General features: G+C 59.5%; 48 protein-coding genes and 6 pseudogenes (1 of these 54 only partly in view). 33 read left to right on the top strand and 21 right to left on the bottom strand.

The genetic code is table 11. The features are described from left to right. On the bottom strand, positions 1-782 hold the 5' portion of the coding sequence (locus tag AB4Y44_RS10120) for an enoyl-CoA hydratase/isomerase family protein (RefSeq protein WP_368699399.1). The gene continues 13 nt to the left of window position 1, outside the view; 782 of the gene's 795 nt are visible here — the first part of the coding sequence; it begins with the start codon at positions 780-782; its stop codon lies off the left edge, out of view. Positions 783-922: 140 nt separating this feature from the next. Further along, a complete protein-coding gene (locus AB4Y44_RS10115) occupies positions 923-1,882 on the bottom strand; it encodes a LysR family transcriptional regulator (RefSeq protein WP_368699398.1) in 960 nt (319 codons plus the stop codon). A gap of 603 nt (positions 1,883-2,485) precedes the next feature. On the opposite strand from AB4Y44_RS10115, the gene AB4Y44_RS10110 reads away from it, so the two are divergent. The 7 genes from AB4Y44_RS10110 (at position 2,486) to AB4Y44_RS10080 (ending at position 9,149) form a co-directional block, all read left to right on the top strand. Next, positions 2,486-3,700: a CaiB/BaiF CoA transferase family protein gene (locus tag AB4Y44_RS10110; protein ID WP_368699397.1), complete on the top strand. Its 1,215-nt coding sequence runs from the start codon at positions 2,486-2,488 to the stop codon at positions 3,698-3,700. 414 nt (positions 3,701-4,114) lie between these two features. Beyond that, the gene (locus AB4Y44_RS10105; RefSeq protein WP_368699396.1) at positions 4,115-5,179 is read left to right on the top strand and encodes an LLM class flavin-dependent oxidoreductase; all 1,065 of its coding nucleotides are present in this window, start codon (positions 4,115-4,117) and stop codon (positions 5,177-5,179) included. 33 nt (positions 5,180-5,212) lie between these two features. Then, positions 5,213-6,001, top strand: a complete 789-nt coding sequence (locus tag AB4Y44_RS10100) for a flavin reductase family protein (protein WP_368699395.1) — start codon at positions 5,213-5,215, stop codon at positions 5,999-6,001. A gap of 12 nt (positions 6,002-6,013) precedes the next feature. Then, positions 6,014-6,196 carry a hypothetical protein gene (locus tag AB4Y44_RS10095; protein ID WP_368699394.1) on the top strand — a complete coding sequence of 61 codons (183 nt, stop codon included), beginning with the start codon at positions 6,014-6,016 and terminating at the stop codon, positions 6,194-6,196. A 214-nt stretch (positions 6,197-6,410) separates the two neighbouring features. After that, a complete protein-coding gene (locus AB4Y44_RS10090) occupies positions 6,411-7,214 on the top strand; it encodes an alpha/beta fold hydrolase (RefSeq protein ID WP_368699452.1) in 804 nt (267 codons plus the stop codon). Between the two features lie 215 nt (positions 7,215-7,429). Continuing rightward, entirely contained in the window at positions 7,430-8,179 is a 750-nt protein-coding gene (locus AB4Y44_RS10085; RefSeq protein WP_368699393.1) for an electron transfer flavoprotein subunit beta/FixA family protein, read from the top strand. 25 nt (positions 8,180-8,204) lie between these two features. After that, the gene (locus AB4Y44_RS10080) at positions 8,205-9,149 is read left to right on the top strand and encodes an electron transfer flavoprotein subunit alpha/FixB family protein (RefSeq protein WP_368699451.1); all 945 of its coding nucleotides are present in this window, start codon (positions 8,205-8,207) and stop codon (positions 9,147-9,149) included. Here the strand turns inward: AB4Y44_RS10080 and AB4Y44_RS10075 are convergent. Next, entirely contained in the window at positions 9,120-9,581 is a 462-nt protein-coding gene (locus tag AB4Y44_RS10075; protein ID WP_368699392.1) for an LLM class flavin-dependent oxidoreductase, read from the bottom strand. The genes AB4Y44_RS10080 and AB4Y44_RS10075 overlap by 30 nt on opposite strands. Positions 9,582-9,611: 30 nt before the next feature. Continuing rightward, positions 9,612-10,016: a DoxX family protein gene (locus tag AB4Y44_RS10070; protein WP_368699391.1), complete on the bottom strand. Its 405-nt coding sequence runs from the start codon at positions 10,014-10,016 to the stop codon at positions 9,612-9,614. Positions 10,017-10,429: 413 nt separating this feature from the next. Between AB4Y44_RS10070 and AB4Y44_RS10065 the strand changes: the two genes are divergently transcribed. The 3 genes and pseudogenes from AB4Y44_RS10065 to AB4Y44_RS10055 all read left to right on the top strand — a co-directional run. Beyond that, on the top strand, positions 10,430-12,496 hold the full coding sequence (locus AB4Y44_RS10065; RefSeq protein ID WP_368699390.1) for a DUF4158 domain-containing protein: 2,067 nt from the start codon (positions 10,430-10,432) through the stop codon (positions 12,494-12,496). A 96-nt stretch (positions 12,497-12,592) separates the two neighbouring features. Beyond that, positions 12,593-14,161 carry a transposase family protein gene (locus tag AB4Y44_RS10060; protein WP_368699389.1) on the top strand — a complete coding sequence of 523 codons (1,569 nt, stop codon included), beginning with the start codon at positions 12,593-12,595 and terminating at the stop codon, positions 14,159-14,161. 35 nt (positions 14,162-14,196) lie between these two features. Continuing rightward, positions 14,197-15,117, top strand: a pseudogene (locus tag AB4Y44_RS10055) (Tn3 family transposase); the annotation flags it as partial. 467 nt (positions 15,118-15,584) lie between these two features. Here the strand turns inward: AB4Y44_RS10055 and AB4Y44_RS10050 are convergent. Beyond that, positions 15,585-16,719: pseudogene (locus AB4Y44_RS10050) on the bottom strand (IS3 family transposase). A 112-nt stretch (positions 16,720-16,831) separates the two neighbouring features. Here AB4Y44_RS10050 and AB4Y44_RS10045 point away from each other — a divergent pair. Then, positions 16,832-17,140 (top strand): annotated as a pseudogene (locus AB4Y44_RS10045) (integrase core domain-containing protein); the annotation flags it as partial. A 233-nt stretch (positions 17,141-17,373) separates the two neighbouring features. Here AB4Y44_RS10045 and AB4Y44_RS10040 read toward each other — a convergent pair. Beyond that, positions 17,374-17,841, bottom strand: a complete 468-nt coding sequence (locus AB4Y44_RS10040; RefSeq protein WP_368699388.1) for a hypothetical protein — start codon at positions 17,839-17,841, stop codon at positions 17,374-17,376. A 623-nt stretch (positions 17,842-18,464) separates the two neighbouring features. Between AB4Y44_RS10040 and AB4Y44_RS10035 the strand changes: the two genes are divergently transcribed. From AB4Y44_RS10035 to AB4Y44_RS10020, 4 genes are all read left to right on the top strand, one after another. Further along, a complete protein-coding gene (locus AB4Y44_RS10035) occupies positions 18,465-19,610 on the top strand; it encodes a hypothetical protein (protein ID WP_368699387.1) in 1,146 nt (381 codons plus the stop codon). A 59-nt stretch (positions 19,611-19,669) separates the two neighbouring features. Continuing rightward, the gene (locus AB4Y44_RS10030) at positions 19,670-19,972 is read left to right on the top strand and encodes a hypothetical protein (protein WP_368699386.1); all 303 of its coding nucleotides are present in this window, start codon (positions 19,670-19,672) and stop codon (positions 19,970-19,972) included. A 159-nt stretch (positions 19,973-20,131) separates the two neighbouring features. Continuing rightward, positions 20,132-20,569, top strand: a complete 438-nt coding sequence (locus AB4Y44_RS10025; protein WP_368699385.1) for a hypothetical protein — start codon at positions 20,132-20,134, stop codon at positions 20,567-20,569. Between the two features lie 200 nt (positions 20,570-20,769). Continuing rightward, entirely contained in the window at positions 20,770-20,832 is a 63-nt protein-coding gene (locus tag AB4Y44_RS10020; protein WP_368699450.1) for a hypothetical protein, read from the top strand. Positions 20,833-20,836: 4 nt separating this feature from the next. Here the strand turns inward: AB4Y44_RS10020 and AB4Y44_RS10015 are convergent. Next, a pseudogene (locus AB4Y44_RS10015) lies at positions 20,837-21,298 on the bottom strand (IS5 family transposase); the annotation flags it as partial. Between the two features lie 1,078 nt (positions 21,299-22,376). On the opposite strand from AB4Y44_RS10015, the gene AB4Y44_RS10010 reads away from it, so the two are divergent. From AB4Y44_RS10010 to AB4Y44_RS10000, 3 genes are all read left to right on the top strand, one after another. Continuing rightward, positions 22,377-26,114, top strand: coding sequence for a patatin-like protein (locus tag AB4Y44_RS10010; protein WP_368699384.1), 3,738 nt, complete (start codon positions 22,377-22,379; stop codon positions 26,112-26,114). 461 nt (positions 26,115-26,575) lie between these two features. Continuing rightward, positions 26,576-27,427, top strand: coding sequence for a hypothetical protein (locus AB4Y44_RS10005; RefSeq protein ID WP_368699383.1), 852 nt, complete (start codon positions 26,576-26,578; stop codon positions 27,425-27,427). A 116-nt stretch (positions 27,428-27,543) separates the two neighbouring features. After that, positions 27,544-27,804 carry a hypothetical protein gene (locus AB4Y44_RS10000; RefSeq protein ID WP_368699382.1) on the top strand — a complete coding sequence of 87 codons (261 nt, stop codon included), beginning with the start codon at positions 27,544-27,546 and terminating at the stop codon, positions 27,802-27,804. A 431-nt stretch (positions 27,805-28,235) separates the two neighbouring features. Here AB4Y44_RS10000 and AB4Y44_RS09995 read toward each other — a convergent pair whose 3' ends face one another. Next, the gene (locus AB4Y44_RS09995; RefSeq protein WP_368699381.1) at positions 28,236-28,481 is read right to left on the bottom strand and encodes a helix-turn-helix domain-containing protein; all 246 of its coding nucleotides are present in this window, start codon (positions 28,479-28,481) and stop codon (positions 28,236-28,238) included. A gap of 174 nt (positions 28,482-28,655) precedes the next feature. On the opposite strand from AB4Y44_RS09995, the gene AB4Y44_RS09990 reads away from it, so the two are divergent. The 7 genes from AB4Y44_RS09990 (at position 28,656) to AB4Y44_RS09960 (ending at position 34,004) form a co-directional block, all read left to right on the top strand. Then, complete coding sequence (locus AB4Y44_RS09990; RefSeq protein WP_069268960.1) at positions 28,656-29,132, top strand: hypothetical protein; 477 nt, start codon at positions 28,656-28,658, stop codon at positions 29,130-29,132. Positions 29,133-29,656: 524 nt separating this feature from the next. Then, positions 29,657-30,451 carry an HAD domain-containing protein gene (locus AB4Y44_RS09985; protein ID WP_368699380.1) on the top strand — a complete coding sequence of 265 codons (795 nt, stop codon included), beginning with the start codon at positions 29,657-29,659 and terminating at the stop codon, positions 30,449-30,451. A 40-nt stretch (positions 30,452-30,491) separates the two neighbouring features. After that, the gene (locus AB4Y44_RS09980) at positions 30,492-31,010 is read left to right on the top strand and encodes a hypothetical protein (protein WP_368699379.1); all 519 of its coding nucleotides are present in this window, start codon (positions 30,492-30,494) and stop codon (positions 31,008-31,010) included. A gap of 98 nt (positions 31,011-31,108) precedes the next feature. Then, the gene (locus tag AB4Y44_RS09975) at positions 31,109-32,281 is read left to right on the top strand and encodes a helix-turn-helix domain-containing protein (RefSeq protein WP_368699378.1); all 1,173 of its coding nucleotides are present in this window, start codon (positions 31,109-31,111) and stop codon (positions 32,279-32,281) included. Beyond that, the gene (locus AB4Y44_RS09970) at positions 32,223-32,684 is read left to right on the top strand and encodes a hypothetical protein (protein ID WP_368699377.1); all 462 of its coding nucleotides are present in this window, start codon (positions 32,223-32,225) and stop codon (positions 32,682-32,684) included. Before AB4Y44_RS09975 ends, AB4Y44_RS09970 begins: the two co-directional genes overlap by 59 nt. Before the next feature lie 36 nt (positions 32,685-32,720). Beyond that, a complete protein-coding gene (locus AB4Y44_RS09965) occupies positions 32,721-33,116 on the top strand; it encodes a hypothetical protein (protein ID WP_368699376.1) in 396 nt (131 codons plus the stop codon). 615 nt (positions 33,117-33,731) lie between these two features. Next, positions 33,732-34,004 (top strand): hypothetical protein, encoded by a 273-nt coding sequence (locus AB4Y44_RS09960; protein WP_368699375.1) that lies wholly within the window; start codon positions 33,732-33,734, stop codon positions 34,002-34,004. On the opposite strand, the gene AB4Y44_RS09955 is transcribed toward AB4Y44_RS09960, so the two are convergent. Continuing rightward, complete coding sequence (locus AB4Y44_RS09955) at positions 34,001-34,342, bottom strand: hypothetical protein (RefSeq protein ID WP_368699374.1); 342 nt, start codon at positions 34,340-34,342, stop codon at positions 34,001-34,003. The genes AB4Y44_RS09960 and AB4Y44_RS09955 overlap by 4 nt on opposite strands. Here AB4Y44_RS09955 and AB4Y44_RS09950 point away from each other — a divergent pair. Further along, positions 34,298-34,582, top strand: a pseudogene (locus AB4Y44_RS09950) (integrase core domain-containing protein); the annotation flags it as partial. The gene AB4Y44_RS09955 and the pseudogene AB4Y44_RS09950 overlap by 45 nt on opposite strands. A gap of 31 nt (positions 34,583-34,613) precedes the next feature. Here AB4Y44_RS09950 and AB4Y44_RS09945 read toward each other — a convergent pair. Continuing rightward, positions 34,614-34,985, bottom strand: a pseudogene (locus AB4Y44_RS09945) (transposase); the annotation flags it as partial. Between the two features lie 284 nt (positions 34,986-35,269). Here AB4Y44_RS09945 and AB4Y44_RS09940 point away from each other — a divergent pair. Further along, positions 35,270-35,995, top strand: coding sequence for a TetR/AcrR family transcriptional regulator (locus AB4Y44_RS09940; RefSeq protein ID WP_368699373.1), 726 nt, complete (start codon positions 35,270-35,272; stop codon positions 35,993-35,995). A 56-nt stretch (positions 35,996-36,051) separates the two neighbouring features. On the opposite strand, the gene AB4Y44_RS09935 is transcribed toward AB4Y44_RS09940, so the two are convergent. The 7 genes from AB4Y44_RS09935 to AB4Y44_RS09905 form a co-directional block, all read right to left on the bottom strand. After that, a complete protein-coding gene (locus AB4Y44_RS09935) occupies positions 36,052-37,497 on the bottom strand; it encodes a hypothetical protein (protein ID WP_368699372.1) in 1,446 nt (481 codons plus the stop codon). 78 nt (positions 37,498-37,575) lie between these two features. Further along, the gene (locus AB4Y44_RS09930) at positions 37,576-37,860 is read right to left on the bottom strand and encodes a hypothetical protein (protein WP_368699371.1); all 285 of its coding nucleotides are present in this window, start codon (positions 37,858-37,860) and stop codon (positions 37,576-37,578) included. Beyond that, complete coding sequence (locus AB4Y44_RS09925; RefSeq protein WP_368699370.1) at positions 37,844-39,871, bottom strand: hypothetical protein; 2,028 nt, start codon at positions 39,869-39,871, stop codon at positions 37,844-37,846. The genes AB4Y44_RS09930 and AB4Y44_RS09925 overlap by 17 nt, the downstream gene beginning before the upstream one ends. Positions 39,872-39,873: 2 nt before the next feature. Next, positions 39,874-40,281, bottom strand: coding sequence for a hypothetical protein (locus tag AB4Y44_RS09920; RefSeq protein ID WP_368699369.1), 408 nt, complete (start codon positions 40,279-40,281; stop codon positions 39,874-39,876). After that, positions 40,278-40,928, bottom strand: a complete 651-nt coding sequence (locus tag AB4Y44_RS09915; RefSeq protein WP_368699368.1) for a hypothetical protein — start codon at positions 40,926-40,928, stop codon at positions 40,278-40,280. The genes AB4Y44_RS09920 and AB4Y44_RS09915 overlap by 4 nt, the downstream gene beginning before the upstream one ends. After that, positions 40,925-43,255 (bottom strand): hypothetical protein, encoded by a 2,331-nt coding sequence (locus tag AB4Y44_RS09910; protein WP_368699367.1) that lies wholly within the window; start codon positions 43,253-43,255, stop codon positions 40,925-40,927. The genes AB4Y44_RS09915 and AB4Y44_RS09910 overlap by 4 nt, the downstream gene beginning before the upstream one ends. Before the next feature lie 100 nt (positions 43,256-43,355). Next, a complete protein-coding gene (locus AB4Y44_RS09905) occupies positions 43,356-45,284 on the bottom strand; it encodes a hypothetical protein (protein WP_368699366.1) in 1,929 nt (642 codons plus the stop codon). A 1,430-nt stretch (positions 45,285-46,714) separates the two neighbouring features. Between AB4Y44_RS09905 and AB4Y44_RS09900 the strand changes: the two genes are divergently transcribed. From AB4Y44_RS09900 to AB4Y44_RS09890, 3 genes are all read left to right on the top strand, one after another. Further along, positions 46,715-47,194, top strand: coding sequence for a TetR family transcriptional regulator C-terminal domain-containing protein (locus AB4Y44_RS09900; protein ID WP_368699365.1), 480 nt, complete (start codon positions 46,715-46,717; stop codon positions 47,192-47,194). An 88-nt stretch (positions 47,195-47,282) separates the two neighbouring features. Next, positions 47,283-48,845 carry a deoxyribodipyrimidine photo-lyase gene (locus tag AB4Y44_RS09895; protein ID WP_368699449.1) on the top strand — a complete coding sequence of 521 codons (1,563 nt, stop codon included), beginning with the start codon at positions 47,283-47,285 and terminating at the stop codon, positions 48,843-48,845. Between the two features lie 198 nt (positions 48,846-49,043). Further along, positions 49,044-49,454: a response regulator gene (locus AB4Y44_RS09890; RefSeq protein WP_069268743.1), complete on the top strand. Its 411-nt coding sequence runs from the start codon at positions 49,044-49,046 to the stop codon at positions 49,452-49,454. Between the two features lie 108 nt (positions 49,455-49,562). Here the strand turns inward: AB4Y44_RS09890 and AB4Y44_RS09885 are convergent, their stop codons facing one another. Both AB4Y44_RS09885 and AB4Y44_RS09880 read right to left on the bottom strand, forming a co-directional pair. Beyond that, positions 49,563-50,192 carry a Fur family transcriptional regulator gene (locus AB4Y44_RS09885; protein ID WP_368699364.1) on the bottom strand — a complete coding sequence of 210 codons (630 nt, stop codon included), beginning with the start codon at positions 50,190-50,192 and terminating at the stop codon, positions 49,563-49,565. A gap of 57 nt (positions 50,193-50,249) precedes the next feature. Further along, a complete protein-coding gene (locus AB4Y44_RS09880; protein ID WP_069268745.1) occupies positions 50,250-50,876 on the bottom strand; it encodes a glutathione S-transferase family protein in 627 nt (208 codons plus the stop codon). Positions 50,877-51,091: 215 nt separating this feature from the next. On the opposite strand from AB4Y44_RS09880, the gene AB4Y44_RS09875 reads away from it, so the two are divergent. Beyond that, positions 51,092-52,768, top strand: coding sequence for an ATP-binding domain-containing protein (locus AB4Y44_RS09875; RefSeq protein ID WP_368699363.1), 1,677 nt, complete (start codon positions 51,092-51,094; stop codon positions 52,766-52,768). A 12-nt stretch (positions 52,769-52,780) separates the two neighbouring features. Here AB4Y44_RS09875 and AB4Y44_RS09870 read toward each other — a convergent pair whose 3' ends face one another. Then, positions 52,781-53,728, bottom strand: a complete 948-nt coding sequence (locus AB4Y44_RS09870) for a phosphoribosyltransferase family protein (protein ID WP_368699362.1) — start codon at positions 53,726-53,728, stop codon at positions 52,781-52,783. 328 nt (positions 53,729-54,056) lie between these two features. On the opposite strand from AB4Y44_RS09870, the gene AB4Y44_RS09865 reads away from it, so the two are divergent. Both AB4Y44_RS09865 and AB4Y44_RS09860 read left to right on the top strand, forming a co-directional pair. After that, positions 54,057-54,581 (top strand): molybdopterin-dependent oxidoreductase, encoded by a 525-nt coding sequence (locus AB4Y44_RS09865; protein ID WP_342922519.1) that lies wholly within the window; start codon positions 54,057-54,059, stop codon positions 54,579-54,581. 52 nt (positions 54,582-54,633) lie between these two features. Then, entirely contained in the window at positions 54,634-56,487 is a 1,854-nt protein-coding gene (locus tag AB4Y44_RS09860; RefSeq protein WP_368699448.1) for a hybrid sensor histidine kinase/response regulator, read from the top strand. A gap of 28 nt (positions 56,488-56,515) precedes the next feature. On the opposite strand, the gene AB4Y44_RS09855 is transcribed toward AB4Y44_RS09860, so the two are convergent. Continuing rightward, entirely contained in the window at positions 56,516-57,370 is an 855-nt protein-coding gene (locus AB4Y44_RS09855; protein WP_254319511.1) for a helix-turn-helix domain-containing protein, read from the bottom strand. Positions 57,371-57,671: the final 301 nt, after the last annotated feature.

Here is a 57,671-nt window from a genome sequence, read left to right as displayed (position 1 = left end):
AAGACCGGTGCGCGCTTTTCCAGAAATGCCGTGCGGGCTTCCTTGGCATCCTCGGTCCTCGCCAACATCATCGTGATGTCCTGCTCGTGACGGTAGGCCTCACGCTGGGGCATCTGGTCCGTGAAGTTGGCCGCTTTCTTTGCCTGGACGAGCGCGATTGGGGACTTGCTGGCAATGCGGCGAGCCAGCTCCATGACGTGGGGCAGCAGCTGGTCAGCGGGGAGCACGTCCTCCAGCACATTGCGACGCAGCAGGTCTTGAGCGGTCAACTTGTCGCCGGTAAAGAACATGCGGCGGACGGTCGAGCGACCGAACAACGTACGCAGCATAGACGCACCGCCTGCCAGGCCGACGTTGATCTCCGGCATTGCAAATACGGCGTTTTCTGACGCGTACATGATGTCACATGCGGCCATCAAGCCCAGGCCGGCACCCAGGGCAGGCCCATTGACGGCGGCGATCACGGGCTTTGCGCACTCTTTGATCGAATTGCCGGTTTCGCGAGTCCAACGGTTGTGATCGAGGAAGTCGCCCGGGATGTCGGGGTCCGGGCGGTCGCGCAGATCCGCTCCAGCACAAAAGGCGGTACCGGCGCCGGTCAGGACAGCGCAGCGAATATCGTCGCGAAGGCTGATCTCGTCAAATACGGCAATGAGACGACGACGCATGGCCCGCGACAGCGCGTTCTTGATTTCGGGGCGATTGAGCGTGACCAGGGCCACGCCATCTTGGACTTCCAGGGTCACCGTAGTTTCGGCGGTCTCTTGCACGTCTGCGCTCATGCGTCTACTCCGGTAGTTATCTCTTGATTGGTGGTAACAAGGTTGCAAGAGAGTGTACCGTGGCCAGACTGGATGATTTTCAAGCAAAAACCAAGGCTGATTCACCAAATTCGCGGGTAGTCCAGGGTGGCTGGCAAGCCTTATGCTGGTAACGTTGCTGGATTTCTCGCTTCGTGAGACGCGTAAGCGGAGAATCTGAGTTCTGAGCCGGAGACGCGGGAAGCGACGAAGTCCAAAAACAGGCGGATTTTGGTCGGGATGGACGGAGAGTCGATAATCGTCGCGTACATACCGTCTTCGAATGAGGAATTGGTGACCTGATACTCGGGCAGCAGGCGCACCAATCGTCCACTCATGAGATCTTTATGCACGGTGTAGTCATCCAGCAGAACGATCCCTTCACCCATACGCGCAAATTCGAGTAGGGCCATACCGTTATTGCTCACATGACAGGGCTGAAACGGGACTTCGGTTTCGACGTCGTCTTTTCGGAATCGCCATGAGTAGCCATTTCCCGGTTTGGAATAGGCGAGGCATCGATGAAGTTTCAGTTCTTCCGGCGACGTGGGTTTGCTCCGGCCAATGAAGTAACCAGGAGACACGACCAGATAACGGTCACTCCTGAAAAGAATTCGGCGCTTGATCCCGGATTCGACTGGAGGCGCAATGCGAAAATCAATATCGATCTGATCCTTGCTCAGGTCGGCCGCGCTTTCGCTCAGCACCAATTCGACTTGAATGTCCGGGTACAGTTTGGAGAATTCGCTGATCAGAGCCGGCAACACGCCCAGGCCGAACATAACGCGCGAATGAACTCGCAGCGTTCCGGTGGGAGCGGTGGTAATGGAAGTGATGCTCCGATGGGCATCTTCAATGCGCCGCAGAATGCCTTCAACATGCTTTGCATACTCAAGCCCCGCTTCGGTCAAGGCGACATTGCGGGTAGTGCGGGTGAACAGCTTAACCTTCAGGTCATGCTCGAGATCCAACACCATTCTCGAAACAGAGGCGGGGGCGATGCCGAATTGACGAGCAGTTTCTGAAAAACTTTTATTTCTGGAGATGGAAAGGAAGAATTCCATCGCACGAAGTCGGTCCACGACGACTCACCTTTTCACTTGCACTAAAGATTGATTATTGCACATTCCTGAATGACGTATCCAGAAAAAACACAAATCCGCAGTCGAGGAACACAGGGTTTATAGGGAGTGAGAAACAGATTTTTTATTGATCAGTGGATGACTATTGCTCTGGATGCCCTGCACACGAGCGCTGGGCATGATCGCGCCGGCTCTGAATAGACAAGGGGCAGATCAGAACTTATTTGGCCCCGCTATTCTCGGCTGCACTGATCGGCCGCAACATGCCATAGTCATGAAACGCACTGCTGCACCATTGGGGTTAATGCTGAATCTGGATCGGAAAATTCCCTCCATTTACAATGGTTACTTTACTACACAGAAGTGCGGCAATCGGGTGAGTATTGATGTCAAATCTGCAATACAGAACGAGAAATCTTCCGGTTGTGTGTTGGTTGCCAAGGTGCCTAGAATCGGCTCCAGATTGAGATCCAGCCGGTAATTCACTGACCACGGTGCGATGACTCCTTTTGCGCCGTCCCACTTCAAGCAATTCGAGATCCTGGACGAACGGTCACTTGGCGCGCCCGTTTCGTCGCGCGCAATGCAATGAGGAACGATTCAATGGCTCCAGAAAACAGGGCGTTGCCGCTTGCCGGTGTGCGCGTGCTTGATCTTTCACGTGTGCTGGCCGGCCCGTGGTGCGCCATGGTGCTTGGCGACCTGGGCGCGGAGGTCATCAAGGTCGAGCATCCTGGGCGCGGCGACGACACGCGCGACTGGGGCTTACGCATTGGCCGCACGGAAACAGCCTATTTCAATAGCGTGAACCGCAACAAGCGTTCGCTCACGCTCGACTTGCAAACGCCGGAAGGGCAGCAGATCGCGCGCGATATTGCCAGGACTTCCGATGTCGTCATTGAGAACTTCAAATTCGGGGGCGCGGAAAAACTCGGCCTCGGTTACGAGCAACTAAAGCGCGAAAACAGCAAGCTCGTTTATTGCTCGATTTCCGGCTACGATCGCGCCGGCCCGGAAGCGGAGCGCCCTGGCTACGATTTGCTCGTGCAGGGCGAAGCCGGATTGATGGCGTTGAATGGCGAAGCCGACCGGCCGCCGCTCAAATTCGGCGTTGCGGCCGTCGATCTGTTCACTGGCATGTACTCGGCGCAGGCGGTTCTCGCCGCGCTTTACGAACGCGAGCGCACCGAGCTCGGGCGTCACATCGAAATGGCGTTGTTCGACTGCGGGCTCATGATAACGGCCTATTACGGACTCGAAGCGCTCGTGGCCGGAGAGGATCCGCCGCGTTTTGGCAACGAGCATCCGTCGATCGTTCCGTATGGCGTATTCGAAGCCTCCGATGGCCCGCTCGTGGTCGCGGTGGGCAATAACGGCCAGTACGACCGCTTTTGCCGAGAAGTGCTGCTGCGCCCGGATCTCGCCGAGGACGCTCGCTTCGAGACCAATATCCTGCGCTCGCAGAATCGCGCCGCACTGCTGCCCGAAGTCCGCCAGGCCATTGCGGCCGAAACGCGCGCCGCGCTGCTCGGCAAGCTCGCGGGTGCGGGCATTCCTTGCGGCGAGGTGGCGGGGCTGCGCGAAGCGCTGCTTTCGCCGCGCGCAGCGCAAGCGGGGCTCCTGACCACGCAGCCTCACCCGCATACGGAATCGGGCAGGACGCCCGTGCTCGCGCCGCCCTGGCGCTTCGACGGCGAACGCATGCCGGTGCGGCGTGCTCCGCCGCAACTGGGCGAGGGCACACGCGACGTACTGGAAGACGTGCTGGGCTACAGCGCCGATCGCATCGACGATCTGGCGAACCGGGGCGTGGTGTGACCTGATCTGACGCGGCGCGCACCCCAAGGGGCGACGCGTCGTCAATTCCGCTTCCTCGAAGTCCGAACGCCGCGCAGCAAGTTGCCCGACGGCCGTATGGCGCTTGTCGCGCCCGATTGGCCGGCAAACGTAAGCATGAGTCGCGACTTCGAGATAGCCCCGCCCCCATCGTCAATATTCTGACTCGGATGGTACGTTCATAGAACGATCCGAATTTATACAATTTCATTCCGGCGAAAGCGTCCTTTACTACGAACTACTAGCGAAGTTTGAAGTGCATTGATGTCAAATCCCTAATACAGAAGCAGAGGTTTTTGGATTGTGCTGAATTCGTCGAACTGCTTAGAATCAGTTCCAGTGGAGATCCAGCCAGTAATCGACCATCCAATTAACCATTACAACGGAGACGACATCATGGAATTCGGTGTATTTATCCTGGGCCAACAACGCTCGTACTCGCAGACGTCGCAGAGCGTTATTCACAATACGATCGAGCAGACGGTTGTCGCCGAACAGGCTGGCTTCGACGCCGCGTGGTACGCAGAGCACCACTTCAACAACTACTCGCTCTCGCCATCGCCCCTGATGACGATCGCCCACGCTGCAGCCAAGACGACGAAGATTCGTCTGGGTTCGGCGGTTTGTATCCTGCCCTTGTATCATCCGGCACGTCTGCTCGCTGAAATCGGTCTTGCAGACACGCTATCGGGCGGCCGTCTCGAACTGGGCATCGGCTCTGGCTACCAGCAATTCGAATTTGAGCGCTTCGGCTGCAACCTGGCAAATAGCGGCGAGATCTTCCACGAAATGTGGGACATGATTAACCACGGGCTGGGCCAGAAAGTCTTTAAGCACAAGAGCAAGCACTTCGAAATGCCGCCGACGTCGATTGCGATCCGCACGGTGCAGGAAAAGGTGCCTCTGTGGATCACGTCGATGAACCCGGGAACACTGGGTCGCGCGTTCAAGGAAAATGTGAACCTGTTCACCACGGTTCTGCACGGCGGCACCGACGCACTGCGCGGTTTGCGGGCTCGCCTCGAGGGGCTGGCCACGGAACTTGGCAAGGATCTCTCGACGACCAGGATCGGTTTCCTGCGTTGTGGATTTGCTTCGGATAACGAATCGGAAATCAGGTCGTACCTCGATTCGGCGCGCTGGGCGCGTCGTATCTCGGAGTCGCTGAAGGATCGTCGCATGGACATGGACGACGGCTACCTCGTGAAGGAAACGCCGTGCGCCGCCGACATGACCCTCGACCAACTGCGCGCCAACCTGCCGGTCGGCTCGATCAACGAGGTCGTCGACAAGCTGCTTCAGGAAATCGAGATCTTGAAGCCGAACCATATCGCACTCCAAACGCAGCTTGGTGACTGCGACCAGAAGATGATGCTCAAGCAGATCGAGCTCTGGGGTGACAAGATCATCCCGACAGTGCGCAAGGAACTGGCGCGGAATGAAACAGCAGTGTTCGCTTGATCAATTAGTAAGCAAGAAATACGGAGACCTGTCATGCGTCTACATTTGACGAATAGCGGTGCGATTACTCTTATTGCGCCGTCGCACTTCAAACAATTCGATATCTTGGTAGACGAGCAACGTGGCTCCTTGCTGGATGCGGCGATTGCGCGAGTCGGCGAGCGTTCGGATGAAGAGCACGTCTGGGTCAATCCCCAGATCATTCGATTCCTGTCCGGAAAGGCCGGGGACGCTGAATGGGAGACCGGCTTCGAAGCCATGGTGGGTTTCGCCAGGAAATTCAACTGGGTCAACGAAGAAGGCCTGATTCGTGCTCACATTGTGCGTAACGAAGACGCGGCCGGTAGTTCTGTCGACGATTTCAAGGCGGCAATGCGCATGCTTGCGGCTGGCGTGTCCGCGATCACCACGGGAGATATCGAAAATCCGAGCGGTATGGTGGTGTCCAGCTTGACGGCGATTTCGGCAGAGCCTCCGCTAGTCGGCTTCTTCGTGCACCGCGATTCATCCATGCTTGAACCGCTGAAGACCCATGGCAAGTTCGTGGCCAACATCCTGGGCCACGCACACCATGACGTGGTAACGAAGTTCCTGAAGGAGCCGCAAGGGTGCCCGCGTTTTGCGAACGGGCAGTGGGGTTCGGGGCTGGACGGCTTGCCGATCCTGGTCGACGCGTTGGCCAATGTTGAATGCGACATCATCCACACGACGGCCTTGGGCACCCACGAGATGTTCGTCGGCAAGATCCGCAAGACGACCACCGACGAGGCAGGATCGCCGATGGTGAACTTCAACGCTGGGATTCGCGGTTTGACGCAGTAAACGGAGATCGAGATGGTGACCCAGGACAGAAACATCATTGCTGCCCAGCAAGGGACAAACGCGATCTCCGAAGGTCTCCGGACTGCGGCCGTCTCTGTATTCGTGAGTTCCAGAGACTACGGGCTCGATCTGTCCGTCTATTTCAGTGACGGGGCTGTGGATCTGGTGAATTTTCGGGTGCAAGGAAAGAACTGATTTCCAAACCACAATTCATTCTAAAGCCCTCCTGGACGCCTATCCGGGAGGGCTTTTTCGTCACGGCAGTAACGATAAGAGGGGCAGCCTGATGATGGCTTGTGCGAGTTCGAGGGACGAAATCCGTTGCCTCGCGAGCAGCGGCGCAGAATATACGGTCTTCTGGGGAACCATACCGGTCGTCTGGCGAAAATTCGGTTCGGGCTCACCCTTGGTGCTCATTCATGGCGGATATGGCAACTGGTTGCACTGGGTCCGAAATATCGAGCCGCTCTCGTGGAAGCACACGGTCTGGGTGCCGGATCTTCCTTCGATGGGCGATTCCGGAACCATGATCGAGAATGAAGATCCGATGGTTTCGCTGAAAGACATGGCAGCAGCGCTAGTTGCCACGCTTTCCCAATTAGTTGGTCCAGAAACGGAGATTGATATCGTGGGATTCTCTTTGGGAGGCGTTATCACTGCCCTGTTTGCACAGCAGTGGACCACGATTCGACGCATGGCGCTGCTAGGCCCCAGCGGACACGGTCAGGGGCGCCGGCAAACGAAAGACATGATTTCGTGGCGCAAGCTCGAAGCTCGAGAACAAAAAAGCGCGTTCCGTCATAACCTCATGTCGCTGATGCTTCAACGCTCTGCATGCGCAGATGACGTGGCGCTCAAAGTCTATGAATCGACCTGCCGCCAGTGCCGCTACCGCGGAGGGAAGTTTACGCGACAAAGTATGATACGGGACATGCTGGAGACGTTCCGGAATCCTATTCTGTTCATCTGGGGTGACGGCGACGTAACGGCGAATTACCCGGCTAAGGTCGCAGACTGGCTCTCAAGAGGTCGTCGCGGCCGCAAGTGGGCGGTTCTTCCAGGCGGTCACTGGATCCAATATGAGAACGCTGATACGGTGAACCAAATGCTTCTCTGCTGGTTCAGTGCGTTTGCCAGCCCTTGTGCCTCAGTCAATTCCGAAGGTGCCGAAGAAAGCGGTAGGTTGCCAGCGCGATTGTCAAATTGCGTTTGACGGTGTGTCAGCTTATTTGGGAATTGTCCATCATCTTTCGCGGGGTCAAAATGCCTCGTGCGTTCTTTGCTCGTAGGCCGGGATATTAAGCCGGCAGCCGCCGTTTCCACGCCAGACATAGATGGGGTTCCAGAGGGTGTGCCCCGCCCAGAACTGCCTTCGAGGCTCCTATTGCCGCTTTAGCCTCCGCGATGAGTTACCAGGAAGATATCGAAATGAAAATATTGGTTGCAGTGAAGAGAGTCGTTGACTTCAACGTGAAGGTTCGTGTGAAGTCGGATGGCACGGGCGTCGACATCGCCAACGTGAAGATGTCGATGAACCCGTTCGACGAAATCGCCGTGGAAGAAGCGGTGCGTCTGAAGGAAGCGGGCGTGGCGACGGAAGTCATCGCCGTTTCGGCGGGGGTGACGCAGGCGCAGGAAACGCTGCGCACGGCGCTGGCGATCGGTGCGGATCGCGCGATCCTCATCGAGTCGAACGAAGACCTCCAGCCGCTGGCTGTCGCCAAGCTCCTGAAGGCGCTGGTCGACAAGGAACAGCCGCAGCTGGTCATTCTCGGCAAGCAGGCCATTGACGACGATTCGAACCAGACCGGCCAGATGCTCGCCGCGCTGGCGAACCTGCCGCAGGCTACGTTTGCCTCGAAGGTGGTCGTGGCCGACGGCAAGGCGACCGTGTCGCGCGAAGTGGACGGTGGTGCGGAAACGCTGTCGCTCAAGCTGCCCGCAGTCGTTACGACGGATCTGCGCCTGAACGAGCCGCGCTACGTCACGCTGCCGAACATCATGAAGGCGAAGAAGAAGCCGCTGGAGACCGTGAAGCCCGAAGACCTCGGCGTTGATGTCACGCCGCGTCTGAAGACGCTGAAGGTTGCCGAGCCGCCCAAGCGTAGCGCAGGCGTGAAGGTGCCGGACGTGAAGACGCTGGTCGAGAAGCTGAAGACGGAAGGCAAGGTGCTGTAAGGGGAGCGAGACGAAAATGACGAATCTGGTAAATCTGGTAATCGCTGAACACGACAATCACTCGATCAAGGCCGCGACGCTGAACACGGTCGCAGCAGCACAGAAGATTGGCGGCGACGTGCACGTGCTGGTCGCGGGCCACAATGCGCAGGCCGCAGCGGATGCCGCCGCGAAGATCGCAGGCGTTGCGAAGGTGCTGCTCGCCGACGCGCCGCAACTCGAACAGGGTCTCGCGGAAAACGTCGAAGCGACGGTCCTCGCGCTTGTGCAAAATGCGGCGAAGAACTACACGCACATCCTGGCGCCGGCAACGGCTGCGGGCAAGAACGTCACGCCGCGTATCGCCGCGAAGCTCGACGTCGCGCAGATCAGCGACATCACCGCCGTGGATGCGCCGGACACGTTCGAGCGCCCGATCTACGCGGGCAATGCCATCGCGACGGTGCAATCGGTCGACCCGATCAAGGTCGTCACCGTTCGCACGACCGCCTTTGACGCCGTTGCGGCCGTTGGTGGCAGCGCTGTCATCGAGAAGCTCGAAGCGGCGGCGGAAAGTGGTGTCACGCAGTTCGTCGGCCGTGAAGTCACGAAGCTCGACCGTCCGGAACTCACGAGCGCGAAGATCATCGTCTCGGGTGGCCGGGGTCTGGGTAGCGGCGAGAACTACACGAAGGTGCTGGAGCCGCTCGCCGACAAGCTCAACGCCGCACTCGGCGCCTCGCGTGCAGCAGTCGACGCAGGCTACGTGCCGAACGACTACCAGGTCGGACAGACCGGCAAGATCGTCGCGCCGCAACTGTACGTGGCAGTCGGCATCTCGGGTGCGATCCAGCACCTGGCCGGCATGAAGGACTCGAAGGTCATCGTCGCGATCAACAAGGACGAAGAAGCACCAATCTTCAGCGTGGCCGATTATGGCCTCGTGGGCGATCTTTTCGATTTAACGCCACAGTTCATCGAATCGCTCTGAGGTGTCGGGTCCACACGTGAGCAACGCAAGCTTCTCCTCGAAGAGCGATTCGTAGTCCGCGAGTGCGTAGCCGAAAAGCGGACACGATTCGACGTATGCGCCTCGTCCGACGAGCAGCTCCGCGTGTCCGCCCGAGATCAGATCGAGCGTCGAGAACTGCTGATAGAGGCGCACGGGATCCTCGGAGCTCAGGATGCTGACCGCGCTCGTCAACCGCATGCGACGGGTCACGGCGGCAATCGCGCCCAATACGACAGGCGGCGATGAAACTGCGAAGTCCGCGCGGTGGTGCTCGCCGACGCCGAACACGTCAATGCCGGCCTCATCGGCGACTCTCGCGGCCGCGACGATGGCTTCGATGCGTCGTTGCGCTCCGATGGCGCCCGATGCCCCGGTCGAGAGATCGCCGAACGTGTAAATGCCGAATTCCATGGCATCAGTCCCGGGCAAGGCGCGCGCGCGTCAGGCGTTGCGCAGCGTCGGCCTGAGCGCGAACGCGCCGTCACCGAGCAGCGCGAGGACAGCTGCAGCGACCGCGAGGAAAACCGGGTACTCCCAGCCGCCGTTCGCGCTGGTGAACATCCTCCCGTTGCCGAAGTGGACCGTCGAGGCCATGAACAACTCGATCGCGGCAACCGCGGCAATGGCACGCGCGTACACGCCCGTCAGCAACAGCACTCCGCCAACAATCTCGAAGGCGATGATGGGCCAGGCGAACCAGCCGGCAAAGCCAACGGACTCGAAGAATTTCGCGGTGCCGGCCGGCGTGAAGACGAGCAGCTTGGTCAGGCCGTGCGCGACGAACATGAGGCCGAGCGCGAGGCGCAGGAGGAGAGCGGAATACGTGGCGGTGCGGGTATCGGTCATGATGGGCTCCGGTTGGGTCGTTCGAGATTGATCTGCTGGTGAATCCAGCGCGAGAAGTCACTCGCGATGTCGGCACTGAGCGTATGGCCTACCGGGTACAGGCGCGTGTCGTGCACGACGCCGAGGCGGGTGAGCCAGTTATCGGCATGTCCGGCGAAGCTGACGGGCAGTTTGTCGTCGTGCTGACGCGGGCAGCTTCATTGGCGCCACCGATACGTTGCGGATGTCGAAGGCGGCCGTGTGGCGCTATGTGGGGTAATCGTCCTTTTCGTGCAAAATCTGGCGCTTCCTCCTAGACGCCTTTAGCGGCAAGACTCAGCGGGCGATCCAGACGACTATCGGCAGGCTTGGCGGCGACCTGCGGTAACCTAGCCGCCGGCGATTTCGAATCGCCCTCCGAAGGGAGGCAAGCCATGCCGGGACTGGCGTTTCGCTATGTGGGGCAGCATCGTCTGCCCTCGAGGTTGTCGGAATTCGATGTCGAACGCTACTTCGCGCTGACTGATAGCGACATCGCCGCGCTTAACGAGCGTTTCCGGAGCGATCGGCGCGCTGGCGCTGCCATTCAGTTGGTGTTTCTGCGCGCAAGCGGACGCACGCTCGATCATGTCGGCACCCTCCCACGTCAGTTGCTGCGCTACATCGGCGAACGGCTCAGCTTGCCCATTCCGACGATCGCCTCGTTGCGCACGCTGTACCAGCGCTACAAGACGCAATACGATCATCAGGTTTGGGCCTGCGAATACCTCGGGCTGACGTCGCATGGCCAGGGCCAGCTGGTCGACGTTGCTGCATGGATGGAGCAGGATGCCGCCGAGACTCTCTCAATGGATGATCTGATCCAGCATGCCCACCACTGGCTCTACGAACGTCGCATCCTGATTCCGGCGGAACGGAAGTTGCGTGATCTTGCGCGATCGATCTGGGCAGAGGTCGAGCGCGACCTGCTCGCACTGATCGAGGCGGTCGTGCCGAAAGCGCAGCGCGTGCGCGCCGATGCGCTTCTTTCCGCACGGCATGGCAGTTCGCGCATGACGATACTGGAATGGCTCAAGACTGCGCCCGCTCGGCACAGTCCGTCCACCATCACCGAAACACTTGCGAAAATCCGCCTCCTGAAGGACCTCGGCGTGCACGAATGGCAGCTGGACGTCGTACCGATCGAAAAGCAGCGAGCGTACGCGCAGCGCGTTCAGGCTCGCCGTCCTGCGAAAGTACGCGAACTTAAGGAGTCGACCCGCACGATCGAGTTGATCTTTTTCCTGCATGTCACTCTGCTCGAGCTGACGGACGCGCTACTTTACCAAACGGGGCGCCGGGTTTCCGACCTCGTGCGGCAGGCTTACGACCGCACGACCGTTCGGCAGGCACACTCCGCTGTTGAATACCGGCAGCAACTGGTCGCGATCAAGGCGCCGGTTCGGGATAGCAGGCGTACGGCGCAAGAACGGCTCGACGATATAGACAAGCTGCTTGCGAATCTCGCAGACAAGCCGCCTGCAAGTCACGCAGCGAGCGTTCGCGAAGCGCTGACCGACGATCACCACCGCATCCGAAATCTGATGGGGTCGTTACGTGAGCTAGGCTTCGTGGGCCGCGAAGCGGAGCCGAGTCTCCGACAGCTCAAGCTTGTCGGCACACTGCGTGACAGCGGCGTAACCGAATTGCCGCTCGACTGCGATGTGCCGGTCAGCGCGGCCTGGCGCGATCTAGTCAAGGGCGACGATCGGACGCGAGCGTTGCGGGCGCTGGAGGCATCCGCAATCACGGGTCTGCGCAAGGGGCTTCGCCGCGGCTCGGTCTGGGTCAACCACAGCCTGTCGTTCCGTGAGCGCGATCAGTTGCTGATCCCGCACGCGCAGTGGGAACGCGATCACAACCGCTATCTTTCCTCGCTCGGGTTGCCGGGAACCGCGGATCCGTTCCTCGAACGGCTGACGGAACACCTGAAGGCCGCGCTGGCGGCCCTGGAGGAAGCACGAGAAGCAGGCCGCGTCACGATCGGCCCCGACCGCGCGCTGCATCTCTCAGCACTCGAAGCGTTGCCAATGGATGGGATACCTAAACGTACACGGGATCTGATATTCAGCGAGATTGGTACCGCGCAGTTCGCCGACATGATCATGGAGATGGATGCCCACACCGGCTTCAGCGAAGTGCTCCTGGCACGCAAGGCGCGAGATGCGAACGAACTCGTCTCGCTGTACGCTGCGTTGATCGCGCACGGCACGGACCTGGACGCCACGAACGTCGCGGCCATGATCCCGAAACTGGACCCGGCGCATATTTCGACGGCAATGCGTCTCCTTGAGATGCCCGGGCGGCTGTCGCGTGCGAATGACCGCGTGGTGGAATTCCAGCGCACGCATCCGATTACGGAACTCTGGGGCTCTGGACGGCAGGCATCAAGCGACTCGATGAGCCTCGATACGTCACCGCACCTCTTTGGGCGGCGACAATTATCTTGGCCGGCGCATTGACTCAGGATATTTGTTACCCAACCGTGGTCGTTGCCTCATGTATTTTGCTACCTGCCGGATGGCTGGCAGGGGCGACTTATGGCGAGGCGACTCAGCATGGCAACAAGAAGGGAATTGATAGAGGCAGTCGGCGAGCGTTACCGGGGAGCGGGCCGGGATAGCAAGCGTCAGATTCTTGATGAGTTTGTCAGACTGACAGGCTATCACCGCAAGCACGCGATCCGCGTGTTGTGCAACGAAGTCCGGAAGCCAAAGGCTAAGCCAGGCCCGCAAAGGCGATACAACGACGAAGTGCGTGCAGCGCTGATCACTCTATGGGAAGCGGCTGATCGGATCTGCGGGAAGCGCCTGAAGGCCGTGATTCCGACTCTGATTGAGTCGATGGCCCGGTATGGTCATCTGTCGCTGTCGCACGACCTGCGCGAGAGGCTGCTCGAGGTCAGTGCGGCCACGATTGACAGACTGCTCGCCGACGTTCGTGATCAGGCCTTCGATGGTCAGCGCAAACGCTCCGGTGGTATCGGCAACGCGATCCGTCGCGCCGTCCCCATCCGGACCTTCGCGGACTGGAACGATCCGTTGCCCGGGTATCTGGAGATCGACTTCGTTGAACATTGCGGTGGCGTCAAGGTCGACGGTGACTTTGTGCACAGTTTGGTGATGACGGAAATCGCGACAGGCTGGACCGAGTGCCTGGCGATGCCATTCCGTAACCACGCATTCGTCATTGAGCTTGTCGAGCGGGTACGGGCCGTTCTGCCGTTTCCCCTTCGGGGCCTCGACAGCGACAACGACACAGCGTTCATGAACGAGGCCGTGTTCGACTTCTGCAAGGCGACAGGTATCGAGCTGACGCGCTCGCGCGCCTACAAGAAAAACGATCAGGCGTGGGTCGAGCAGAAGAACGGTTCGATTGTGCGACGGCTGGTCGGCTACGGCAAACTGAGGGGCATGGAAGATACCGAAGTGCTGGCGTCGCTCTACCGGAGCTCGCGGCTGTACATCAATTATTTCCAGCCGTCGTTCAAGCTGAAGTCGAAGACGCGCCACGGCGCGCGCGTAACGAAACGCTACGAGGCTCCGCTGACGCCACTTGAACGTGTTCTTCGTTCGCCCGCTGTCCCGGAAGCAACGAAACAGCGATTGCGCGAAGAATTCCGCTCGCTAGATCCTGTAGAACTCTTGCGCCGCATGCGTGACGCGCAGCGCCGTCTCGCGGAGTGCCAAGCCACGGACGGAATGGTGGCAGACGCCGGTTCGGCAGCGGACTTGACGGTCGATGAGTTCGTGAAGAGCCTGGCTACTGCATGGCAAGCTGGCGAGGTGCGCCCGACCCATCGCAGGAAGGCTCGGGTGCCGCACGACTGGCGCACCCGAGAGGATCCGTTTGAGCACACGTGGCCAAAGATCCAGGCGTGGCTCGAAACGGAACCTGGCATTACCGCGAAGCGCCTGCAGGGCCGTCTCATCGAAATGGCGCCGGCAATGTATTCAAGTGCGCAGTTACGCACGCTGCAGCGACGTGTAAAGGCATGGCGGGCAAACCGCGCGAGGGAGCTGGTAACCCGAATCCTCGGCGAGCCCGACGCGATGGAAGCTGGCACTGCTACGCAATGCCAGCTTCCATCGCAAGACAAACCCGAGGTGGCGAACACACCAGAGTAACATCATCCCGTGAGGCAACACGACCGGCCATGCTGCTTGACGCTCTCTACCTCTTTTATGCGCGGGTCGATCCGCGACGTCGCACCCATGCGGTGGGCATGTACACGCACGTGCTGGACCAGCACGGCATTGTCTATAACCAACCCATCGTGCTGAACGAACGCCAGGCTGGAGTAGCGATCGAGGGGGTGACCCGCCACAACGAGATTCGTGACGATGGCGGATTGCAGCGGCTTTGTGTAGACACGCACGGATACACGAACGTAGGGATGACAGTGTCGAAGCTGCTTGGTTTTGACCTTTGCCCTCGTCTGCGCAACCTCTCGGAACGCAAACTGCATCTGCCCAGAGGCATGGTCGCACCAGCGGGGCTGGCAGCCATCGCCGCCAACGAGGTGTCCATCAAGGCGATTCGCGATAGCTGGGACGGACTGCTGCGTGTCGTCGCATCGATTCATGCTGGCCGCGTGAGCGCGATAGTCGCTTTACAGCGGTTCGGAAGCGCGGCACAGGGCCATCCTGTGCACCGGGCGGCAGACCACCTCGGCAGGCTACTGCGCACGCTATTCCTGTGTGATTACTTCAGCAACGTGGAGTTTCGGCGCGAAATGCATACGTTGCTTAACCGGGGAGAATCGGTTCATCAGTTGCAGCGCGCGATCTACACCGGCAAGGTCGCGCCAGAGCGCGGACGGCGCCGCGATGAAATGATTGCGATATCCGGCTCGTTGACGCTGCTGACAAACGTGGTGATTGCGTGGAATACGCAGCGTATGCAGGCGACCCTTGACGGTTGGCGTAGCAAAGGTCAAGGCATTGGCGACGACTGGTTGCGCCGGCTGGGGCCGGCGCACTTCGCGCACGTAAATTTCCGGGGGATGATGAGCTTTCCGATCGAACGCTATCGGGAGATGCTGCTGGATGCGGCGCCGTGGCGGCGCACGGCCAGATTGTGAGGCGGGCCCACGAAGGAGCGGTGATGAACATGCGTTGAGGCCGCTATCTCCTAGCGGAATGAGATCGAACAGCGAGCCCGGAAGACGCACGTCTCGCCGCCGAGGCCACACGCCACTACGCAGCGTGCACGGGAACGGCGGGCGCATGAATCGCCAGATCTTGCTTCAAAGAGATGAGGTCCGGAAATTCGGGAGTCGAATACTTCATTGATTTTAAAAGACAAAATAGACCTAACCGCCAGATTTTGCACGAAAAGGACAATTACCCCGATTGCGGCGACGCTACGGTCGCTGCCATCCCCGCCGATGGCACGGGCCATCGCAGTTCGAGCGAAGGTAAGATGGTCAACGGGGTGATCTCATGGACGGCTTTGCAAGGAGTCTTGCGTTTCTCGTCGCTATAGACAGAGGTGGCGCCGCTTGTTCGGACAGGGTCCCGAGATTTTTAAGTGGAGCGTCCGGGGCGATCATGCTGCCGATTTGATCGCTGGCAGCGTCGCGAAGTATGCCTCATCGGGCGTCTGATCCGCCAGGCTCGAATGTGGACGTTTGCGGTTGTACAGATCAATGTATTGGCCAATGGAGCGCCGGGCGTGGCTGACCGACTCGTAGGCTCTCAAATAAATCTCTTCGTACTTGATGCTACGCCACACGCGCTCGACGAACACGTTGTCGCGCCAGGCGCCTTTGCCGTCCATCGACAGCCGGATGCCTCGGCCCAGCACCGCCTCGGTGAAGGCTCCCGCCGTGAACTGGCTACCCTATCGGTGTTCACGATATCGGGGTGCCCATAGCGGGCGAACGCCTCTTCCAGCGCCTCAACGGCATGCACGGCTTCCAGCGTGATCGTCACGCGGTGCGTGAGGATCTTGCGACTGGCCCAGTCCACCACCGCCGTCAGATACACGAAGCCGCGCGCCATGGGAACGTAGGTCGTGTCGAGTGCCCAGGCCTGGTTGGCCCGCTCGATCTTCGTGCCGCGCAGCAGATACGGCCAGACCTTGTGCTGCGCGTTGCGTCGACTCATGTTCGGCTTGCAGTACAGCGCCTCCACGCCCATGCGCTTCATGAGCGTGCGCACGTGGCGGCGGCCGACCTCGTGGCCTTCCCGGCGCAGCAGGCGCGCCAGCATCCGTGCACCGGCAAACGGGAACTCCAGATGCAGTTCGTCGATCCGGCGCATCAGCAGTTGATCGACTTCGCTGACGGGCCGCGCCCGGTAATATGCGCTCGATCTCGCGATGCCAACCAGCCGCGTCTGTCGCGAAACAGGCAACGCATGGCCACGGTCAATCATCGCTTTGCGCTCAGCAATCCCGCCTTGGTGAGCGCACCGCTTAAAAAATCATTTTCCAGGCTGAGTTGGCCGATCTTGGCGTGCAGGGTTTTCACGTCTACCGGTGGCTCGCTCGACACCGGGCCGGCCGCACCGAACACGTCGGCCGCGCGCTCCTGCAACTGCCGTTTCCATTCCGTGATCTGGTTCGGATGCACATCAAACTGCTGCGCCAGTTCGGCGAGCGTGCGCTCGCCCTTGACTGCCGCCAGGGCCACTTTCGCTTTGAACGCCGCTGAGTGCGTGCGTCGGGTTCGTTTCGTCATTTCCTCGGTTCCTTTGCCTGCATTATCGCTGGCTCAGGCCCCGGCCGTTCCACTTATCCCGCTGTCCGATTTTGCGTGGCCACCTCTGACTGCTACACGAACGGAATTCCGGCAATACGTCAGTATTCGCTACAGCGAGCGTCTGGCTGAAGGCGGCATTGAGCCTTCTGTCGGCAGCCGTGGCGACAGCTACGATAACGCGCTGGCAGAAACGATCAACGGTCTGTACAAGACTGAACTGATTCATCGGCGCACCCCGTGGAAAACGAGGGAATCCGTCGAACTGGAGACGCTGGAATGGGTGGCCTGGTATAACCATCATCGACTGATGGAACCGCTCGGCTATACCCCGCCTGCCGAAGCTGAGGCAAACTACTACAGGCAACTCAGAAATATCATTGATGTACCCGCATTAACTTAAACCAACCAGCCTCCACGATTCCCGGTGCGGTTCAGCGCTAGATCGCGGCACTAAGCATGGTCCACGTGCTAATCGCACCAGGAGGCGAAGCAAGCCGGTCGCCTTAGGCAGCCCAGCGGTAAGCGGGTCCGACACGAATACCGGGGCGAGCGTGGTTTCCTCGAAGCTAAAGCGAAGTGCCGTGCGGGGGCGTTTAACAAGCTAAAGCTCGCGGACAACGCTCTTGCATGTTGTCAGGGCTTCGCGTGACCGACGGTTGCTGCGTATTGAGTGCCTTTGGCCATGCATGCTTTATCGTATTCCTCCTGCGTCCCTCCGAATATTGCGGCCACAGATAGGATCAAAAATCCAGCGATGCATATCCTTTGCTTGCTTTGCAGATTCCCTAGTGCCCTTTCCAAGTCTTTCGACAGAACCGCATGAGCTTTGAGTAAACGCTCTCGCTCCAGATGGCAAAAATTAACCATCCAGAAATATCCTACGGAGAAGAATAGGACAAGCAGCGCGGTGATGAAGCGATGCTCGAAAGTTGCACAAAATAGATCGCTTCTGTGCGGACCGACTGAACTTACAAAGGCAAGGCCTTGAAGAATGGAAAATCCTGTGACTACGTTGCCTAACGTCCAAAATTCTTTGGCGAATTCAAGATCTTTCTTATCAATCTCATTCAAGGTTATCGGCCCCTCGGGTTGCGTTTGCATTGCAGTGCTCTCCCTGACCGCTGGTCCCCGTACTTTGAACGCAGATCGCGCCTCAAGACTCCAGGCAACTGACTAACGGCATTGCCATGAATTGTGGTACGCGATTTGGTTCGTATCAAGTTCTTCGCACATGGCAGGCGCTTATAGGCCCGCTGTGATTTAGGCGTTCCGTACGAAGCACTGCTGTCAAGAGTACGAATTTAAGTATGCCCCCTTGCAGCGAGGTGAGGGTGCAGGGTGACTCAAGCAGATTCGGCATTGCCAATAGATCTCGTCAGGACCGGTTGACCAGCTTCTTACCCCTCCAAATTGCTTACGGAGACAAGTGCAGAACCTGTATGTTTTTCCTAAACAAATTCGGAACCCACGATGTGTACCAGTTGCTGCATCGTTATTTTTTTTGTAAGCGAACCAAAGAAAGCGTTGAGAGTGTGCGGCTGCTAACACAATTCCGTACAACGGAAGCCATTTCCTCGTAAAAGCGATGGTAGGCATTTGTTTAAAACAATCCTTTCATCTATTCGTTTAGACAACAAGCCGATCATCTGTAATACGGCATCGTCAATCTGATGCCACTAAAACAAAGTCCACGCCGTGTCGCCGCTGACAATATGGAGAGAGAGATGAAGGCACGGGCCTATGCGGGAGTCACGTTGCTATGTCTGACAGCCTGTGCAAATGACAACAGACCGCAAGTCATCAACGGTGTAATCGCGGATTCCCCTTATGTCGCCGCAACTGCGGACATGCGCTTCGTGTTCGCGCGCCCAAAACCCTCACAGGCGGCATCGTCAGCGGTGGGCGCGCTCAGCAAGGCCAGTCCCCCCGACTGGGCAGATCCGAACTATACGATCTGTGCGGAACCAAGCCCGGATATCGCGAAAGCGCTCGCTGACGCTTTTACCGCAAGTGCCAATGTGACGGCCAATGGGCTAAAGGCATTGGGGGGGAGCGGTGCGAATGTTTCGGTAAACCCAGCGTTCTCTTCGGTGCAGAATTCCAGTCTCGCGGAACTGGGAAGGCGGCTCGCCACAACGCAACTACTACGAGACGGTGTGTACCGGCTCTGCGAGGCGTACTCGAATGGCGCCATTTCAGCTACGGAGTACGCGCTCGTTCTCAGTCGCTATGGCGATACGATGGTCACGCTACTGGCAATAGAGGCCGTGACGGGAATGTCCAACAATCAGCAGCCCGCATCGGCTGCCGCGGCGGCTTCGGCGCCCCCGGGGCAGAAGACCGATGCCGGCGGGGGCACCCCAGGGGGCAAACCACCCACGGCGGCGGGCGCGAGCTTTAAAAATCCCGATTCGACCATTGACACGCAGCGTGAAGCGGCCATCAAACGTATAAATTTTGCCTTTGACGACAGGGCATTTCCGGCCGCCTTGAAAGTTGCCGACAAACCACCCTCAGGAACAGCGGGCGCCTCTCACGCAACGCCTTCAGTTGCCGCAAGCGCAGCAAACGAAAATGGCGCTGACGCAGACAAGGTAGCAATGGCAAATGCCGTAATCACAATACAGGAAAACTATCTAAAGCAGTCGGCTTACGCTCCTCTAATCACACTCTGTGCAAAAACCCTTACAGCAAACGGAACCCAGAAATCGCCCGAAAATTCGATGGAAAAAGATTGCACCGACGTTCTTCACGAATACATCTTGGTACAGTCGTCCAGGCTCTCCAGTGAAACGGACGCAATCAAGAAAGGAAGTACGGACAAACCTGCCTCGGAAGTCGCCGCCGCGAAAACAGCTGGGAAACGGTAAAGCGTCTCTGGCAGCAATCGAAAGCGCTGCATGCCATCATCCCGACTCGGACGTTCATCATGGATCATCCGTCGGAAAGCGACCGTGAAAAGCGGGATCTCATTGGGGTGATCCATGGCATAGGGGGCAGGTCAGAGCGGCTGCGGTACGTGGTAGATGTCGTACATAGAACGTGGAAGCGAGACGGTAAGCCCGAACCGATCGTCTATTGCCCGGAGATGGGATTCTCCATGGCTTCGTTTGACGATCCCTGCGAGATCACGAAGCGACTTCTCAACGCTATCGATACGATTTGCGAGCAACACGCGGAGATCGGGAAGATCATTTTGGTCGGATATAGCTTTGGTTCATTAATCGTTTGAAAGGCATATGTTTATGCCTGCGGCGAGTCCACTGATGCCAAGAAAGTCGACCGGATCGTGCTTCTTGCGGGCATGAACCGGGGATGGCACATCTCTGCTCATCTCTCATTGCCGACGCTCGTCCAACGGCTAACTGGTGTGGCAATTGGAAACGCCATCATGGCTGTCACTCTGGGACGCAAGGTTCCACTGATTTTCCGGGTTCATCGCGGTGCGCCATTTCTCACGTTGCTTCGCCACCAGTGGATGGCAATGCGCAGACGCGCTGGTCTGGAGGCCGCAGGGTCCGCCATTGCGAAACAACTACTGGGGACGATCGTCGACATCGTGTCGCCGGGAGACAATATCGATCTCGTTGCCGGTCAGGACTTCTACTACCTGGATGTGCCCAAGTCAGGTCACGTCAACGTGCTCGAAGCGAATGACAGCCCTGCCGACATGCGTCGGCACCACATCATCGCTCGCGCCCTGACTGCGACGCTAAAACAACTCGAACGGCTTTCTATCCTACCGAGTGCCCCCAATCTGCAAGCGATCGACGACACAGTTACCGATGTCGTGTTCGCCATTCACGGCATCCGCGATGAAGGCTACTAGACGCAAAAAATCGCACGCCGCGTGGTGGCACTCACACGCGAGCGAAACCGCACGCATGACAGGCGGTCAGGGACAATGACGCAGAACGCCGATGAAGCGGAAAATATCGACGGGCAGCGTGAATCTGCAGAATCGGTTGCACGCCGCTTCGTGAAGACGGAAACGAGCCTCTGTCGCCCTGAACAACAGAGGCTTTGATAGTGGTTTGCCACGGTTGCCGCGGATTGGCGGAATTGCCTCGACCAGCGCTTGAAGTCGAGTGACGTCGTTGCGGTTGGCGCCGGTCAGAATCACCGCGAGCGGGACGCCCTGCGCTTCGGTGATGAGATGGTGCTTTGAACCGGGTCGCGCGCGGTCTGTGGGATTCGGTCCTGTTTTTGACTTGAGCCCACAGCGCGGATTGAAGAGGAATCGACGATGACGCGAGACCAGTCGATTTGGTCGGCTGCGCGCAATCGCGCAAGCAGCACCTCTGTGCAACTGCTCCCAGACGCCAGCGGCTCGCCAGTCACGTAGGCGACGCCAGCAACTCATGCCGCTGCCGCAACCCATCTCTCGCGGTAGCAGGTCCCAACGCAGGCCTGTCTGCAAGACGAAGAGAATTCCGGTGAGCATCGCACGATTGTCGAGCGGCTTGCGCCCCGGATAACGGGTTCGCCGTAGTTTGGGAGGGGGCAGCAACGGTTCGATGAGTGCCCACAGTTCGTCGTCGAGTATCGGCTTGGCCATGTCCTTTTCGTCGTCGAAACAATGAAAAGGTTAGCAGCATTCATCGAGGGTTAACAGCCCTTCGTTCTTTTTGTTAAGGGTTCTAAATGGGTTGAAACGGCGCGATTTTTGCGTTCCGAATAAGCCGATCTACGCGGGGAGAGCGCAGAATTCTCTCTGCAGGTGCTTCTCGTGTCGACGATTTCCGAACGACCCGCCCCAAGAGCAAGCCGCGGCGCGAGTCAGCTATACACGCCTCTCTGTGTATTTCTTTGCCTATTGCTTTCGGGCAGAGCGGGCCGTCGCGCGCCAAGAACAGGGATAGCCACGCCGGCGGTCACAGGCTCACACTACCTGTTTGCATAGGTCATGCTGTACCGAAGCGTATGTGCGCAAGCCCACATAACGGCAGCGCCAAAAGATACAAGTTATGCGGGTTTTTTATATCTTGAGATAAAAGCGCGCGCTGCGCTCCATCCGCTGGAGGCGCGTCACGTGGAGGTCCCTGCTCAAACTGCTCTAAGGCGACAGTGTTGCATACGCAACAGGAACAAGAGCCTGAACTGGCCAACTTTCCTCAACAAACGAGTCGGCGGATCCGACTTCCGAGGGCACAATCGCAGACTTGTTCGCGAAGGGGAGCGATGGTACACACGGGAAGGTCATTGGCAATGCAGATCGTTAATACCGTTCATTTGTCTGCGAACCGGATCTGAGCTGCGTGCGTCAGAGTTTAATGGTCGACCCAACGAACTTGACGCAAGGGCTCGCGGTGTCGGCAGGGCGGCTTTCTTGTTCGTCAGTTGTTGTGATGCCCAGTCCGGTCTCGGTCCGCTCCCGCGGACGCGTCGCCCGGCGCAGCGAGGCCGGTTGTTGCCGCCTACTTCACCACGAGCGAACCAAGCGCCCGAATCCGAATGCGATTCTTCGCTTGTTTAATGGGTTGCGGGCCGGGCGGCGTGGTGAACACCAAGGGTCCCATGAAATTGGTTTCATTTGTTAGCCCTGTCGCCGGAACATTACGTTTCGACCGGCAGGGGTTTAGACGGATCAAAACGCCGACCGCTCTGCCAATTCGATGGCCAAGGAGGATTTCACGATGTCGAAACCGCAACCTGAAGAGGTTAGGATCGCACTGGTGATGAACGGCGGTGTGAGTCTGGCAGTATGGATGGGGGGAGTGACAACCGAAATCTATCGCCTCGTCACGCAGTCACATCCGGTCTATCGAGATATTCTCGAGCTGACTAACTCGGTCGCGAAGGTCGACGTGATCAGCGGCACGAGCGCGGGCGGCGTCAACGGTGCCGCGCTGGTCATCGCGCTGCTGTATGGTGGTGAGTTCGAATCGCTTCGAGAAGTCTGGATGGAGACGGGCGCGCTCGAGAGCTTGCTGAGTTCGCCGGTCGGCCCGAGTTGCGGGGCGCTTTTGCGGGGCGAGCAGTTCTTCTTCCCCCACATTGTTTCGGCGTTTGACGGCTTGGCTTGCGAGGCCTCACCACTCGAGGCGCCATATACGGACTCGATTGACCTTCAACTCACGACTACGTTGCTCACCGGACGCCGCGTGCAGACCGTCGACTCTTTGGGAACCAAGGTCGAGGACGTCGACTATCGAGGGCATTTCCGTTTCCGGCGCACTGACACTGCCGACGATTTCAAAGACAAGGACAAGGTGCTTGCCGCGCTGAGTCGTGCGGCTCGGTCAACGGCATCGTTTCCGTTTGCCTTTGAGCCGTCGCAGATCGACGCAGGCGCAGATGCCCATCTTTTCGACGCGCTAGACAATCCGCTTGTCGAGAAGCGCCATGTTGTCGACGGCGGCATTCTCAATAACAAACCGATCCGAGGGGCATTGAAGGCTATCTTCAACATGTCACGAGAGCGTGGCGTGCGCCGAGTGCTGGCCTATATCAATCCAGACCCTGGCGACGGACCGCGGCCGGAATCCATGGCCGATGTCCCTTCGCTCTACAGCGTGCTCGGTGCCAGTCTTTTCGGTATCCCACAGTCGCAGAGCATCGCGGACCAGTTGCAGGAAATCGCAGATCACAACCGAGAAGTAGGGCTGCGCCGTGATAATGTGCTCAACGTCGTGGCAGCTTCAGCGAATCACCTCTCGCTGGCGAGACAGTTGTTCGCTGTCTATCGTAAGCGCCGCATCACGAATACGTGCCAACTCTTCATTCTCGACATGTTGCCCGTCGTAACATCGGCGGAGCCGGGGGCGCACACGCCTTCGGTAAGCGACGTCTGCCAGACGCTCGGCGCCGCCGCAAATGGTGACCGCGAAAAGGAGGGGCATTGCCCGGGTGACGGATCACCAGCGCATGCATTACGCATTCCGGAATTGCAGGACGCGCTCGCTGTGCTGGGCAAACAAGGCGCCGCGACCATCAAGCTGACTTTTGAGAGCATTGAGTGGGACGCCTGGATTCCAACGAAGTGGCCGGACTATTGCGACGAGGCGAACCGGTGCGACGCGCACTGGGAGTGGGGGCTGTTTCCCGTAGAATTCTCGGCGCGTGTCATGCTCGACTTGCTGCGCCTCACGCAGCGCCTTGCCGACATCAGGGACTCGCTCAACGCACTGGCGGAATGCGACGAAGACATATCCGGCGGTGTGGACGAGGCATCCGTTGCTTCCGACGGCATCGGCAACAAAATACGAGGGCTCGCGTGGTGGCGTCCGGGCGCGAAACTCGAGGCGGAGTTGAAGCGAAGAACCGACTGGGAAGACAGAGGTTGCGGAAGATGTGACGCTGCAGACTCCGAAGCATCCTCGCTTGCAAGGCTCTGGCGGCGCGCTTACGCGACGATTCGCGCGCTCGAGCGGCAGAAGGCGCGGGAGCAATCGAAGTGGGAAGCGCGCGCGGTCGAATTTCTCTGCGGAATCAGGCGCCAGCTCGACGAGCAAGCCAAAGCGCTCAGAGATAAAAGGGTGAAGGCAGCGCAAGCGGGCGTGCAGTTCACCTACGTCGCCGATCCTGATGTCTTCCGAGCAATGCTCGCTTTTCTTAACACTGCCGATCGTCGTCGCGCCTGCGCGCGTCTCGCGAGTCGCATGGCGGTGGTGGTGTGCAAGACGTGCAGGGAAGCGCGGGAACTCATCGACGACTTTGATCGACTGGGTTTTCCCGGACTGGGATGTCTTCGTCGCAAGCCGGGCGAGACCGCAGGTCATTCAAAGCGGGACGAACTTAACGGTCTCATGCGCAAGCAGCTTGACGACCTCGTGCAACTTGTTGAGTTCTTTGAAGAGAAGAAGCGGCCGGGCGAACCGGATGCAGAGTCCGCTTCGACACAGCCGGAGTGCTCGCGCAAAGACAGGGCGCGGTGGTCTCCTGCGCATGCGATCCTGTACAGGCTCCTACAGCTTGAAGTCATCCAGTATTCGTTTAATCAGCGCGACGAACTCACCGACGACACGCTTGTCGAACTGGTGCAGATCAGCGGTAATTCAGTGGGTCCACTAGGCAATTCGAAGACGCGCTCTCAAGCTCGTGAGAAGCTCCTAGGAATACAAGTCGCACACTTCGCCGCCTTCTACAAGCAATCCTGGCGGGTCAACGATTGGACCTTCGGCCGCCTCGACGGGGCCGAGCGCCTCGTCAAGCTCCTATTGAATCCCGAGCGGCTTCAATCGGCATTCGCAAGTCCGCAGGCCGCGGCGAGCAAGATCGAAGGGATTGCGAAAAGCAGCGTGCCGGCTGGCCCTCTGCGCGAATATCTTGACTCCCTTTGGAGCGATCGAAATTATTACGTAGGACTTTGCGCGGAATTGAGTTTCCTCGATAACAACAGACTGCCGCTTCCCGACGAGCTTCCGCTGTGTGCGGAGGTGATCACGATCAGGCTACATCTTGGCATCCTGCGAGAAGAGCTGCCGAAACTCGTTATGGCGATCGAGGCGGATCAAAGCGACGGGTCGGACGCCAGCGAGTTCAGCAGCGCGCTAGTCAAGCTGCTCGGTAATTCAGAGTCGCCAATCCGCTTCTCGCCAGATGAAGCGGCGCAAGCGTACGCGAATGGGCTGATTTCAGGCGAGCGGCTCGCCGGCCAGGCGGGCTCGGATCTTTTCACGCGCACACTTGCGCATATCGTCGCCGCAAGCCAGCGCACGCTCGCGTCCGCATCGGCGAAGCTGGGGCCGATCAGCGCATTGTCGGCGTCAGTGCGCGTGCCCATCCTCGGCTTTTATCTGACGGCTCGCGGACTCACGCGGCAGTCACGAACTAGCGCAGCACTCAATGGTGCGCTGCTTGTCACTGGCTTCGTGCTGGTCTGCCTGCAGTTCCTGTGGCTGCCGCTCACGTCGCCTCGACCGACTGCGACAGCCACAAGCGGTATGGTCTCCGCAGCGCTCGCCACTACAGTGAAGGCCGACCCGGTCATCATGCCACACCTTCTTGTGACGGTTGGTTGGCTGCTGTTCGCGTATGGACTCATTTTGTCGATTTTGCGTTCGCGGATGGTGGCGGTGTTAGGCATTCTGGCCGTCATAACCTCATTGGCGCTGGCTCCGCGTATCATCCCGGTCAGCCTGCAGGTCAACTTAATTTTCGTCTGCGCACTGCTCGTTCTGGCGTACATTGCCACCATTGTGGTCTGGCTGCAGATACCTATTGGATTCGTCGTGATTCTCGCGGCAGGAATCGCGGGAACCGGGGAAGCCGACTGCCTTGGGACGGATGCGTTCTGGCACCGCGGCTTCCGCGGCGGCTGCTTCGAGTCATGGCTCTCGTCGCCTTCGGTCTGGCTGAGCCTCGTTATCATCCTGGCGCTATCCATCGCGGTGATTGACCTAGCCGCCGTGCGGAGGTTCTCGCAGCACTAGACGCTGGCGCTCGTCGCAAGCGGGCGCGATCAGGGGAACGGCACTTTCCGGTGCAGTCCCGGTTGCGTCGCCTTGCATCTACGGTGTTACGTACGGTGGCGCACTGATCACTCTCTTTGCGAGTGACGAGAATGGGACGGCTACGAACTTCCCTTGCGGCGGTGATCCAGTCGGAAACGCGAAGAGGTCTGGCGCCTGTTACGTTGGATTTTGCAGGAAGCATCCGATAAAAGTTTGGGCGCCAGCGCGCTTTGGTCTCGGCTTCGGGTGGGTGCAAGGAGCGTCTCTTTTGAGATCGCGACGACCGAACATGATTCCCAATGCCTCAATTGAGGCGCCCTGCGTATATCGGCATTCAACTAGGTGGCGCAACCTGTTACACCGCCAGACGAGCGGCAGTTCCGGTTTCCAGTTCACTGAATCGGTTTCCATATGTCGACGCAACGGAAAAAGGAGATGAAATGGAAGCCGTACATCAGCCGACTACACCTTTAGATGGCACTGCCGCTGCTACCTCTGATGAACAACGGACGAACGGGGGCGGTCAAGTTGACACACCGGCACTACACGCTGCTACCGACTCGACTCGGATGGATCTCGGCGCTGCCATTCAAGCAGTCGAGCAGGCGATCCGAGCTGCTGATAATGTTGGTGCAGATTGCCGGGTGCTACTCACAGCAGTGCGCGCGCTTTTGGCCAGAATTCAGGCACGCAATCCGCGGCGTGCGTATGAAGTCATCGTGCTTCTCGATGGAGTCGTTACAGTCGCCGTCCGCGATGCGGATGTAGGAAAGGCGAGGGCCCTTTACGACGAAGCCTATGCGGCATTCGCCCAGAGCGCCGGGAGCGGAAATCAGATTTACTTCTTCTTGGGTGCGCTTATCGGCGCCATGGCAATATTCGGGTTGACGATTTGTGCCGTCGTGCTCAAGACGGCAGCAACGACCGAGCGCTTCCTGGATCTTCTTGCGAATGCGAATATCATAATTGGCATCTGCTTTTTTGCTGTTGTCGGGAGCCTTACCAGTATTCTCCTCAGACTGCGCAAGATCGATCTAGTCGAGGAAGATGACACGTTCATGGTTGCCCTGACAGGTGCCCTCCAACCTGTTGTTGCGACGGGTTTCATGTGCATCGTTTACGTGATCATTGCCACGCCGCTGATCCCGCTGAACGCAACCGGTGGTATGAAAACAGGAATCCCGTTTGCGGCGGCCTTCCTCTGCGGGTTCAGTGAGAAGTTTGCTCCGGCTTTGCTGGATCGCGTCAGCACTGTGCTCGGCACAACTAGCGAGCGTCTTGGCGTGAAATAGGGCGTGTTCGAATACTAACGACGCAAGCGTTGGCGTAACGAACTTACTAGCATGTTGCTGGGGCGTTGTAGTTAAAATGCGTACCCTCGTTTTTGGACATGAGCGGAGGTGCGGCAGTGATCCGCGAAAAGCTCCTGTTCCACCAACACGCGGGAACTGCTATGGCTTGCCGTTTCATCCTCGCATTGAGGATTCTGTCTTCGATTCGATCCGCGCAAATCGAATTTTTGCGTTCACGGCGGCAGGAGCAGGGGCGAGTCATTGGTTTGCGTAATTTTGTTCCCTTTGCAGCACCGCAGATGGCGCCGCATACAAATATCGGGAACAAAATTACCTCGAGATATTTGCAAAAAATATCTCCTTCGACAGGCGATTGAAGTAATTTTGTAGGTTTCCGGACGCCTCGGCACGGATTCCCGGATTGATTGGCGGAAGTGCGCTTGCAAAGCTGGTTCGCGGTCAATCAATGGCATCTTGGATGCACCCGAAAGCTAGCGCTTGGTCGCTCGCCTATGCGGTGAGAACAAAATTGTGCAACTGAACGAATGCGATGTCATCTTCCATCACGCCAGGAATCCTCTATTTAACATAAAAGAAATTGTCAACCTAATTAATATGTAGTGCGAATTAAATAACATGGGAAGTACTAACATCAAAGAGGGACGTAGCCGTGCCTTGATTGCTAGGAATGTGTAGATCTACGGCGGCGGCAAGCGCCTTTGTCGGCGCAGGGGCTCGGTGTCGTGTTGTCAAGAGCGACGACTTCACGCAATCGAAGTCTACCGTAATCGATCGACACGATTACGTGTCAAAGACCCGCGCCTTTGAGAAGCTTCGACGGCAAAATGTTTAGGGCCTCAGCAATTCGAATGAGGTTCAGGACGGATAGATTGCGTTCCCCTCGCTCGATTCGCCCCATATGACTGCGGTCGATTCCTGTCGCGTGAGCAAGGGCCTCCTGTGAGACGCCAAATTCCTGTCGGCGAGCGCGAACCGTCGCGCCTATGGCGCTCAGGTGTCCCGCGTCGTCCATTTTGACCGATACCCTTTGCATCCCGTGATGGTCGCGGTATGATGGTCGTTTGGCCACGGCATTTACGACCCATTTTGGGGTGACGTGGGTCTTTTAATCTGCTGGGCATGGTTCTAGTTTGCAGGCGGAAACTGTCTTCCCAGGTTGCACGGCGAACAGTTCGTTGGTAACGAAAGCATTCGAGGTAGTGGTTGTATGTTTGTGACGAGTGAAAAGAACCGGTTGCCGCCGTATGCATTGCCGTTCGGCGAGCCCGAAGGCGCGACCGCGTGGACGGCGATCGAGCAGCTGATTCCACGGGACGTGCTGATCCTGCGGGTGTCGCCGGCTCGCTCGCGGGTCGTCCCGTCGATTGTGATGCTCGATCTGTCCACCACGGCGCCGCACCTGGAGCAGTTCGTCGGCGGGGACGTTGTGCTGCGGGGCGCCGCCGTGCTGAGCACAAAGTTCGCACGCGAAGTTGACCGCTGGACGCTCGATCCGTTGAGCGAGATCCGGGTGGGGGTTACCGAGTCCGAACGGTACAGCCAGGGCGAGCGGCTGGTGACGGTGACCCGGTTCACGACCGCGGCGGGGCGCACGTTCTCCGTGCCGGTTGCACTGGCAACGCGCCCGGCGCGCGGCAGGCGGCTCTGGCGCGCGAAGGCGCCAGCGACACAGGCCCGTTCCTGACGCAGACTCGCGGTGGTTGCGTATCCGGAGTTGGGGCCGGCTTTGCCCATTGAGGAGCCGGACACGCGCCCGCGGCGACGGGGCACCCTTGTGCTGTATCTCGATTTCGACGGTGTGCTTCGCCCGGGGGGGCTTCTGGCGCCGTCCTGGCGCCGGACCGTATATCGCGAGCCCGCCGGGTCATGCGCTGTTTGAAAGTGCAGCGCTGCTTTTGCGCTGCCTCGAGCCGTACCCTGAGCTGCGCATCGCCGCGTGGGGTGCAGGTCTTGGGCGACGTATGACGACGGCGGCCCGAGGCATGGCTCGCGCTCGACGACGATGCTGGCTGGCCTGCGGTGCGTCGGGCTTGGGGCACCGATCCCGTGCCGGGTATCAGTGCGCTGGCGGTCCTCGCGAAACTGCAGGTGCGGCTTGCCGCATCGGACCAGTTGGAAGCGGGCTGGCCGTGATAATCCGCCTTATCACGGCAAGGCCACACGCGGCAACGGCGGGAGAATGGATGTTGGCTTGTCCCTGGACACCTGATGCAAGTGACCGATTTTCGACCGGCAGACGTAACCGCCACGACACCTCCTGAAATCGAGGCGACGAGCCACCCGGTGCTGTTTCTGGATTTCGACGGCGTCCTGCATGCCTGCGATGAGCTGGCGCTCGACGACAACTTCCGCCTGATAGAGAACCCGAACCTCTTCATGTGGTGCCCGGTCCTTGAGCGGATACTTGCGCCCTTTCCTGAGGTGCGGGTTGTGGTCAGCTCGGACTGGCGAAGACGGTTTGACGATGCCGCCCTGATCGAGCTGCTGGGTCCGCTCGGCGCGCGGTTTGCCGGTGTCGTGGAGGGGTATGGCCCGACACGGGCTGCGGAAATCCTGGCGGAAGTGCAGCGCAGGTCGATCGCCCTCTGGCTTGCCCTGGACGATCATCCGAGCGTTGTCGACGCCCGACACGGGCTGCGGAAATCCTGGCGGAAGTGCAGCGCAGGTCGATCGCCCTCTGGCTCGCCCTGGACGATCATCCGAGCGTTGCCGATGCGGCGCGGGAGGATCCCCGCTTCATCGTCTGCTCCGGACGTACCGGCGTGGCCTCAACCGGCGTGCAGCAGGCACTTCGGCAGGCGCTGGAAGGGCTCCAGGAGGGTGGCGTCCCCCTGCACCCGCAAGGACGGGCCGGCAGATGATATTTACCGGTTATGCATGAGCGGGGCAGGATCATGCCGCTGCCGGAGGTGGCGGCTGGTGCAGACGGGCTGGGGAAGAAGGCGAAAAAAACCATTTTCTCCATCGGGCGGGTGGTCATACGGCTGCCGCTGCGCGCGATGACGCGCCCGGGGACAGCAAGAGAGAGAGAGAAGCGCGGGACATGACGGATACAGGCTTTCACGGTGCGTTGCGCTGGCCACTGCCAGATGAACAGCAAGGTGGCTCGAACAACCGGTTTTTCATCGACACGGAATTCACCGATTTCCGGCAATGCCAGCTCATCAGTCTCGCGATCGTCGGCGAGAACGGGGACGAGTTCTATGGCGAGCGGACCGACTTCGATCCGGCGCTGTGCAGCGACTTTGTCCGCGCGGTGGTGCTGCCGCAGCTCGGCCAGTTCGAGGGGCGCGCGATGCCGTTCGCCGCGCTGCGCGAGGCACTGCGTGGATGGCTCGTGAGCGTGCCGCGCGACACCGGGCCGGTGCTCTGCTACGACTACGAGACGGACCTGAACCTGTTCCGGTTCCTGATGGGCGGCCCGCTGCCGGGCGGCTGGCGGATCGAGAACATCGCGGGCCAGCGCGACCGGACGCGCCTCGCCGCCTACTACGCCCGCCATGGCGGTGAGCACCATGCGCTGCATGATGCGAGGGCCAATGCCTATGCCTGCGCCGGTTGAATGCGGAATGTCCGCGCGGGAACGATCCTCCGGTCGTTCGGGGCCTGGCGGATGCGTCCTTTCCCTGAAAGGACCGCAGGAATGACGGGGAGGCCGCGATGACCGGGGCGCGTGAGTGGATACCGCCATCGCTTGCACCGCAGTTCGCGCAGCGCCTGCGTGACCGCCGGAAAGCGTCAGGGATGACGCAGCCCGAACTCGCGCGCAAGGCGGGCGTGGCGAAATCGACCTATCTGCACTGGGAGAGGGGCCTGGTACCCGACAGCATTGCCGCCGCGACGGTGAACGCGCTGGAAGCGGCCCTGCAGGTGCCGAAAGGATGGCTGCTCAGCCATGAGACTGAGCCGTTGCCGGGCATCGTGTTTCACGCAGCGAACACCGCGGCCCGCGGAGGCGCGGAGGATCGAGAAGCGCGAGTTCCCCCGTCCCGTTGCCGGGACATCGGCCTGCACGCACGGCGGCTGCGCGTGGAACTTGGCCTGTCGGTCGCGGAAGTGGCGCGCGCCAGCCATGTATCCCGCCCCACGCTCGTGCAGTGGGAGCGGGGAGTGTTTCCGAAGGCATTGACGGCGTGGCGTCTTCGCGCCTGGGAGCAGGCACTGCTGCTTGCGCCGGGGCAACTGCTGGCACCTCCGGTGTCGCATCCCCGTGTCCGTGACGGTCGGTGGCGCGTGGTTATCGAAGCGGACATGCTCGAAGCTGCAATCCGGAGTGTCGCGGCATGCCTGGCGACCCGGGGACGCAGTCTGCTCAGGCCAGATCAGACGCTGGATGCGAGAGCCCGGCGGGATGCCGACCTGCTGGCCCACCGCTATGGGATTGGCGCGCATCGGTGGCCCCTGGTCGACGTGGCCATCTCATACGGGATGGATCCGTCGCACGCGCGCCACACTGTCACGCGCATGATTGAGCGGGCGACAGGGTTTGAGTTTGCGATTCCGGTGCTGGACTCCATCGTCAACGCGGGCGCGGCGGCCTCCTTGTCCTCGACTGCTGCCGCCGGTGACCGCATGCGTGACCTGCTGGGCCCGTCCCTGAGTCTGGAGCGCGCCGAGGCGTTTGCTGCCGAGATCCTGTCCCGGCGAATCAATGACGCTGATGTCCCTGTGGCTGTGGCCGACCAGCGAGCCGGGATCTGGCAAGAGGAGAGCGCGAAAGCCGTTCAGGACGACAACACGGACGTGGAACAACATGCGCTGAACGAGAATCTTGATGAGAGGACTGCTGATGAACAGGCCGCGCAGCGAAGACGACAGGGATGCTGGCAATGAGGGGGCCTCAAGGCTGCAAGCCGCCAGACAGGCTGTATTCGACGCGTGTGACTGGCTGACAGCGGAGCAGGTGGACAGGCTCGCCTGCCCGGATGCTGATACCCAGCCTCTCCTGGCAGAGCGCTGGAAACAGGAGGGGCGGCTCTTTTCCGTCCGGCGCGGGCAAGGCGAATACTTTCCGTCCTACGGGCTCGATCCTGAGCGGCAGTACCGACCGTTGGCCGCCCTTGCGAGGGTCCTGCACGTGTTTGGTGAGACGAAAGATGGCTGGCGGCTCGCATTCTGGTTTGCGTCGGTCAACAGCTGGCTCGACGGCAGACGCCCGCTTGACCTGCTGGCCGCGGAGCCCGAGCGTGTGATTGCCGCTGCGCACGAAGAGGCGCGCGGCGTGCGGCACGGCTAGCCGCGACAGCAATGCCGGAAAGGGAGAAAGAGGACAGTGCGCGAAGAGTTGTCGAGAATCCTGCGGGAACGATACCCGCTCATTTTTGCAGTTGATCTGGCAGTCGCCGACACGCCGGACGCCATGCCATCGGTATTCTCGCTGTGGGGATTCGAGTGCGGAGATGGCTGGTTTGATCTGATTGACGTGTTGAGCGCGCGACTGCAACTCGCGACAAGGCATGGCGCACCGCAGGTCGTCGTGAGGCAGGTCAAGGAAAAGTTCGGGACGTTGCGCTTCAATGCCTCCGGCGCCGACGAGCGACAACGCGGCATGATTGAACTCGCCGAGATGATGAGCGGACGGCTGTGCGAAACATGCGGCAATCCAGGACAGACGATCGAGGCGGGGTGGATGCGAACCCGATGCCCTGTCCACGGAGGAAAAAGCTGACAAGTTACATCGAGCATGTGGTGGGGCGGTCTGCAAGGTCTTGGGGAAAATACTTGGGGAAAATGGTTATGCAGGGTCGTCCTATCGCATGTCATTGAGGCGGGGCGGGGGGGGCAGATCTCCCCGAACTTGTGAAGTTTCGCCTGCCGCGTGAGCCGGATGAGTGTGCGCAAACCCGGTTCGATTCCGGAGGGGTGATATAAATGGGTGTAAATGGGTGCGCAATTGGCTCATGCTCCAACTCGAGGCCCCGCAAATCACGCTCGAGATCCCAAGCGCTATTGCCCGGATCGACGACTTCAACTTGCTGCAAGACAGATTGGCCACGCCCCGCGAAGACCTGTACAGGCCGTGGTGAGTCACGTCAGGAAGTCGCCGACGCTTCCAGCGTCTTTCGATGGAGCAGGGTGCTCGATATGTCCAGCGGAATTCGGCACTATCGAAACACGCTGGCGAACTACACCCCGATCCCATGCCGGATGCGCGGGACCCGTATGGGTCCGGTTGGCGCGTAACCGGCCGACCGGCACCGTATCGCCGACTGAAAGGATGCCGCAGTCCTCGCTCGATATGCGTTTCTCCGCGCCGTCTATGTACGAATCACGATATCAGACCATGGCATTCGCGTCAGACGCGAACCAGTCCCTTTTGTTTCTCTTAGGCATAACCTTCACGTGCCGCTGCGCGGCAAGGCAGATCACCGGAATCGCCGGAGCCATCATGACCGTAAGGAAGATCCACGGCATCACCATCCTGCCGCGCCGCGAACCCGTCCGGCCGGTCAACATCGATCTGTCTGGCCCGGAGGGGGAGCGGATCGTGCGCGCCGCAGTTCGGCGCGTCCTCGCGACCCATGCGAAGGTCATCAGGGCGCTCGCCGAACGTTAAATCGCAAGCGGGATGCACGAGCGCCGTCCTCGCGAATAGCTGGGAATTATGAGCGTCGAGATGGTCATTGGGCCGACGCCCCCTGGAACTGGCGTAACGGAAGCGCATCGATCCAGCAGGTCGCCGGACTCAATGTCCCCAACACCGCCGACGTGGTAGCCCGCATCGACAACGATAGCCCCGTCGCTTATCCACTCGCCAGGAATGAAATTGGGCTTCCCTATTGCGCCGACGACGAGTTGCGCACGCCGAACTTCAGCTTCAAGATTGACGGTCTTCGAATGGCACAACGTGATCGTCGCGTTCAGTATTGCTCTGCCGCTTACCAGCAGCTTCATCAACGCCACGGGCTGACGTGTTCGATGACCGATGGCTACGACTGCTACCAGAATGCTCTGGCCGAGCGGGTCAATGGCATTCTCAAGACAGAACTGCTTCTCCAGCGGCCAGCCGACCTGGAGCAGGCCACCGCGATGGTCAGGCAGTCCGTACAGATTTACAACCAGGAACGACCGCACCACTCGCTAAAATACAAAACGCCCGACGAAGTTCATCGAGCGTTTCTAGCTGCTATGTAGGTGTCAACCTAAGGCAGGACGGGTCAAGGATCTCATTGACCACCGTGAGCATCTGCGCGGCCAGGCCGTGCGTTTCGAGAAGATGGCGGAACCGCAGAATCGTGCTTTCGTCCGGCAAACGCGTCATACCTTCGTCCAGCCCCGCGAACTCACGGTACAGCGGCACGTCATAAAGCGCCTCTTCCATCGCCGGGTCCGAAAGCCCAAACCACTGCTGCATGAAGTGAATCTGCAGCATCGTCGCAACCGGAAACGGCGGCCTTCCAGTCTTACCTTTCGGATAGTGCGGTTCGATCAGCGCAATCAACCTCGACCATGGCACAACGCGCCTCATCTCATCGAGAAATTCCCGCTTGCGCGTGCGTTTCGTTGAAAGATCCAGGCCAAGACCGAGCTGTGTCATCGAGGAACTCCTTTAGTTCGCGTTCTTCCAGGATAGGACAACCAGACTTCAACGCCAGGACTTTTGCAGACCTTCCCTAGATGCTCGGTCGTGTGTATCGCACTAGCGAGACGAACTGCAATCGCAGCGCGAGGCGCAGGATCGGATAGTCTCCATCGCCTCGGTTCCCGTTATGCGTTGAAGCATGGTGGCGGAAACTTGCAATTAATTAATGTGAAAGTTAATATTGGTTAAAAGCTCTAGCTCGTCAAATTTGTCAGTGATCGCTATCCCGGAGTGCCCATATGCCTGAAAGCCCCGACACAAAAGGCTCGCGAGGGAGCTTGCCACTCACCGGCGCGAATGTCCGTGCTGCCGTAGTGGTAGAAGCTGCTCCAGTAGGCCGTCGGCCTGGCAGGCCTGTAGGTGGCGTGACCGGTGCTATGCAGAGGGCGCGTCTGCTTGATGTGGCACTCGTCCTCTTCGCGCGGCACGGAATACTCGATACGTCGCTGGCTGCAATCGCACGTGCGGCGGGTGTTACGCCAGCGATGGTGCACTATTATTTTAGGACGCGCGACCAGCTGCTCGACGTGTTGATTGATGAGCGTTTCGTCCCGCTTCGCGCCATGCTTGGCGGGGCGTTTGAGGACAATCCTGACGATCCGGTCTCGGCCATCACCGAACTTGCTAGGCGACTCGTGAATGTCGCGCGCGAGCATCCATGGTTTCCCACTTTGTGGGTGCGGGAAGTCATTAGCGAGGGCGGGATATTGCAGCAACGAATGCACGAGCGATTTGGTGACGAACACCAAAGGAAATCCCTCAAGTGCATTAGAAGGTGGCAAGAAGAAGGGCGCTTGAATGCAGATCTCGAACCTTCGCTTGTGTTTCTTTCTTTGCTCGGCTTGACTCTCCTTCCGCTTGCAACCTCGAAGATGTGGCGTAACGAGTCCCATAGGGCTAGCTTGACGCCGGACGACATCGCTCGACACGCAATTGCACTTCTAGTGCGAGGAATCCGCGCATGAGATGCTCTTCGAGCTTCGTAACTTTTGTGCGCGGATCAAGTGGAACAACGTGAAGTTCAGCTAGTGCGCGACTCAAACGCAGAGCGATGAATCAGAGTGGCAGGGTGCGACGGACGCGGTGATGTGCGTTGAGTACCGAACTTCGACATACGTACGGTTCGAGATGTTCGGGCTTGACTGGAAAGCAGAAAATCCTGCAGAGTAGCGACTTGAGCGCTCAAAGCGGCGTTCTTGGCCTTTTCCTCATCGAGTTGTTGGGCCAGTTGCTCCTCCACCGATAGGAGTCGCTTGTCGGCCACACTTTCGAGATATGCCCTTTGCGCAAAATGAGACGTGTGACCCAGCTTCTCGGCTAGTCCTTCCGTGATATCTTCGGGGGCGGTCGATAGCCCGTTTCGTTGCCGGAACTCGATGTCGGCGCGGGCCTCGCGCTTGGCGGTTCCACGCCGGATTGAATGTACCCCTGCACCGACAGGAAATCCTGCCGCCTTAAATACGCTGGAAAGGCGGGAAGAAAGCCCCGACCGTTTGAGGGGCGCCCCCGTGTTGCTAGCCAGGAAGACGCGGCGTCTTGCCACCTTTTCTGTAGCTCCAGCCTCTTTCATCAAGGCAACGCGTCCGTTTTCACCATTGATATAATCGGCGATTCTGTAGGTGAGTGCCCACGGCAACGAAAAAGTCAGTGAATGGCCGCCTTTCTGTACGACTGGCTCCACGTGAAAAATGGCAGCATGCCTGCGTTCAGCTTCCTTGATTCGCTCGGCAGAAAAATCGTCAATTGTCAGTCCAAGTACGGTCCCTGCTCGCCAGGCCATAGCGTCGATAACCCTGATGAGTAACTGATCTCTTTGCCATGCATGTGGGTTCTCGTTATCGGAAAGCCAGGTTTCTACATCGGCAATCTCGTCGGCCGTTGCCCAGTGCTGTCGTCGCCCCCTACGCGACCTCTCGCCAATTCCCTTGAACACGAGCGGGTGTTTATGCGAATCCGTGTACACCGCTGGAACCTGCGACGTGCCGACGCTCGGCAGAGAGGACCTGATACGGCATCCGATCCATCCAATCGTGTCCGGTGGCACCCTTCCAGTTTGCTGGCACCAGTCTAGATATGCGTAGGCAATACGCAGTTTCACGTTGGTCGTCTGCTTCGCGCGCATTGCGTTGCCACGAGAGTTCGATCTCCGCATCGTGGCGTCAAGCCAATGATTTCGGAATTTCTGAAGATGATTATCATCCAGATCAGATAATTCCAAGTGAAGTTTCGACATGGAGGTGTGCAGATCTTTTAAGGCATACAGGGCTGCATCCACAGCGGACTTTATCGCTGTTGCTGTCTTCTTGCTCCTTTCAGCCTCTCGCCTAATAAGATCCACATAGTCTGTTGGTTCTTTCATCAAGCGATGATCGCGGTCGCGAAAAGCCACCTTCTCAGTGCCGTCCGCGCGCTGAAAGCGGATCAGCGTGACATGCTCAACCGATCTCGTGAATATGCTGCTCGCCACGGATATCTCCTGAACGAAAACAACGACACGTACGGGGCCCCGGAGTCAAGTGGCACCTGAAATCCGTCGCAGTGCAAGCTACTCCTCGCTTGAAGAAGATCCCTCGTCTGTATCGCGCAGTCCCAATTTTCTGAGAAAAGAATCGAATCTGAGTTTATCCAGTTCCTCGATCTCTTTTTTTAGTTCCTCGATTTCTCTAGGCCAAATAGGCTTCAGATAGTATCTGAAAAGTCTGGAGAAGTTGAGCAATCTCAACGTATCGAGGAATTCAGCCGGAACTGGCTCCGATTTCAGAACGGATTCATATGCAGCTAGTGTGCTTTTGCGTCGCTGCGGGTTCGTGGTCTTATGCTTGCCTCTCATGGTTTGCCTCCATGGTCAAGAGAGAGATAAAGAACGGATCAGGTGAGCACAGCCGCCCCTGATCTTGCACATCTGATGCCGGTGCACACGGCGACCGAACGAATACGACCTTGTTTTTTGCCAATGACGAACTTGACATCAGCCAGTTAAGATCGCCTATGGAGTCGGGATGACAGTCAAGAATGACAGTCGACCAGCTCCCGAGCGATGCCGATTCGAGTGGGAGTGCGAAGGCTGGCTCAAGGTCAGACAAGTCTGCCTTCGAAAGTTGCAGGCATCCAACACACGGAAAGTCGGCGGTAGCTAGCGTGGAGACAGGGCATGCGCCCTTGAGCACAAATGTAGGTCTCATTGCGATATCTGACAGTGTGGCAGTTATACCCGGCAGCCTGGAATATCTCAGGTCTCTCGTAACCCATGTCACGGGGGCGCCGACACTTGCGACCATATCGTTGTGGACACGGACATGATCCGGTTCACGGCCGCCTAGAGAAAGTTCATCTAACATTTCATTCTGAAGACGGGTGTTCAACTCTGCAATCCGGCTTGCGCTGGATGAGATTATGATGACACTCCCTGAGTCATTTGCTACGCGAGACTGCGCAAGCAACTCCTCGATGGCATCCTCACAGCGGACAATTTCACTTGGAAGTTTGGAGCGAACCAAGTTCACGGCGGCGACGAAGGCAGTCGGGTCAGGTGGCCCTGCTTCGGACAGCGGCAAGTTGGATTCTCCGGACGGCGCCAATCGAATAACGGGAAACCTCCCGCACTTTGTAATTGCTTGGAACGGTTGGTGTTCGCGGCTTGCCAGCCGGCCCGTTCTTCTTCCCGCGAGAATTATTGAATTAGGTTCTGAAACGAGGTGGAGCAGCTTGTTTAGCGTAAGCAAATCCAGCGCGTGCGCGCGATGAACAACAATGATTTGTTTGCTTTCAACACCTTGTGACCGTTGGAGCAGTTGGGTCAATGGAATCTGTTGAACACCGGACTGCCATTCGATCAAGGTTGGGACAACGTGTCGTCCGTTTGGATATTGGGAAAAAAGCGTTTCCGACGCAACTTTTTCACTGACGGAATCCGTTTCCACTATGAGCAATGGCGCGACAGAAGCTCCCTCTGACACTTCGCCAGTCGGGCGTACGTTCTGAATCCGCAACACCAGAGCCAGGGATTCCATGATGATCGCGATACCTCGATTTACGTACCTGCGACCCGACGAGGTATCAAGCTCAACAAGCCGGGCAGATTCGACTGCGCATGCTATTCCTGCCAGTGCGGCTGGTCGGTCCTCCAGCCGCCTGCTTACTCTCTGGAACAGGATTCCCTCATCTAACGAATTGCAGCAAAGTTGACCGCTGAAATAGAAGGCGCTCTCGCATGCGGTAAGCATTCTCTCGCTCGCATACTCAGTCCGATTACTATCAGGACGCGAATTGATTTCTTTCCATGCTATCAGCGGAAACGCGTGATACGGGTTCGAAAGATTGAGGTGGGTCAGATGAGGAATCACTCGGTAGACACGCTGGAGGGCCGCACCCGAGAGCGACACCGCGCTCAGCCAATCGGTTACAGTCAACTCGCGCTTGTAGCGTCTCCATTCCAACGCGATGGAGTCTGCGATATCGACGGGTACGCCCGCTCTAATCAATTCCACAATGTCATATAGTTCGAGCGCGACGTAGAGATCATCCGCAAGCTTTCGCCAGATTTTTCTGGCGACGTTAGGAGCTAGGAGGCCGAAGCGTGGATGCATTGATAACAGATCGACAATCTGTTCGCCCGTCGGCATTACTGGAAGTGCTTGCGATGCGCGGATCTGTTGTGTGCCCGCGGGTGCGCGTTCCACCTGTCCGGCCACAGTCCATATTTCCCCCGAAACAGGCGGCCGAACAAGAGAATCGTAAGCAGCGATCACCGTGATCGTCCTCGCACGGCCCCGCATACGCAGACGAAATATCGCACCGCCTCCGCCCCCAATGTGTCGCACGCTCACAATGGTGCCGTTCATGACTAGTTCTCGGGCCCGAGCAGAACGTGTAGAAGGCCACCCGTATCCTCAAGATAGCTTAAGCGTTCCATCCGAGCCTTTAGAGAGGCGCGCTCAGAGACAAACTTCGAGTTGCTTGCCAGTAAGGCAATCACTACATTCTTCTGCGCCGCTCTCGAGCCGGACGATAAAATCTCATTGTCGGCAGACTTTATTCCTGATATAGCCATATCAAGTTCATCAAACAGTATCCTGATCGTCGCATTCGAGCTGACAGTAGAGCGTGCGATGCCGAGTTCAGCGCAGATCTTTTGGCGTGCAGCCTTCCCGAACTGATTAACTGGGACTTTTTCCGTTGGTGTCTCGCGTATCCATATTTGAAGGCGGGTTGCGTTTTCCTTACCTTTCGCCTTGGATGGCTGTGATTTCATTGCGGTCGCCTCCTTGTGTGCATTTGCTTCCTGAGGCTGACGACGTTGGCCGAGCTTGTGGGGGTGCTCCCTGTAGCACGGTCCCTCTCAAGCTGTTCGATCTTTTCTCGCGCGTACTTGCGAATTCGATCAAGCCGCTTCTCGGACTTCACTCGACGTTGCCTTTCCTCGTCGGCTTCAGTTCTAAAAATATCGATTTCAGATTCCTGGCGCACGATTGTTGCTTTTAAACTTTCAATTTCCCTCTCAAGCTTGCGGATTCTTCCACCGAAATCTAACTCTTCAAGTTGCCGCGATGCCTTCAGGCAAATCTCGCGCAGAAGATGTTTGACGCGAGTGTGGTTGTCCAGATTGTGCTTCTGAACCAGGGTGCTTCTCGCAAAGCGCTTGAGCTCGGATAGTCCGGGGTTCTTTTCGATGTCGGACGCGGTGTACAGACTCCCGTCCCAGCATGCGAATGACCGGATATCTCTAGGATAGTGGACGAGCATGGGATGGCCATCAGTGTCACGAGCCAGCTTGGCATCTGCCGTGAGCATCCAAGGTACGCCTTCGCGCGCCCAGCTCTGGAGCACAGCAATCTTCTTTTCGAGTATCGCCTCGACTCTTTTCTTCTGCTGGGCGGAGACGTGGTCGCTTTCTCTCATGATCTGTCAACTGTCGTGCTGTCTTCTTTGAGAAGGCGAAAATCGTCTAGAGCTGCGTTCCAATCGTTAATGACCTTCGCGATCACAGCGCGATTTCGCTCGGCTAAGGCCATTTCTTGCTTAATAATCAGATCCATTTCGGACGCGTGCGTGGTCGCTATTTTTCTGACTGCAGGAGGAAGCCGCTTGTCTTCTGACTGCGCAACGGAGCGATCTCGGTCTTGCTCGAAGATGAGAATGGTGGTGGTGGAGGTCAGGGAATGTATGCATCCTTGACATTTTTTTGGGCTGGCGTTCTCGGGACGGACGTTGCCGTCTTCATAACAATGGCTAGCCCCCCGCATGTGGCGCGCTTTTCCGGCCATGCAGTTTCCATTCTGTTTTTCAGAAAGTTCATATCCTCGTCTTGCCAGCTCTGACACAATCTTGTCTGCTTGCGCATCAACAGGTTTGGACTGGAATTCGACTGAGCGCGAAAGTTTCTTGATGACTTTGCTAATAATCATAGGAAACGCACCTCCGACGGGTTCGTCGCGAAGCAAACGTTCAACAAATTGCTTTAGAAGTGCTGATCGTTCAGATATCAGGATATTTTCAATATCCTTTGCATCCGCTTCCATCGCACGTAATGCTTGCTCGTGCCTATCTTTTGACTTCCGATGTGCCGGCTCCAGGTAGTAGGCGCGTAGTGATTCAATGCTGAGGTCCAACATATGATTTTGTAACGCTACGAGTTCAGGGAGATCGTAGCGTCGGACGAAAAGGCTAATGAACATTCGACGACAGGGTATCTGCCTGTTGGAGAAGATGCTTTCGTCGACGCCAGCGAGATCAAAAAAAAGATGCGAGTCGTCGCGCCAGTGAAATTGGTCCGATTTCGCCCTGAGGAACGACCCCTGCGAGAAGTTCCTATAGAAAAATAGGTGGTCGAGACGCCGTTTAGACAGGTCTATATGCGGTGTTATCGGAGCATCTGACAACGGGCGAAATCTCTGATGAATATCCTCGAGTAACTGTACGCAGTCAGCGACTAACTTTGTGCACCAGAATTTTGCATACTCTCGTGGTTGCTTTTCAATGTAGATGTCAATGGAATAAAGTCCATGTTCTGCATCGATCGAATTGACACATCCGAAGTACAATCCGTATGGAACATATCTTCCGATTACCTCGTTCGGTCGCCTCCCATGATTAATCATGCATAGAAAAGCCGACGCAAACATGATAGTCTTAACAATATCATTCAGTGTCACAAAGATGGGCTTTGACGTTTGAGTTTCTCGTGAAATGTTCTTGTTTTTTAGATTATCGATTTGAAGCGGAATTCCTGATTCTTGCAAGATGGAGTTTGCTTCGTCAAAGGGGAAGATGATGAAGCTGCGCTTATAGTTATTTTCGTTTTGAAATATAACTTTAGTGCGACAAATATCCAGAATTGCGAGAATTGGGGCTCGCCACTCATAAACGCAAGAAATAGCCTGAGAAAGCATCTTTACGGCTGCGTCAATTGGGAAGTTTGGCGTCGCGCGCGGAGAAGGTTCATCGCTTAGATCGAGGATCTCATCACCCTGATCGCGATCGGAAATTTCTGTTTTTTCCCGATTCAGACGTGTTTTTCTAATCTTCTCCACGCGCTTTACCTCCGTCGCGATATATAGAAACGGTGTAAAGTTTATGGAATCGATCCCATCTGGTTGGTTACTTAGTAGATTGAGAAAGCGGAGGGTTCGGTAGTGCTCGGCGTTGTTTCCATTTAGCCGCTTATTTTCAAGCTGACTTGGCTGGACTTCCTTCCCACTTTTTTTTGCCGTCTCAATTCTAAACCAGGTGGGGATATAAGCTGAATGTACCGGCAGCCCAATACATTTCTCTAGAGATCTCGGGTTAATACGGTGAACGGACTTACTTTCGGAGCTAGTAATTTGCAATCGGACTTTCGGATGCTTACGCATTGAATGCGATAACTCGCGCAAAGCACCTTCATAGTCTAGCGTTTGCCACCATCCGAAATTTCCGATTTGCTCGCTCAACTCCTTCGTGTTCGATCTTTCAATTTCGCATAAGGAATAGATAGCTTGCCGGTGCATCCACGAAAATATTCGAACGCACATTCGAATACCTTGACAAATATCGTTTTTCAGCACTCCACTTGATGTTTTTAGTAATTCATTAATTACAATCTTCACTGATTGAGTATGGTTCTGAAACGTGGTGAGTGGCTGGATTTCAGTGTCTATCCCATCGCCATTCCTACTTGAGATGTATTCGTCGTGAAGATTAAAAACCGCAATAATTGGGACATCCGACGCGTGGTGTGCAACATTCACCCGTACCTCGTGATCGTCCCACGCACTTAAGTACCGGGAATCCTTGGCTACGTTATCAAAGGGCGATGTGGGTGCCTTTAGGTGAACTGACCGGTCAGCATTAGTGGATGACGTTCGCCTCATCGGGGAACTCCGCTTCGAGAGAGTGAAGTTTTTGGGCGAACTGTCCGGCAGACAAGACGCGATAGAGAGATTCGCAGAACAAGATCCGCGGGAGATGGAATCGAACGAATCGCTCGTGGTTCGCGCTGATCAATTGACTGGTCGACCTTCTGTAGAAACGACGCTGGATAATAGTGTGCTTGAGTTCGTTTTCGCCGATGACGATAGGGTAGGAGCCGAATGAATTAATCCATCGGTCCGCAATGCACTCGATCTTGTCATCCTGGAGAGTGCTGGTTGGAAAGAGCAGGAGATTGTTCCTTTGGACGTCAGTGAGCTGTTTTTTGGTTAGCCTATTCTGCCTACCTGTGGAATACAATATGCAAGCCTCAAGTAATCGCATGAACCTGAGCATGTTGGCTTCACCAAGCAATCTAACGAGAGTTGTATTCAGATATTGACTCGTTACATCCGCACTAGAATGCGCCAAAAAATCTTGAGTTGAAAAAATGTTGCCGCCGGACGAAAGGTAATGTCGATTTGCAACTAGATTGCGAATCTGGGCAAGTGCAATTGAGGGGATGCCGAGAGCGGTGCAGATCTGATGAAATTCCTTGGTCGGGTTTTGAATATCGAACTCATAGCGTGAGCTTCGATTTCGCATTTTCAATGAGACAAAAAGGGAGTCATTTTTTAAGGATTTCGGGCAATGAGTTTCGATATTGTTCCGATGCTTGACAATGTAGTCAAGGGAGCGAATGGCTGTGCGATCGTCGATCTCTTTGGACGGGATCTGTGTGGAGCTAGGTTCCACAGACGACAAATTTTCATTTGTTTCCGTAAGCTGAATTTGATCAGTCTTTGACTTCAGTCCCTCGAGTGCGTAGCTGCCGTCTTCGTTTTTACGGACGTTATCGCGAGTAAGTGAGAGAACGGTCGACAAGTTCCAGCCGGTTGTAGCCATCAAGACGGCGATGCAGGCGGTGACAATATGTCTTGGTAGATAGAATTCAGAAAGCATGATGTCATATGCGCCGCCCCGTCGCTCATAGGGAAGGGCGTCAACGAGTGCGGGCACCGAATCGGAGGGAACAAACGACTTGGATGGCGAGCGATGAAGGCGGGCATTGACAACCATCCTCGCAATAAGCAGGAATCGTGTGTCAGGATCAAGCGTTTTGAATACCGCGTGTGTTGTGATCCCACCGTCCTCTATGTTGGATATCACATTTCGATGCAGTGAATTGGGAAGATCTGTGCTTCTCGCGATACGAAGTTTCTCGATGAATGCGTCATGTACATTAAAGAGCGCTTCGCATGATGTGATGATGGACTGTACTGCGGCTGTTTGGTGTTCTAAAGCAACAGCGTCGCGTTCCTTAAAGGAGTTGAATTCAATTGCGCTCAGCGGTGGAGTGTTTTCCCTAGGGTTGAACGGGTCAAATGAAGGGGCAATCCGCCGATCAATCGGCTTCCCACCGTGCGCGTTGAATCGGCTTTTCATTTCGACAATTTTGACTGGATCTCCGTTTGCGAGAGGACGGTCGCATTGCTTAAGAAAGTGCCGTACTGCGGTGACGTAGGGCCCCTTTATCCTGAGGCCTGTAAGTTTTTCGAGAGTGTCATCAACGAGGCTGATTAGCTCGGCTATTTGCGACGGAAATAGAGCGGCCGCTGGCGTGGAAAATATTTGTCGTAGTCGGGGGCTTGAGCTTTCGCGCACGATAAGGCGGAGAGCATTGGCGTGATGTATTGAGGCAGGGCACTCTGCTCCGTCAAGCATCTCTTGAAACAATCCTCCCGTGCGAATTCCTGCTTGACGTAGGTCGATGGACAGCGTTGTGTCGTGATTTTTTCTATGGACAAAAGCGTGCACTTGGAGATCAACCCTATCGCGTGTCCATCCATGTTGGTTCTTGACGACCACGGTGACCCTCCATGTGCGGCCTTGGCGCGACAGACTGGACTGCCATTGGATAGCGAGCGCTGGCTCAGTTCGAGGAAGTGCTGGAACGCTCCAACGTTGTCGATCCGTCTCTTTGCGACGTTGCTCCCAAGCAAGTGCCTTTGCATGGGATCTAGAGGGCGAATCCCTTGAAAGGCGAGGTCGCCAAAGAAATTTATTTAGGGTCGGCGTCGTATTTAGCCTTCCACGACATCGTTGCCATCGCAGTTCCCAGATCCAACTGTACAAGCAATCATAGAATATAAATCGAGTTAATCAAGAAAAATGAGAGCAACATTGTCATCAATGTCTTATGGGTGGCGGTAAATGTCATGACTATGGAAGATGTGTTGAATTTTCAACACATCTAGTCGTTGAAAATTCAACGCTATATGGTTGTTGAATCTTCAACGTGTACCTTCTGAACTGAACTCGAACGGATTGAGACAGCTGAACGCATCTGTGCTGAGGTCGGAAGTCACAACGAATGATCGACTTGCGCGGGGTTACGTATGGAGGCAACACGGCGCGCGGTGGACAAAGCTAGCCTCCGCCGCAGCCACAGAAGGGATCGGGGGCAGTGCATTTCCACCATGGCAATCTAGAGAAGGTTGCTTTTGCGCTGTGGATATCGGCACGGCACCTTTTGCGGCTAAGACCCTCCGCGAGGGGCTTTCCCCAGATCACAAAACGACGGACGCTTCTGTTGCTCGTGTCGAGCCGGGCAACGGTGCAGAGTGTGGGACTAGCAAGTCGATATCGACGCCATCCTGCTCGGAGGCTGGTGGCGCTTCGAAACGTGCGAAGGTCAAATCGTCGTGCGTACGGGGCAATTTGTCGTCGTGGGTACCATCGGCGACCCGAAGCCACTGCTGATCGAACCGCGCGGAGTGCTCAATTCAGGCGACTGCGACCGCGACGCACCCATTAACTTACAAATTACTTACTTTGCCGGGTATGGTCAATTGCGGTGATTGTGCCTATGTCATGGGAGGCCGTTTGACAAAGCGCGCGTTAGTCAGGGGCCAAATGATGCTCATTGGTAAAGAAGCCGAATGCCATGCATGTCTCTATGCGCGGCGGCGCGAGCGGCGTTCTAACTCACGCAGTTTGCCTATGTCGCAGTAGTCGGAATGTCGCCCTGTACAGCGCTCATATCGATGCTGGAGGCGACGTCGTGCTAGGCATGGGGCCGCCCACTGGACGCCACACGGGGGTTCGCCACCTCACTGGTCAACTTCCCCGGTGCGTGCGGCTCGCGCTGCGTGAGGTGACTGAGAAGGGGTGATTTGATGTCGAGAGGTGGTCCCTATTCTGGGTGGTCGATTTAAGCTGGTCGATCAGTCAGTCTCGCGCCCTACTAAACATAAGGTTATCACTACTACTTCAAGACGCGCGATCAACTGATCGACGTGCTGATCGACGAGCGTTTCGTGCCGCTGCGCGAGTCGCTTGGCGACATCTTCGCGGAGCATCCCGACGATCCCGTGGCGGCGCTCACCGCGCTCGTGCAGCGCTTCGTGGCGTTGGGGCAGCGCAATCCGTGGTTTCCGCCGCTGTGGGTGCGCGACGTCATCAGCGAGGGGGGCGTGCTGCGCCAGCGCATGCTCGAGCGCGTGGGTCGCGAGCACCAGGAAAAGGCCCACACGGCCATTGCGCGCTGGCAGAGCGAGGGCCGGCTCAACCCGGCGCTGGAGCCTGCGCTGCTGTTCCAGTCGCTGATGGGACTCACGCTGCTGCCGCTCGCCACCAGCCAGATGTGGCGCGGTGACGCGCAGCAGTCTCATGTCGGCGTCGAGGCGATCGCGCGCCATGCGGTCGCGCTCATCACCGAGGGCGTGGGGCCAGGGCGCATCGACGCACACGCCGATACGGGCATTGATACGGATTAGTCGCCAGCGTGCGCCGTGGTACGCTCCGGGACCTTTGCGGCACGTCCCGTGCGCTACGCCGCCGAATGTTTCCCGGTCGAGGTCCGGTCTGCCTTCTTCTTCCGCTTCTTCCCGCGCTTCTGCGCATCAAGCCCCCGCCATCGTCTGGTTTCGCGACGATCTCCGGCTCGCCGACCAGCCCGCGCTCGCGCAGGCCGCGGCGAGCGGCCTGCCGCTGATCTGCGTCTGGATCCACGATCCGCATGCCTCGGGCGAGCGCCCGGAAGGCGGTGCGGCACGCTGGTGGCGCCATGAATCGCTGCGCGCGCTCGAAGCTGCGCTGGCTGCGCGCGGCGGCCGCCTGCTGCTCTTGCAGGGCGACGAAGCGGCGACGCTGGACGCCCTCGTCACCGCAACCGGCGCACAAGCCGTGTACTGGAACCGTCGCTACGGCGCATCGCAACGCGAGGTCGATCGCGCCCTCAAAGCCTCGCTGCGCGAGCGCGGCGTGACTGTCGAGAGCTTCAGTGGTCAGCTCCTCAATGAGCCGTGGACGGTGCTCAATCAGTCGGGCGAGCCGTTCCGGGTTTTCAGCGCCTACTGGCGCGCCCGCCTGCGCATGGGCGATCCGCCGCCGCCGGCAGGCGAGCCCGAACGGATGATTTTTCAATCGCTGCCAGCACGTCTTACCCAGCGTGCATCGACGCTCGACGCGCTCGGCCTCGCTCCTCGCGCGCCCGACTGGTCGGGCGGCTTGCGCGCGGCCTGGCCCGCGGGCGAGGAAGCCGCGCTGGAGCACCTGCGCGCGTTCCTCGCCACCGACCTCGACGCCTACGCCGGCGAGCGCGACGAACCCGGCGACGCCGCGACGAGCCGCCTCTCCCCGTATCTCGCCGTCGGCGCGATTTCGCCGCGCCAGGTCTGGGCGGCGCTCAAGGCGGCCCAGCACGCGCACGGATGCGGCTCGGCGCGCCGCGCCGCGAGCGCCGAAAAATTCGCGAGCGAACTGGGCTGGCGGGAGTTCTGTCATTACCAGCGTTTTCACTACGCCGATCTGGCGACGCGCAACCTGCGTCCCGCTTTCGACGCCATGCCGTGGCGCAAGGACGCCGCCGGCCTGAAAGCGTGGCAGCGTGGGCTGACCGGCTATCCGCTCGTCGATGCCGGCATGCGCGAGCTTTGGCACACGGGCTGGATGCACAACCGCGTGCGCATGGTCGTGGCGTCGTTCCTGAGCAAGCATCTCCTGATCGACTGGCGCGCGGGCGAATCCTGGTTCTGGGACACGCTCGTCGACGCCGACCCGGCCAGCAACCCGGCCAACTGGCAGTGGGTGGCGGGCTCGGGCGTGGATGCCGCGCCATATTTCCGCATCTTCAATCCGGTGTTGCAGGGCCAGAAGTTCGACCCGCGCGGCGCCTATGTGCGGCACTGGGTGCCGGAGCTGGCGGGCCTGCCCGATGCGCTCGTGCACCAGCCGTGGAAGGCTGGCGCGCAGCAACTCGAAGCGGCGGGCGTGCGCCTCGGCAAAACTTATCCGGAACCTGTCGTCGAGCATGAACTGGCACGCCAGCGTGCACTCGAAGCCTATGCGCAAACTGGTAAGGCCAAGGGCCTTGCCGCTTCGCGACAGGATCCAAAGCTGGACAAAAAACAGGGCGGCAAAGCGTGAGCGCGGCCGTCATCGGGCTGTCTTGTGATGCGGCTATCGTGCGCGGCGCGGATGGGCGCACGCGCGGCACGCAGGAACCGGACGGCATCAAGATTGCTCTATCAGGACGGCCCGCGTTGCCGTGCGCCCGGCGTGACTCCGGGCTCGTAGCCTTGCGGCACTCGGCCTGACAGACAGAAAGGCATGTAAGCAAACACAATGAACGCAGTACACAAGCTCGACCGGACGACCATCGTCCTCGTCGAAGACGACCCGCACAGCCGGGCGTCACTGACTTCGCTGCTCGAGGCGGAGGGTGCGCATGTGGTGGCGGTCGAAGACGCCGAAACCGGCGTCGAAGCGGCCCTGAGCCTGCACCCCGACGCCGTGGTCTGCGATCTCGACCTGCCGGCCATGGACGGCTTCTACCTGATCCAGCGCCTGCGCGACTACGAAATCCGCGGCGATCACGCACCGACCGTCGCGGTCGCGCTCACGGGCCATACCGACGAAAGCTGGCGTTTGCGCAGCATCGGCGAGGGCTTCCAGCACTTCATGACCAAGCCGGCCCGGCCGGACGAACTGGTGACGCTGCTGAGCGACGCGATAGACGCGCGCCAGTCGCTGTGACGCCGCGCGCGTAGCGCGGCGGCAAAGGTGCGGGTGCGGATGGACTGAAGCGCCGCGAGATGCGGCGCGGCTGAGCTGTTGCCCGCGCTCAAGGGCGGGCAAGAACGGTCAGCTAACGGACGAGGATTGCGCGGCGGCTTCGGGCGCGGCAGCGGCGCCCGGCTGTGCAGCCTTGTCGGCCGAATTTGCCTGACTCTCCTGGCATTGCGCGCAGAGGCCTTTGAGCTCGATGCCGTCGCCGGCGAGCCGGTAGCCCGCGGCCTCGATCTGCGTAACCAACGCCTGGCGCAGCTTGGGCTCGTGCAGCTCGGTGACGTTGCCGCACTGCTGGCACACCACGAGAATGCCGTGCTGACACTGCGTGAGGTCGTGGCACACGGCGAACGCGTTGATCGATTCGATGCGGTGGATGAGCCCCGCCGACAGCAGGAAGTCGAGCGCCCGGTAAACAGTCGGCGGCGCCGAACCCGGATGGATCTGGCGCATTTCGTCGAGCAGCGAATACGCCTTGGTTGCGCGTCCCGAGGCGAGCAGCAGCTCCAGCACCTTGCGGCGGATCGGCGTGAGCTTTTCGCCGCGCTCGCGGCAATAGGCTTCGGCCATCGCGAGCGCGGACTCGACCGAAGCGCCCTCTACACCGTTGTGCGAGTGGGCGTGGCCGTGATCGTGCGCGTGGTCGTGCGCCTCGGTGTCGCTGTGCAGGGCCAAGGCGTCCGGGGACGGTTTTGCTGTCTTCATGCTTGCGATTATACGGGGCGCGCCGCCGGCCCGCCCGCGCCGCCATGGAGCGACGGCTCAGGTGAGCGGCAGATCGATGTACTTGCGGAAGCCCTGGCGCTGCGCGATGCGCTGATACCAGCGCTCGACATTCGGCAGCGGCTCGCGCTCCACGCCTTCGAGTCCGAACCAGCGCCGCGCGTACGCGCCGAGCACGATGTCGGCGAGCGAGAAGCGCTCGTTTTCCATGAAGAAGCGGCCTTGCAGATGGTGGTCGAGTAGCCGCCAAAGCGGGGTCAGCTGATCGAAGTCGGCCGCGAGCTTCGCCGTGTCGCGCTTTTCGGGCGGCGTGCGCACGAGCGCCAGGAACACGGGGCGCTCGATGGGCGCGAGGGTGCCGATCGACCAGTCGAGCCAGCGCTCGATCGAGGCGCGCACCTTCGGGTCGGTTGGGTAGAGCAGGCTCGACGGGCCATACTCCATCGCCAGATAGCGCAGGATCGCGTTCGACTCCCACAGCACGAACGTGCCGTCGGTGATCGTCGGGACCTTGCCGTTCGGATTCATGGCGAGATAGGAAGGCTCGTTGAGATGGCCGAACGAGCCGCCCGCGTCGATGCGCTGGAACGGCAGCACGAGTTCATCGCAACACCACAGGACTTTCTGGACATTCACCGAATTGGCGCGTCCCCAGATCGTGATCATCTGGCGCGTACTCCTTGCAAGAGGAAAAAGGGTCAACCTGGCGCAGGCCGCCACGATACACGATTCTCGCGCGGTTTTTTGTGCAGCCAGGCATTTCGTAGAATAGGCGCTGCGCGGCGCCCGGAGTTCCGCCGCCGCGCCCGCTTCGTGCGGCAGCGCTCCCTCGCTTGCCTGCGCGGCCGCCACGAACCTCAACATCCGCCCGAGACCCGCCCATGGCCCGCATTGTCCCCGACGACTGGCAGCATCTCGAAGCCACCGGCGCCGCCGCGCGCGAGCGCGAAACGCTCGCCGCGCTCGCCCGCGGTTTGCCGAACGGCTACACCGTCTATCACGGCGTGCACTGGACGCGGCTTTCCGAAGGCTTTTCGGTGTTCGGGGAGGCCGATTTCGTGATCGTCAGCCCGGCCGGGCGCGTGATGCTCGTCGAGCAGAAAACGGGCTTTTTGCGCGAAACGCCGGGCGGGCTCGTCAAGGCGTACATGCAAACCGAGCGCAACGTGGCGATCGCCCTGGCGCGCACGGTCGAAGGGTTGCACCGGCGCTTTACGGCGTCGTTCGGCGCGGGCACCTACGTGCTCGAAGAGCTGTTCTACTGCCCTGACCACGTCGTGCGCGAGCCCGCCATCGCGGGCGTGAACCCGGCGCGCATCGTCGACGCCACGCGCAAGGCGCAGTTCGCCGCCATCGTGCTCGAAGCCATGCCCGCCGACGAGCCGCGCCTGCCGTGCGCCGCCAGGATCCATCACTTTCTCGCCGACGAACTTTCGCTCACGCCCGACACCAGCGCGCTGCTCGGCGCGGCGGGCACGCTCGTCACGCGGCTCGCGGGCGGCCTCGCCACATGGGCGCGGCGGCTCGAATTCGCACCGTTCCGGCTGCGCGTGATCGGCACGGCGGGCTCGGGCAAGACGCAACTGGCCGTCCAGGTCATGAAGGACGCGGTGGCGCGCGGCGCGCGCACACTCTACGTGTGCTTCAACCGGCCGCTCGCGGATCACATCGCGCAGCTCGCGCCGCCCGGCGCGAAGGTGGCGACTTATCACCAGCTGTGCGACTGGGTCGCGCGCGACGGCGGCCACGCGCCCGACTTCGGAAGCCCCGGCGCGTTCGACGACCTCGTGCGGCGCTTCGGCGAGATGCCGATTGGCGAGCGCTGGCAGTTCGACGTGCTGATCGTCGATGAAGGGCAGGATTTCCATGAGCCGTGGGTCGGCGCGCTCGGGCGTCTGCTGCGGCCGGACGCCGCGTGGTGGTGGCTCGAAGATCCGCTGCAGAACCTGTACGTGCGCGAGCCGCTCGCGCTGACGGGCTGGACCGTGCTGCGCGAGACCACGAACTATCGCAGCCCGCGCGACATCCTCGCGTTTTTGCGCGACGTGGCCGGACCGACCGTGCCCGCCATCGCGCAGCTCGCGGCGGCGAGTCCGTTCGACGGCTCCGACGTGACGGTGGCGAGCTGGGACGAGCATGAAACCGGACCCGGCGCGGAGCCCGGGGTGGTTCTGGCCACGAAACGCGCGATTACGCAGGCGCTTTCGCTCGGCTTTCGCAAGCAGGACATCGTCGTGCTTTCCTGGCGCGGACGCGAGCATTCGCTGTTCGCGACGCTCGATCAGCTCGGCCCGCACCGGCTGCGCAGTTTCACGGGCCAATACGACCTGTTCGGCAATCCGCAGTACCGCGAGGGCGACCTGCTGCTCGAATCGATCTACCGCTTCAAGGGCCAGTCCGCGCCATGCGTGATCCTGACCGAGGTGGACTTCGAGTCATTCGACGAGCGCGCCGCGCGCAAACTCTTCGTCGGCGCGACGCGCGCGACCATGAAGCTCATCGTGGTGGCGTCGCCGCGCGCCGCTCGGTTCATCGAGGGCCGGCGCGGCGACGTGTGAGCGCCTGCTCGCTCAGCTCCAGGCAGAGGCGCCGATCAGCGTGCCCGTGCGCGCCTGGGCGTTCCACCAGATCACGCGCAGGAGCGGCGCGGTCTGGGCAATCAGGATCGCCTGCACCGGGTCGCTCTCGATGAAGTGCGTGACGCCGCTGCGGATGGCCGCCGCGGCCTTGTGCGCCGCCACGGCCGCGGCCGTGTCGTCGTGGTCGTCGGGCGTGCGCATGATCAGTTCGAGGTGCCCGAAACCGTGGCGTTCGAGCCAGGCGAGCGTGCGCTCGCGGTCGATCTCCGGACGCCCCGTGATGATCGCGCGCGTGCGTTTCATGTCGATGCCGGGCAGACGCTCGAACGGCACCAGCTCATCGCGCTCGGCGAGCGCGGCGACAAGGTCTTCGTCGTAGCGCGCAATCGGGAGGTCAGGGAGCAGGACGCCGTCGAGATCGATGGCGTAGACCGCGTACTCGTGGTCTTCGGCCATGCGCGTGCCTTCGCCTTCGCCGTCGCGGATCCAGTCGGCGCGATAGCGGTCGGTGTAGGCCTGGCGCTCCCACGGGAACAGCGCGAAATAGCCGCTCGCGTCGATCGAATAATCGGGGCGCAAACGGCTGAGGTCGTCGTAGGCGCCGGTGAGCGTGCGTACGACGAGCCCGTGCTCGCTCAGGAACGCGATGCAGTCCACGAGCGTATGGCCGCGCCCCGCGATGTCCTCGCAGAGCAGCACTTTCGAGCCCGGTTCGGGCAGCGGCAGCGTGGAGTCCCAGCGCACTTCGCGCGTGGTGCGGTCATAGCGCAGGAATGCGACAGCCGCCCCCGTTGCGTGCGAAACCATCAGCGCGAGCGGCGCGCCGCCGCGCAGGATGCCGACCACGAGGTCGAATTCCTCCGCGATCAGCGCCGGCTGCAGCGACTCGACCCAGTGATCGAGCTGTTCGTAGGTGAGCGGAACGACAGGTTTATCCATGGGTTGAATTGGGTGTCGAAGCGCGTAATCGGCAACTGCGCGGCAACTGCGCGGCAACTGCGCGGTAACTGCGCGGCAACTGCGCAACGCGCGTTTCCGATAGCGGTGTACGAGAAAAAGACGGCTATTGTCAGCACAATGTTTGACGATATTATGCCTATGCTCACCAGCGCCTGCTGGCATGGCGGGTGGAGGGAGCGGGAAAACGAGGGAAACGCAGCAGGAAAAAGCCGCGCATTGCCGCAAAATACGGCGCAGCGCCGCGCAAAGACACACGAAAACGACGCGAATCATCGCGCGAAAGGGCTCGGGCAAGATGTGGCATTGGATGGGATGGCCAGGCTGGCGGCGCTGGGCCGCCGTGGTGGCGCTCGCGGGTGCGGCGCCGTTTTTTGCGCCTTCTGCACAGGCGGCGGGTTCGACCGGTGCGCTCTCGCTCGACGTCGATGGCGAGGTGCGCGTAACCAACAACGCGGCCCACACGGCGTATCACTTCAGCGAGGCGCAGCTGCTCGCGCTGCCCGCGCATTCGATCACGACGGCCACGACCTGGACGCCGCGCTCGACCTTCACGGGCCCGCTGCTTTCGGACGTGCTCAAGGCCGTGGGCGCCTACGGCAGCCAGATCGAGATCCATACGCTCGACGACTACACCTGCGTCGTGCCCGTGGCCGACGCCGAGCGCTACGGCGTGGTGGTCGCCTATGAGATGAACGGCCAGCGGCTGAAGGTGAGCAATTTCGGCCCGTTGTTCCTGATCTATCCACGCGACCAGCATCCGCTCGAGCTCGACGGCGCGGCCGGCGACTCGAAGTTCGCGTGGCAGATCAAGTCGATGACGATCAAGCGGTGAGTAGCGGGTGATACAACGTCCCTTGCGACGCCTGCTGCAGGCGATCATCTGGATGGCGGCGCTCGCGCCGCCCGTGGTGGCGGTCGGCTATCTGCTCTATGCGAACCTGCTCAATCCGCAGGTCGTGCAGCGCATCACGGGCAATTACGACGGCCTGTACTGGGACGCCGCGCAGCTCCAGATCGCCTACGCGCGCTTCGAGAGCCAGTTGCTGATGTTCGCGGACGGCATCGACCGCGATCTCGACAAGGTGCGGCTGCGCTACGAGGTGCTGCAGTCGAAGCTCAACGTGATGAAGGGCTCGACGCTCTCGCTCGACTCGACGCCGGGCCTCAAGCGCCGCCAGGACGCCGATCTCGCCATTCTGGCCGCGACGATCTCGCCGTTCGAGGCCGAAATCGCCACGCTCGCGGACAACCCCGAACGCGCGGTGCCGATGCTCATGGCGCTCGACCTGCACTGGACCCAGGTCACCGACCTCGCGCTGAACCGGCGTTTCGCCGACGTGACCGAGCGCGAGGCGATCCGGCACGACTTCATCGCCAAACGCCGCGAACTGTTTGCCTCGGGGCTCGTGCTGCTCGTGCTGTCGGCGGCGGCGGGCGTGCTGCTCGTGATGAACGGCTACCGGCGCACGCGCCTCTTGCACCAGCAGCGCGCGGCGCTCGAAGCCGAGCACCAGGCGAGCCGCGCTGCGCGCGAGGCGAGCATGGCGAAGGACGCCTTCCTCGGCATGATCAGCCACGAACTGCGCACTCCGCTGCACGCGATCGTTTCGTCGATCGAGCTGCTCGGCTTCAACTCGCATTCGGAAGCCGACCGCAAGGTGATCCAGCGCCTCGAAACCGCCGCGCGCCAGCTCGAAGCGCAGATGAAGGATCTCACCGACTACGCGCGTCTCGGCGCGGGCAAGCTCGAATTGCGCCAGGAAGAGTTCGAGCCGCGCGAACTGCTGCAGTCGATCGTCGACGAGAACGAGCAGGCGGCACGCTCGCGCGGGCTCGTGTTCGAGCATGCGTGGGTGGGACCGCAGCGGCGCGTGGTGGCCGACCCGCACCGGATTCGCCAGATCGCCGGCAACCTCGTCACGAACGCGATCCGCTACACCGAGCGCGGCAAGGTGCGGCTCGAATTCTGGCTGCAGGCGCCCGCGCGGGTCCCGCGGCGCTCGCCGGACGAGGAGGGCGCGCCGAAGCCTGCTGGCGGCGACACGCTCGTGATCGTCGTCGGCGACACGGGGCCCGGCGTGGCGCCGGACCAGATCCCGCTCATCTTCAAGGAGTTCACGCAGCTCGACACGTCTCGCTCGCGGCGCTACGAGGGCGCGGGGATGGGGCTCGCGATCGTGCGCGGCCTCGTCGAGCTGTTCGGCGGCACGATTGAGACGCAAAGCCGCGTGGGCAAAGGCACGACCTTCACCGTGCGGATTCCCGTCACGCCGGTCGAACCGCCGGCGCCCGCGGCCGTGGCCGAAGCGGCGCTGCCCGCGCGGGCGCTGCCGCAGGTGCTCGTCGTCGACGACAACCCGCTCGTGCGCGATTCGCTCTGCGAGATGGTCGCGCACATGGGCTATCGCGCGCTCGCGGCCGGCGACGCCGACAGTGCGCTCGCGCTGCTCGCGCACGTGGCATGCGACGTGGTGCTGCTCGACCTGCACATGCCGGGCCGCGACGGCTACGACTTCGTGGCGGGGCTCGAAACCGCGCAGGACGTGCTCGCGCAGCCGCGCGTGATCGCGGTGAGCGCCGACGTGGCGGGGCTGGCGGCGCTTCCGGACAATGCGGGCAAGACGACGCCGGGCGGCGAGGGCGCGCCGTTCTTCGACCGGCTCACGAAGCCGGTGCATTACGAGGTGCTGCGCGCGGCGTTGCAGCGCGCGCTGAGCGCGCCGCGCGCGGCCGCCTGAAAGGCGTGGGAGCGGACGATGCGCGGCGTCAGCCGCGGTTGAGCCGCTTCGAAAGATCGGCGACGAGAATCGCCATGCGCGCCGGCTTTTCGTAGCAGGCCACGTTGTAGTGGCGCACGACCTGGCTGATTTCCGATTCGCTAGCCTTGCCGGTCAGGAGTTCGCCGGTGAGCACGAAGATGGGCGCGTCGGGGTTCTCGGAGGCGCGCACGCTGCGGATCGCCTCGGCGGCGGTCTGGCTGCCGAACAGCCAGTCGATCACCACGCCGTCGAACACGTTATTTTCGAGCGCTTCGTTGAATGCCGCGAGGCCGTAGAGCGCGAGCGCTGTGTAGCCGCTGTGCTCGAGGTAGTCGCGCAGGTTGTCGGCGGAGGAGCGGTCGTCGTCGACGACGGCGATGAGCGGCTTGTCGGACTCGGCGCGGCGCGGGTAGATCTCGATCTTGTGGACTTCGCGCGCGTTCTGGTAGAGCGCGCCGTCCGGGCGCACCACGCGCCACTGGCCCTGCTTTTCGTAGGCGACGAAGTCGGGGCGGCTGCCCGCCTCGACCGGTGCGCCGATCCACGCGGTGCAGGGCAGCTCGGCGGCGCTCACGCAGAGCATCGCCTCCTGCGCGCTGGCCCCGACCATGCCGGGGTCGAGCAATTGCGCGCCGAACAACTGGCCCGCGGGTTCGCCGAACGCTTCGGCCACTTTCTTGATCTGCGCGAGCGTCCACGGACTGTTGCCGCGCAGCTTGCGGTGCCCCTGTGAAAAGCTCAGTTCAAGAATCCGGCACAGCTCGGTCGTTTGCTGACGCTTGCCGATGCCGTGACGGCTCATCAGCTCGCGTACGCGCTCCGCCACCGAGGCCGAGTCGGTTGTGTAGGCAACGTTCGACATACTGCTCAAAGGGGGGATTCGTGGATTCAGTTTCTGATTGATCATGTCGTGGCGCCGTGAGGCCGGTCTGACCGGACCTCGCACGGCCTGCGCACGGGAGCACGATATTCTAAACGCATAAAATGCCAAACGACGGCGCTATTTTAGCTAAATGTAATGCGGCGCCGAATAACGAGAATGTAAGCGTATATTCGGCTTCGTTTACATCCGGCTTGCGATATTCGCGGCATTGCGGCGACGGCGCGCGGCTGCGAAGATGCACGATTTTGAACGCCGTGCGCTCGCGCGCGGAGGATCAACC

This window comes from Paraburkholderia sp. BR10937, from assembly GCF_040965695.1.
In the GTDB taxonomy this organism is placed as follows: Bacteria; Pseudomonadota; Gammaproteobacteria; order Burkholderiales; family Burkholderiaceae; genus Paraburkholderia.
The sequence above is the reverse complement of the archived record's forward strand: the minus strand, read 5'-3'. Positions and strand labels throughout refer to the sequence as shown.

Bases quoted from the DNA above. Each gene is read 5' to 3' on its own strand.
- AB4Y44_RS09885 (WP_368699364.1), bottom strand. From the start codon at position 50,192: ATGAAGACAGCAAAACCGTCCCCGGACGCCTTGGCCCTGCACAGCGAC.
- AB4Y44_RS09870 (WP_368699362.1), bottom strand. From the start codon at position 53,728: ATGGATAAACCTGTCGTTCCGCTCACCTACGAACAGCTCGATCACTGG.
- AB4Y44_RS09995 (WP_368699381.1), bottom strand. From the start codon at position 28,481: ATGCAAAGGGTATCGGTCAAAATGGACGACGCGGGACACCTGAGCGCC.
- AB4Y44_RS09980 (WP_368699379.1), top strand. From the start codon at position 30,492: ATGACGGATACAGGCTTTCACGGTGCGTTGCGCTGGCCACTGCCAGAT.
- AB4Y44_RS10095 (WP_368699394.1), top strand. From the start codon at position 6,014: ATGGTGACCCAGGACAGAAACATCATTGCTGCCCAGCAAGGGACAAAC.
- AB4Y44_RS10110 (WP_368699397.1), top strand. From the start codon at position 2,486: ATGGCTCCAGAAAACAGGGCGTTGCCGCTTGCCGGTGTGCGCGTGCTT.
- AB4Y44_RS09960 (WP_368699375.1), top strand. From the start codon at position 33,732: ATGGCATTCGCGTCAGACGCGAACCAGTCCCTTTTGTTTCTCTTAGGC.
- AB4Y44_RS09985 (WP_368699380.1), top strand. From the start codon at position 29,657: ATGCAAGTGACCGATTTTCGACCGGCAGACGTAACCGCCACGACACCT.
- AB4Y44_RS09930 (WP_368699371.1), bottom strand. From the start codon at position 37,860: ATGAGAGGCAAGCATAAGACCACGAACCCGCAGCGACGCAAAAGCACA.
- AB4Y44_RS10075 (WP_368699392.1), bottom strand. From the start codon at position 9,581: ATGGAATTCGGCATTTACACGTTCGGCGATCTCTCGACCGGGGCATCG.
- AB4Y44_RS10060 (WP_368699389.1), top strand. From the start codon at position 12,593: ATGGCAACAAGAAGGGAATTGATAGAGGCAGTCGGCGAGCGTTACCGG.
- AB4Y44_RS09915 (WP_368699368.1), bottom strand. From the start codon at position 40,928: ATGAGAGAAAGCGACCACGTCTCCGCCCAGCAGAAGAAAAGAGTCGAG.
- AB4Y44_RS09990 (WP_069268960.1), top strand. From the start codon at position 28,656: ATGTTTGTGACGAGTGAAAAGAACCGGTTGCCGCCGTATGCATTGCCG.
- AB4Y44_RS09940 (WP_368699373.1), top strand. From the start codon at position 35,270: ATGCCTGAAAGCCCCGACACAAAAGGCTCGCGAGGGAGCTTGCCACTC.
- AB4Y44_RS09975 (WP_368699378.1), top strand. From the start codon at position 31,109: ATGACCGGGGCGCGTGAGTGGATACCGCCATCGCTTGCACCGCAGTTC.
- AB4Y44_RS09875 (WP_368699363.1), top strand. From the start codon at position 51,092: ATGGCCCGCATTGTCCCCGACGACTGGCAGCATCTCGAAGCCACCGGC.
- AB4Y44_RS10070 (WP_368699391.1), bottom strand. From the start codon at position 10,016: ATGACCGATACCCGCACCGCCACGTATTCCGCTCTCCTCCTGCGCCTC.
- AB4Y44_RS09865 (WP_342922519.1), top strand. From the start codon at position 54,057: ATGGGATGGCCAGGCTGGCGGCGCTGGGCCGCCGTGGTGGCGCTCGCG.
- AB4Y44_RS09855 (WP_254319511.1), bottom strand. From the start codon at position 57,370: ATGTCGAACGTTGCCTACACAACCGACTCGGCCTCGGTGGCGGAGCGC.
- AB4Y44_RS09860 (WP_368699448.1), top strand. From the start codon at position 54,634: ATGGCGGCGCTCGCGCCGCCCGTGGTGGCGGTCGGCTATCTGCTCTAT.
- AB4Y44_RS10030 (WP_368699386.1), top strand. From the start codon at position 19,670: ATGGATCATCCGTCGGAAAGCGACCGTGAAAAGCGGGATCTCATTGGG.
- AB4Y44_RS09955 (WP_368699374.1), bottom strand. From the start codon at position 34,342: ATGAAGCTGCTGGTAAGCGGCAGAGCAATACTGAACGCGACGATCACG.
- AB4Y44_RS10005 (WP_368699383.1), top strand. From the start codon at position 26,576: ATGGAAGCCGTACATCAGCCGACTACACCTTTAGATGGCACTGCCGCT.
- AB4Y44_RS10105 (WP_368699396.1), top strand. From the start codon at position 4,115: ATGGAATTCGGTGTATTTATCCTGGGCCAACAACGCTCGTACTCGCAG.
- AB4Y44_RS09880 (WP_069268745.1), bottom strand. From the start codon at position 50,876: ATGATCACGATCTGGGGACGCGCCAATTCGGTGAATGTCCAGAAAGTC.
- AB4Y44_RS10010 (WP_368699384.1), top strand. From the start codon at position 22,377: ATGTCGAAACCGCAACCTGAAGAGGTTAGGATCGCACTGGTGATGAAC.
- AB4Y44_RS10040 (WP_368699388.1), bottom strand. From the start codon at position 17,841: ATGCAAACGCAACCCGAGGGGCCGATAACCTTGAATGAGATTGATAAG.
- AB4Y44_RS09920 (WP_368699369.1), bottom strand. From the start codon at position 40,281: ATGAAATCACAGCCATCCAAGGCGAAAGGTAAGGAAAACGCAACCCGC.
- AB4Y44_RS09925 (WP_368699370.1), bottom strand. From the start codon at position 39,871: ATGAACGGCACCATTGTGAGCGTGCGACACATTGGGGGCGGAGGCGGT.
- AB4Y44_RS10065 (WP_368699390.1), top strand. From the start codon at position 10,430: ATGCCGGGACTGGCGTTTCGCTATGTGGGGCAGCATCGTCTGCCCTCG.
- AB4Y44_RS10100 (WP_368699395.1), top strand. From the start codon at position 5,213: ATGCGTCTACATTTGACGAATAGCGGTGCGATTACTCTTATTGCGCCG.
- AB4Y44_RS09890 (WP_069268743.1), top strand. From the start codon at position 49,044: ATGAACGCAGTACACAAGCTCGACCGGACGACCATCGTCCTCGTCGAA.
- AB4Y44_RS10035 (WP_368699387.1), top strand. From the start codon at position 18,465: ATGAAGGCACGGGCCTATGCGGGAGTCACGTTGCTATGTCTGACAGCC.
- AB4Y44_RS10085 (WP_368699393.1), top strand. From the start codon at position 7,430: ATGAAAATATTGGTTGCAGTGAAGAGAGTCGTTGACTTCAACGTGAAG.
- AB4Y44_RS09970 (WP_368699377.1), top strand. From the start codon at position 32,223: ATGAGAGGACTGCTGATGAACAGGCCGCGCAGCGAAGACGACAGGGAT.
- AB4Y44_RS10025 (WP_368699385.1), top strand. From the start codon at position 20,132: ATGGCTGTCACTCTGGGACGCAAGGTTCCACTGATTTTCCGGGTTCAT.